Genomic DNA, 54,531 nt, shown 5'->3' with positions numbered 1-54,531 from the left:
GGCGAGGGCGTGGTCTTGGGCGGTGTTGAGCAGGTAGAGCGCACGGCGCTGGGGCTGCCAAGCGCTGGGTTCTTCACCCAGTGCCAAGGCGCGTAGATTGCGCGCCAGCACGGGCCCGGCGCGCACGGCAAACACGCCGGACTTGGGGCGCGGGCTGGCGGTGAGCGCGGCCACGTCGCCCGCCGCCAAGACCTGCGGGTGGCTGAGGCTTTGCAACGTGGGGCCGACGGCGATGAAGCCGCGCTCGTCCACGGCCAGGCCGCTCGCCGCCGGCCAAGTGGGCGCGGCGGCACCGGTGACGACCCAGCAAGCGTCGAAGGGCTCCGGCGGGTGGGCTTCAAAACACAGTTGGCCCTCCTCTACATGGCTGGCGCGGCGCTCACCCAGCCAAGCGATGCCGCGCTGGTCCAGCCAGCGCGTGGTGCGGCGCCGGGCCGTGCTGGGCATGCCCGGCAAGGGCAAGGCACTGCTGCCGCACAGGGCGATGTGAAGCTGTGGCCAGACCTCTCTCTGGGCACGGGCTTGCAGCGCAAAGGCCAGCTCCACCCCGGCAGCGCCCGCACCCAGGATCAGCAGCCTGAAGGCCGGTGCGCGCGCGATGCGCTGGGCCAGGGCCGGCCAGGCCGCGACAAAGTCTTCGATGGGCCGCACGGGCTGGGCATGCTCACGCGCGCCGGGCAGATTGGCCAGCGCGGGCATGGGTCCGGTGTCGATGGAGAGCAGGTCATAGGGCACGCTTTGGCCGTCGGCCGTGCGCACGCGCTGGGCCTCCAAGTCCAGCCCCACACCGGCGGTCTGGCGCAAGGTCACCCCCGCTCGCCAAAGCAAGGGCTTGAGCGCAATGGCGCACTCGTCCAGGCTGTATTGCCCGGCCAGCCAGCCGGGCAACATACCGGAGTAGATCTGCCGCTCAAAGGGCGTGACCATCTCCACCTGCCAGCCTGGCAGGGGCGCTTGGGCCAAGGCCGCCAGCACGCCCACATGGGCGTGGCCACCACCGAGCAAGACGAGTCGCTTCATCAATGGTGCTCAGGTTTCAAAACGCACATCGCCGAACCAGGCTTGCACGCTGCTGCCGCTGTTGTCGGTGTCCGCACTCAGCGCAATGCCGTTGATGGGCGGCATCGGGCCGCCAAAGGCTTGGGCCCAGTCCTGTGCCAGGTTGACGCGCTGCTCTCGCCACTGGCCGGCATGTTCAGCGCCACTGTCCAGCACCTTCATGTGGACACGGTCGGTGTAGGGGTTGGGGCCGTGCGCGCCCACCGGCTGAGCATGGCCCCAGACATAGCAGATCGACGCTGCGGGGATGTCGGTGCCCGAGATCAGCCGAGCCGATTCAATGCGCAATTGATCCAGCCCCGAGAGGCGCTCTAATGGCAGATCAAAGGTGACGTACAGGCGCGCCGCATAGTCATCGCCCGCTTTGCTGCGCAGGTCCGACACCGGCAAAGACTGGGACACCTTCCAGCGCCAGCGCAAAACCGCCGCTTGGCTCGGCGGCACGTTCAAGGGGGCCAGCCACGATGAGGCGCTGGCGTTGGAGCTGACCTGCAGCACGGTCACCCCCTCGTCGGCCACCAGCGCAAAGCGGTTGGCCTGCTTGACCTTGGGCAGCACCTGGTGCTTCCAGCCCGCAGGCAGCGCGCTGCCTGGGGCCGCCTTTGAAAACGGGGTGAGCTGGTTGGGCAGCGCAGCCGACCCACTTTGGGCCACCGCGCTTGGCGGCACGGACAACACCGATGCCCCGAACGCCGCCAATCCTCCGGTCACGAATAAACGTCTCTGCATCATGTCTCGCTCTCAAAAAGGGTGTGCCAGCGCGGCAGGTCTTCGGGGTTGTCGACGTCCCACAGCGGCGGCAGCTCATGCAGGCGCAAGCCCGCCGCTTGGGCACGCGCGCGGGTTTGGGGCATGACCTCTGCGGTACTCCAAGGCATGTCGGTGAACAGCAGCGGCTGGGGCTGGCGCATGCCGATCAGCACATAGCCGCCGTCCTCGGCAGGCTGGCACACCACGTCGGCGCCCTCTTGCAGGGCCTGGGCCGCGGTCTTCAAATGAGCAGCGCTCAGCGCGGGGCAATCTGTGCCCATCAGTAACGTGGGGCCGTGCATGCAACCCGCCTGCAGCGCCGTCAACATGCGCAGGCCTAAGTCGCCTTCAGGCTGCGCGTGCAAGGCCAGGGGCACGCCGCTGCGCCGCAGCGCCTGAAAGAAGCGGTGCTGCACCTGCGGCGCACACCACAGCGCCACCGGCCCCAAGCCGCTGCGCAGGGCGGTGCGCAGGGTGCGTTGGGTAAAGCGGCGCTGCAAGCGTGCGGCGCCCACCGCGCCCAAGGCCGGTATCAGGCGGGTCTTGGCCAGGCCGGGCACCGGGGCTTTGGCCAACACCGCCAAACACACAGCTTTTGAATCCTCATTCATGCGTTATTCTCGCGCGGCGTATAGCCATACTGACGGGCCAAGGTGCGGGAGTCCGCGCCAAAGAAATAGGCGGCGCGCAAGCACCACATCAGCAAGATGGTGCGCCACACGCCGTGCTTCTCCCAGCGGCGGGCTGAGGTGTGCACGCGCGCCCTCAGACAAATCGGCGCACTGTGGCGCTTGAGGGTGCGGCTCATGGCAATGTCTTCCATCAGCGGCTGATCCGGAAAACCGCCCACACGCTCGAACAAACTGCGATGCATGAAAAAGGCCTGATCACCGGTGGCGATGCCGGTCAGGCGAGACCGGGTGTTCATGGCCCAGCTGACCACCTCCAGCATGCGCAGAGGGCTGTCGATGTGGACATCAAAGCGGCCCCAGGCCTCAGCACATGGGGCCAAGGCATCAAACACGCATTCCTGGGCGAACATCGGCAACACCGTGTCAGCATGCAGAAACAGCAGAATGCGCCCTCGTGACACACGCGCCCCGGCATTCATCTGGCTGGCGCGGCCGCGCGGGGCGGAGATCAACTGATCCACCCACTCGTGGGCCTGCTCGAGCGTGTCGTCACGGCTGCCGCCATCAACCACCACCACCTCGACCCCCCGGCGCCGCAAGGGTTGCAGGAGGCTGAGCTTGCGGGCGATGTGACTGCCCTCGTTCAAGACGGGGATGATGATGCTGAGCGTCGTCATCACACACCTCCCCGGCGCCAGGTGTGAAAGCGCTGCACCCACTGCAACAGCGCTTGCGGCGCATGCGCCCGCTTCCATTCACCCGCTGCATATTTGTTGGCCTCGGCCATCGTCGGATAGGTGTGGATGGTGCCCAAAATCTTGTTGAGCCCCAGGCCGTGCTTCATGGCGAGCACGTACTCGGCCAGCAGCTCTGCGGCGTGCTCGCCCACGATGGTGACGCCCAAGATCTTGTCTTGGCCCGGCACCGTCAGCACCTTCACAAAGCCGTGGGCAGCGCCATCGGCAATGGCGCGGTCCAGGTCGTCAATGCCGTAACGCGTCACCTCATAAGCCACGCCTTGGGCTTTGGCTTCTTGCTCATTGAGGCCCACCCGCGCCACTTCCGGGTCCACAAAGGTGGCCCAGGGGATCACGCGGTAGTCGGCCTTGAACTTCTTGATCGGGTCAAACAGCGCATTCACGGCGGCATACCAGGCTTGGTGGGCAGCGGTGTGGGTGAACTGGTAGGGGCCGGCCACGTCGCCCGCCGCATAAATGTTGGGGAAGTTGGTTTGCAAGTAGCCGTTGACCTCCACCGTGCGGCCGGTGGTCACGCCCAACTCTTGCAAGCCATAGCCCTGCAAGTTGGCCTGCCGGCCCACGGCCACCAAGATCTGATCAAAGGCGATGCGCACCTCTTGGCCCTCATGCTCGGCCACCAAGAACTTTTCACCGCCTTCGACCACCACGCGCTGGGCGACATGGCCCACACGCACGTCCACACCTTCTGCAGCAAAGCGCTGCATCACCAACTCAGACACATCGTCGTCTTCGCGGGCCAGCAGGCGCGGCGCCATCTCGACCTGGGTCACCTGGGCGCCCAGGCGCCTGAAGGCTTGGGCCAGCTCACTGCCGATCGGCCCACCGCCCAGCACCAGCAAGCGGCGCGGCAGGGTCTTCAAGCGCCACAGCGAGTCGGAGGTCAGCACCTCCACCTGCTCCAGCCCGGGGATGGGCGGCACAAAAGGCCGGGCGCCAGCGGCCACCACAATGGCCCGCGTGGTCAGGCGCTGCACCGTGCCATCTTCATGGGTGATCTCCACCTCCCAGGGGCTGACGATGCGGGCCACGCCCTGCACCACATCCACGCCCAGGCCGCGATAGCGCTCGGCCGAGTCATGCGGCTCGATCTGGCTGATCACGCGGTGCACGCGGCCCATGACCTCGGCAAAGTCGAACTCGGCTTCTGCCCGCGCAATCCCCCAGTCGGCAGACTTCTTGACCTGGGCCACAAACTTGGCCGAGCGGATCAAGGCCTTGGAGGGCACGCAGCCGGTGTTCAGGCAGTCGCCACCCAGCTTGTGCTTTTCCACCAAGGTGACCTTGGCTTTCACCGCCGCCGCAATGTAGGACGTGACCAAGCCGGCCGCCCCGCCGCCAATGACCACGAGGTTGCGGTCAAAGGCCTTGGGCTTGGTGAAGCCGTGGTAGACCTTGCGGGCCTGCAGCGCCTCCATCAGCTTACGCGCCAACAGCGGGAACACGCCCAGCAAGGCAAAGGCCGCAATCAGGCTGGGCGAGGCCAGGCCCGAGAGACTGTCGATCTGCGCCAGTTGGGTGCCCGCGTTCACATACACGGCCGTGCCCGCCAACATGCCGACTTGGCTGACCCAGTAAAACGTCCAGGGGCGGATCGGTGTGAGCCCCATGGCCAGGTTGATCATGAAAAACGGGAACAGGGGCACCAAGCGCAGGCCAAACAGGTAGAAAGCGCCATCTTTCTGGACGCCCTCATTCAAAGCCGCCAGCTTGTCACCAAAGCGGGCCTGCACGGTGTCGCGCAAAAGCCAGCGCGAGGCCAAAAAGGCCAGGGTGGCCCCGATGCTGGACGCAAACGAGACGATCAACAGCCCCCAGCCCAGCCCAAACAAAGCCCCACCCACCAGGGTAATCACCGTCGCCCCCGGCAGCGACAAGGCCGTGGCCACGACATACACCACGAAGTACACCGCTGCGGCCAGCAGCGGCTGTGCGGCGGTGGCGCTTTGCAGCGCTGCTTGGCTGTCCTTGATGGCGGCCAGGCTCAAAAACTGGCTACCGCCCAGGGCATGGAAGGCGCCCACCGCCACCACCAGGCCCAACAGGGCCCACCACTTCGAGTTCGATTTCATGATGCTTTGCCTACAACCTTCACGCCAACAACTCACGGCGCCTCCATTAGGCGTGCCAGCGGTACCATTCCTTACAGTCTGACGGAGAAAAGCATGGAATCCCCCCGCATTGGCATCATTGGCGGCAGCGGCCTCTACCGCATGGAAGGCCTGACCGAGCTGCAAGAGCTGCATCTGGACACCCCTTATGGCCCCTGCTCTGACGCGCTGATGCAAGGCCTCTTGGGCGGCGTGCCCGTGGTCTTTTTGGCCCGCCATGGCCGCAGCCACCACCTGATCCCCAGCCAAGTGCCCTTCCGGGCCAACCTCCACGCGCTGAAGCAATTGGGGGTTCAGTATGTGCTGTCCGTCTCGGCGGTGGGCTCGCTGCGCGAAGAAATGGCCCCGCTGGACCTGGTGCTGCCAGACCAGTTCATCGACATGACCCGCCTGCGCCCGGGCAGCTTTTTTGGCGACGGCGCCGTGGCCCATGTCTCACTGGCCGACCCGCTGTGCCCGGTGCTGCGCCAGACCGTGGCCCAGGCCTGGGCCGACCTGAACGACAGCGCCGTGCGACTGCACGAGGGCGGCACCTATGTCTGCATCGAAGGCCCGGCGTTTTCCACCCGGGCCGAGTCGCACTGGTACCGCAGCATGGGCGCCAGCATCATCGGCATGACGAACATGCCCGAGGCCCGCTTGGCCCGCGAGGCCGAGATCGCCTATGCGACCCTGGCGCTGGTCACCGACTGGGACTGCTGGCGCGCCAACCAGGCCTGCGTGACCGCCGAGATGGCCATTGCCAACCTGCAGCAAAACGCCCAGCGCGCCCAAACCCTGGTGACCCAGGTGGTCAAGCGCCTGGCCCAACGCTGGCCTGCCAGCCCCGCCCACACGGCGCTGAGCAGCGCCTTGGTCACCCCCCCAGCCGCCATGCCCGAGGCCACCCGGGCGCGGCTGGCACCGCTGCTGGCGCGGGTCGCGGCGGAGCGCGGGGGGTGAACTGGCGCTAGCGCATCAGCGCGCTGCCCGAGCCCTGGCCGCTCATCTGCACCAGGCCCACTGCCGTGGGCAGCACGGAGAGAAAAGGGCCTGCCGGAAAGCACAGGCGGTCCTCGCAATAGCAGGCGATGACACCGCCCGAGTCCACCCGGGCGGTGGTGTGCAAGGGGTTCATGTCATGGCTGAACTGGCGTCCCTCAAGAAACGCACCGATCATTCACCCGCGTCGATTCAGACCAACTGCCATAAGGATAGTCTGAGCCAAGTTCTTGGCCGCCAACACAAAGTAGAGCCAGGCCTTTTGCCAACGGTGCCTTAAGACAAACACATGAAGGTGGAAGTTGGAACGCGCCCCGGCAGAGGGCGCGCTGTGAATCAGCATGAAGGCATTCGGATCACCGACATCTTCATAGGCTAAACGCTGAGCTTCTTCCATAAAAAACCGCCAAAGGCCTCGGTCTACTAATGTCTGCCCGTCAAGCGCTTGCTCCGAGCAGAGTACATAACAGTACGGCAACCCTGGGAGGCGATAGCTGACCAACAGGCATTTGCGCTCCTCGTAAGCGGCAGGGCGGTGCTCACGACGGTTAAACATGAACCAGGGCATCGTTTACTCAGACCCTCTCGCGCTTCCTCTTGCCGCAGGACACCTCCGCCGCCGACCCTGCGGGCGACTGGCCATTGAATCTTGAGCGACTGATCATGATGCAGCGATCAGCGTACTGCCCGACCCCTTCTCATGCATAGCCACCTCGCCCAAACCCGCCAACCACGGCATGGCCGAATGGCCCCAGATCTGCACCTGGGGTGGCAGCGCCGCCCGCTGGTCCACACAACCCAAACGGAGGTTGAGCACGGTGGGGTTTTCGGGCTCGCAAGCGTAGAGCTGGGTGCCGCACTCTCCGCAAAAGGCCTGGGCGCGGCGGTTGCCGCTGTCGGCCACCTTCACATAGTGGCGCGGTGTGCCGCTGATCTGCACCTGATCGGCTGGGGTGGGCAGCACGGCGCGATACGGCGCGCCGGAGAAGCGCTGGCAGTCTTCGCAATGGCAGGCGATGACGCGGCTCGGGTCCACCAGGGCGGTGAAGCTGATTTGGCCGCAATGGCAATGGCCGGTGATGGGCAAAAGCGTCGTCATGTCATCGGGTCCAGTCTTCAAGGTGCAGGGCTGGCACTTGGGCAAAGGCTTTGTCGCGGCTGACCAAAGTCAGCCCCAGGGCCAACGCATGGGCCGCGATCTGCATGTCTAAGGCGGACAAGGTCTTGCCTTGTGCTTCCAAGTCTGCGCGCAGCATGCCGTAGCGCTGCGCCACGGCGGCATCCCAGCTCAGGGTCTGCACGCGCAACAGCAGTTGCCGAACGGACTCGTGCAGGCGTGTGGCTTGGGGCCGTTTGGCCAGACCGTAGCGCAGCTCAGCCTCGGTGATGGCCGATACGCAGAGCTCGGCCATGGGCTTTTGGCTAACGGCATGCAACACCCCGGCATGGCCTTTGAGCAGGTCGCTGACGGTGTTGGTGTCCAGCATGAAGCGGATCATGCCCCTTCGCCATCAAATGGATCACGCGAAGTAGGCGCTTGCGCACGCTCCGCTGGCGACAAGAAGTCGTCCTCGGCAGCCGCGCCTTTCAAGGCATCGGCAAAGCCTTGCCAGTCCGACGGCCGGGAGGACAAGATCACATCGCCCGAGGCCGGGTCTTGGCGGATAAAGACTTCAGACCCTTCAAAGCGAAATGCCGCAGGCAGGCGCACGGCTTGGCTGCGGCCGTTGCTGAAGAGCTTGGCGGTTTGCGTCATGTGGCCTCCGGCTTTGTGCTGTCGAAGGCCGTAGCATATACCTTGATATATACCAAGGCAAGCCGATTACAAACCCTCGCGCATCCGCTTGCCGTAAGACAACTCCGCCGCCGAGCCTTGCGGCCACTGCGCGCTGAAGTCTGCCGCCCAGGCGGCCGTGTCATAGGCCACGGGCAGCAGGGCGAGATAGGCGCCGGCGGCTTGGCGCTCTTCTGCCCACACCGGGTGGGGCGAGGGGGTGAGCGCGATGCGGCTGACCAAGCCGCGCAGGTCGCCGGCGCGGTTGGGCATGCCGGTGGCGCCGTTGTTGAGGATGGCGCGGTCAGGGCCGTAGACCGCCAATCCCGGCGCGCAGGTGTGGCTGCTGGCAAAGAGCTCAACCTCGGCCTGCTCAAACCAGGGGGCATAGCGCTGGGCGGCGTCGGCGGCGTGCAGGGCTGCCGCATCAAAGCCCCAGCCGGCCAGGGACTGGGCGTCGCCGTGCACCACGCCGACACGGGCCGTGGCCACTTGGAAGCGGGCCACCATGGGCAGGGCAGCCAAGCGTTGCATAAGCTCAGGATGGCAGCGTGCGGTGGCTTTGAGTTGGCGGTGGATGGCGTTGGAGCGCTGCACCACGGCCTCATCCACCGCCTCGGGGTAGGCGCAGCCGCAGTCGGCCTCGTCGCCCGGCGTGTGGAACTCGGCCTCGACATTGCCTTGCAAGGCTTGGTGCTGCAGCACCGCATGGTTGATGTGCACAAAGTCGGCGTCGCGCACATTGAACCAGTTGAAGTCGCCATTGAAGATCAGCGTGGCGCCGGGCTCAGCCGCCACCATGCGCAAAAGCTCTGCCAAGGCCGCCGTGTTGCCGTAGAGGCCACCGGCCACATAAAGCGTGCGCGCCGGCTGCAGCGGCGCTGCGGCGATGGCGCGGGGCCCGTAGTGGTAGCGCAGCGGGCAGCTGCGGCCGGGGCGGGCGGTGGGCTCAGGCATGAGAGAGGGCCTCACTCAGGGTTTGGGGGCTCACCTCGGCCAGGGGAGCGTCGAGCACCGCGCGGCCTTGGCGCAGCACCAGCACGCGGTCGGCCAGCCGGGGCAGCAGGCGCAAATCATGCACCACGCTGATGAGGGTCAGGCCTTGCTCGCGCACCAGGCCGTCCAGCAGGGTTAGCAACTCATCCTCGGCGCGGGCATCCAGCGCGGCAGTGGGCTCGTCGGCCAGCAAGACGCGGGCGCGCTGGTGCAGGGCGCGGGCCATCGCGACCTTTTGGCGCTCGCCGCCCGAAAGCGTGTCGGCGCGGCGGCCGGCGGCATCGGCCAAGCCCACCCGCGCCAGCGCCGCTTCGGCCGCATCGCGCTCTGGGCGCGGCCAGCGGCGCAGCCAGCTCAAGGGCGAGCCAAAGCGGGCTGCGCCCCCGATCAGCACATTGTCCAAAGCGCTCAGGCGGCCCACCAAATGCACGCCTTGGTGGACCTGGGCCACCTGGGCGCGCAAAGCGCGTAACGTACCAGATGAGGGCCTATCGTGCAGCGCTGTGCCCATCACGCTGAGCTGCCCCTGCGCCACGGGCATGAAGCCGGCCAGGCTGCGCAGCAGCGTGGATTTACCCGCACCGTTATGGCCCAGCACGGCCACGCGCTGGCCGGGCTGCACCTGCCAGTCCAAGCCCTGCAGCAAGGGGCGGCCGGCGGCGTGCAAGCAAAGGTGTTCGGCGCGGATCACAGCAGCCTCTGCCGCAGGCGGCGGCTGGTGGCGTCGACCAGCGTGACCAAGAGCACGATGGCCATCAGCAAGGTGGCTAAGCGGCCCCACTGGAACAGCGAGATGGACTCGGACACCAAGAGGCCCAAGCCGCCCGCGCCCACCAGGCCCAAGATGGTGGAGTCGCGCAGATTGAACTCCCAGACATAGAGCGTTTGCGACAAGCCTTGCGGCAGCACCGCCGGCCACACGCCCAGAAAGAACACCTGCGCCGGGCGCGCGCCGGTGGCCCGCACGGCGTCGATGGGCGCCATGTCCAGCGCTTCAATGGCTTCCGCCCAGAGCTTGCCCAGCGAACCAGCCGAGTGCAGGGCGATGGCCAAGATGCCGGCCGTGGCCCCCAAGCCCACAATGCCCACCAAGAACAGGCCGAACACCAAGGTGTGGACGGCACGCAGGGTGTCCAACACCGCCTTGGCACCCCAGCGCAACGGGGCCGGCGCACCCAGGTTGCGGGCCGCCAGCAGCGCCAGCGGCAAGGCCAAGAGCATGGCCGCCACCGTGCCCAATGTGGCCATGCGCAGCGTCGTCCACAGCGCGCGGCCCACGCCCGCCAAGTAGCGGGCTTCCGCCTGCGGCTCGTTGATGACGCGCAGTAGCTCACCTTCTTCGTTGCGCAGCTCGCGGGCTGGGTCGCCAAACCAGAGCTTGAGCCAGCTCGGCTGGGCCAGCTCGGACACCGTGGCTTGCAGGTTTTGCCAGGGCTTGCGGCCCCAGCCCAGCTCACCCTCTTGGGCCAGTGTCCAGGCGCTGATGACGACCAGGGCCAGCGCGGCCACGGGCCAGCCCCAAGCCTGGAATGCCGCTCGCAAAGGCCTCACTTGGTATTGAGCTTTCCGGTGGCCAAGCCCGCATCGCGGATAGGCTTATAAAAAGCGTTATCTTTGGCCACAAAGCCGTTGTAGCGCGGGGGCAGCAGGTCCGGCTTGGTTTTGAGCGCCGGGCCCACGCTGGCCAGGGCCGCACGCAGTTGGGCCACAAAGGCAGCATCGCGGGCCAGCTCGGCGCGCACGGCCACCGCATCATTGGGCAGCGGGTCAGAGGTCCAGAAGACCACGCTGTCGGCGGCCTTGATCAGGCCTTCGGCAATCATGGCGTCGCGGTTGCGGTTGTAGTCGGCGCCGGCATCCAACTCGCGGCGCGTGACTTGCAGCTCAATGGCTTGGTGCTTGGTGTGGATCACCTTGCCCAAAAAGCGCTCGGGCTCCAGGCCCTGCTTTTGGAAGTGGTGATACGGGATGAGATAGCCCGAGGTCGAGCCCTTGTCGCCAAACGCAAAGGTTTTGCCTTTGAGGTCGGCCACGCTGCGGATGCCCGAGCCGGGGTGCGTGACCATGATGGCGTGGTACTCGGGCTTTTGGTCATACAGAATGGTGGCCACGGCCTGGGCGCCGGCCACATGATTGGCCAGCACATAGCCCCAGGGGCCCATCAGCGCGATGTCGGTCTCGCCAGCCGCCAAAGACTTGGCCAGGCCTTCCCAGCTGTCCACGGTGTAGAGCTTGACCTCGCGGCCCAGTTGCTGGGCCAGGTGCTGGGCCAGCGGGCGGTAGGTGGCGTCGTTCTTCTCTTTGTCGGGCTGATACAGGCCCACGCCAAAGCGCAGGACTTTGTCTTGGGCCCAAGCGGCGGGGGTGGCGCAAAGGCTGGCCGTAGCCAGCAGCGCCAGCGCGGCGCGGCGGTGCAGCGTAATCATCGGGTCTTAGTTCAACGCGCCACCGCAGCTAGAGCCTTGCCCCGCCGTGCAGCCAAAACAATGGTCGGCCACGCGGATGGGGCCGTCTTCCAGCTCGCTGCACACCAGCGCGCTGAGGTGTTGGCGGGCCGCGCCTTCATGGGCCAGCGGCAAGCCCAGCTGCTGGTTGAAGTCGCAGTCGTAGAGATAGCCCTGCCAATCCACGCTGAGCTGGCTGCGGCACATCACGCCGGGCACATTGGCCTCGCTATGGGCGCTCTTGAGCAGCTGCATATAGCTGTTGAACTGGCCTTTGGAGACCAGGGTCGAGCCAAAGCGCTGGATGGGCATATTGGCCAGGGTGAAGAGCTGGTTGAAGACCACGCCAAAGTGTTCGCCCAGGTGGCGCTGGTAGTCGGCCTGCAGCGCGGCTTGCGGCGGCGGCAGGCTGGGGCCTTGCGGGTTGAACACCAAGTTCAGCACCAGGCCACTGCCCGGCTGGCCATAGCCCAGCGCATTCAGGCGCTGCAGGCCGCGGATGCTGGCGTCAAACACGCCCTGGCCGCGTTGCTTGTTGACGTTGTCTTCTAAGTAGCAAGGCAGCGAGGCCACGACCTCAACCTGATGCGCGGCCAAAAACTCGGCCAAGCCGTCTTGACCGGGCTCTTCCAGGATGGTCAGGTTGCAGCGGTCGATGACCTTGACGCCCCGCGCGCGCGCCGCCACCACCAAGCGCCGAAAGTGCGGGTTCAGCTCGGGCGCACCGCCGGTCAAATCCAGCGTGCGCAAGCTGGGGTTGGCGGCCAAGGCTTGGACGACCAAGTCCACCGTGTCGGCCGACATTTCTTCGGTACGGTTCGGCCCCGCATTGACATGGCAGTGCAGGCAGCTCTGGTTACAGCGGTAGCCCAGGTTGACTTGCAGGGTGTCGATGACACCGCGGCGCAAGGCCGGGAACTCGGTGTGAACCAGCAGGGGTAAGGTGGGATGCATGGGCGTGAAAGTGGCGAGTCTGAAGAGGTGTGTCGGCGGGCAGCCGCAAACCTTACACCCAAGGCCGTGACAGCGCGGCCAAGGGCTATTAACGCGAGCGTAAAGCGGGCGCTGCCAGCAGCCGCTCGATGTCGGCCTCGGTGGTGTAGGCCTGGGCAGACACCCGCACAAAGGTCTGGCCCGCGTGCTGGGTGATGGGCACCTCGATGCGGCTCTCCACCCATAGGCGCTGGCGCAGGGCCTCCGGGTCTTGCGGCGGCACCGGAATGGCCACCATTTGCGCCCAGGCCTCATCGCCAGAAATCGGCGCCAAGCCAAAGCGCTGGCACAAGGCCTGTTGCGCCTGGGCCGCCAGGGCGTGGCTGCGTTGGCGCACCTGGGCCCAGTCGTGCCGCGCCTGAAAGGCCAGGGCCTCGGGCACGGTCAGCCAGGCGCTGATGTCGCGCGTGCCTTGCCACTGCATGCGGCGCTCAAACAGGCTGCGGCCCAGGTAGGCGTCAAAACCAGCGTGGCCGCCGCTGTCCTCGGCATAGCCCCAGCTGGTGACGGTGGCGTCCAGCAGAGGGTGGTGCTCAGGCCGGGCGTGCAAAAAGGCCGAGCCCTTGGGCGCGCACTGCCATTTGTGGCAATTGCCGACATAGAAATCAGCCCCCAAGGCCGCGAGGTCTAGCGGGATCTGCCCCGGCGCATGCGCACCGTCCACCAAGACCGGGATGCCGCGCGCCCGGGCGGCGGCACAGACCTCGGCCACCGGCAAGGTCAGGGCGGTGGTGGAGGTGATGTGGCTTAGGTAGAGCAGCCGGGTGCGCGGGCCCATGGCCGCGACCAGGCTGTCCACCAGTTGTTCAGGCCGCAGCGGCAGCGCCACTTCCACCCGGCGGTAGTGCGCGCCTTGCCGGGCGCAGACTTGCAGCCAGGTGGCGTCACAAGCGCCGTATTCCAGGTTGGTGGAGAGCACCTCATCGCCCGCATGCAGCGGGAAGGAGCGGGCCACCACATTGACCCCGGTGGTGGAGTTGGGCACGAAGACCAGGTCTGCGCCCGCCGCGCCGATCTCGGCGCCCAAGGCCTCGCGCGCCTGGGCCAGCAGGCCGGCCGAGCGCCGGCCGAGAAAGTCCACTGGGTTGCGCTCCATCTCCCACTGCCAGCGCTGCTGGGCCTGCAGCACCTCCCGAGGGCTGGCCCCAAAAGAGCCGTGGTTCAGAAAGGTGATGTCCTCGTCCAGCGCAAACAGCGAGCGCATGGGGGTCAGTCTCGCGCCAAGCGCTCGCTGCGCCAGTAGACATCGTCACCGCCCAGGCCATCCAGGTTGGCGCGGTTCATCACCCGGGCCAGCACAAACAGCAGGTCAGAGAGCCGGTTCAGGTATTGGCGCGGGGCTGAGCGCACGGTCTCGGCGGCAGCCAGGCGCACCACGGCCCGCTCGGCGCGGCGCGCCATGGTGCGGGCCACGTGGGCCAGGGCCGCGCTGCGCGTGCCTGCGGGCAAGATGAATTCTTTGAGCCGGGGCAGCGTGGCGTTGTAGTGCTCCAGCGCCTCGTCCAGGCGCAGCACGGCTTCTTCCTTGAGCAGCTCAAAGCCGGGGATGGACAGCTCGCCCCCTAAGTTGAACAGCTCATGCTGGATCACCACCAGCAGCTCGCGGATGTCGTCGGGCAGCGGCTCGGCCAGCAGAACGCCCAGCTGAGAGTTCAGCTCGTCCACATCGCCCATGGCCTCCACCCGCAGGTGGTCCTTGGGCACGCGTTGTCCATCACCTAGGCCGGTGGTGCCATCGTCGCCGGTACGGGTTGCAATTTGAGTCAGTCGATTTGCCATCGCCGCAGTGTAGAGGCAGCGCCTCTGGGCACGGCCCAGGGAACTTCCCAGCAACCCTGGAGTCTGTCAGGGCTTGGGCGTAGACAATCACCGTCGCCGACGCGCCCGCGACCGCTCAGGCATCCAGACACACTCTGGCAGAGCCCTCGTGCTATCTTCAAAATTCAAAGTTGCCCCCTCGGAGCCCCCATGCGCCGCACCCTCTTCCTGACCCCCTTGTATGCCAGCTTGCTCCTGGGCTTGGCCGCCTGCGGGGGCGGTGGGGGGGATGAGCCAGGGCCTGCGGGCAGCGTCACCCTGCCCAGCGGCGCGCGCGCAGGCGCGGCCACGGCGGGCGCCGACCTCAACAGCAGCAACGCGCTGCAAGTGGGCACCAGCTTAGCCAAAGCCCTGCGCGGCGACGCCACCGGCGGCGTGACGGGCCCGGCCGCAGCCTCCCGCGCCAAGGCCTTGTCGGCCCGCCAGAGCGGCGCGCGCGGCCTGCCCAGCCCCTTGCTGCTGGCCCGCCAGGCCCTCTATTCCGCCGGCCCCAAGCTGCCCACGCAGCGGGCCCAAGCCAGCACCGCCACCATCAGCAGCCTGCCCTGCCCCGGGGGCGGCCGCATGACCGTGACCACCGACGACATGGACGGCAACGGCGTGCTCAGCAGCGGCGACAGCGTGCTGACCAACTTCAGCGCCTGCGCCACCGGCCCCGGCGAGCCCCCCTTGAATGGCCGCTTCGACCTCAGCCTCAACGCAGTGACGGTCAGCCCCACCGGCAGCGCCCTGAACCTGGACGCCACCGCCACCTTCACCGACTTTGCGGTCCAAGGCGAAGGCACCCTCAGCGGCAGCGTGCGCCTCTGGCTGGTCACCGAAGGCCTGCAAGAGCGCTTCCGCATGAGCTACCAAAACGCCCGGCTCACCTTGCCCACGGGCGAGGTGCAACAGTTGCAATACGACCTCTACGGCTCGCAAACCGATGCGCAGCTGAACCTGGAGCTCAGCGGTGCCATTGGCATGGGCAATCAGCTTTACGCGGCCTCCTCCACCGCCGTCTTCATGGCCGGGCCCGACGGCGTGATGCGCAGCGGCAGCAGCCAACTGCGCGACGCCGCAGGCGATGTGCTTCAACTCCAAGCCCAAACCAGCGGCCGCTACGACCTGACGCTGACGAACGCCAACGGGCAGTTCTTGTGGTCGTCCTTGGGCTTGGGGTGGTAAGTGAGCATGAATGCGCCTTTGAGCTTTCACAGCGCCGGTGTGCCGGCGGCCCTCATCGAAGCGCTCAGCCAGCGCTTCGGCCCCCGCTTCACCACCGCCTTGGCGGTGCGTGAGCAGCATGGCCGCGATGAGTCGCCCTTTGATGTGCCGCCGCCCGATGCGGTGGTGTTTGCCGAGTCCACCGACGAGGTGGCCTTTGTCGTGGCCCAGGCCGCCGCGCACCGCGTGCCGGTGATCCCCTACGGCGCGGGCTCCTCTCTTGAGGGGCATTTGCTGGCCGTGCAAGGCGGCATCAGCCTGGATGTCTCGCGCATGAACCGCGTGCTGCAACTGCACCCCGAAGACCTGACGGTGACGGTGCAGCCGGGCGTGACGCGCCTGCAGCTCAACCGCGAGATCAAGGACTCCGGCCTCTTCTTCCCCATCGACCCCGGCGCCGATGCGTCCCTTGGCGGCATGTGCGCGACTCGCGCCTCGGGCACCAATGCCGTGCGTTACGGCACCATGCGCGAGAACGTGCTGGCGCTGGAGGTGGTGACGGCCTCGGGCGAGGTCATCCGCACCGGCACCCGCGCCAAGAAAAGCAGCGCCGGCTACGACCTGACCCGCCTGATGCTGGGCAGCGAAGGCACGCTGGGCGTGATCACCGAAATCACCCTCAAGCTGCACCCGCTGCCCGAGAGCGTGGCGGCAGCGGTGTGCTTCTTCCCCGATGTCGCCTCAGCGGTGAACACCACCATCCAGGTCATTCAGATGGGTGTGCCGATTGCGCGCTGCGAGTTTCTCGACGCCCATGCCGTGCGCGCCGTCAACGCGCACGACCGCTTAGGCCTGCGCGAAGCGCCCATGCTGCTGATGGAGTTCCACGGCTCAGACGCCAGCGTCAAAGAGCAAGCCGCCACCGTGCAAGAGATTGCCGCCGAGTGGGGCGGGGCCGACTTTGAATGGGCCACCACCCCCGAGGAGCGCACCCGGCTGTGGACCGCGCGCCACCATGCTTACCTTTCGGGCTTGCAGATGAAGCCCGGCTGCCGCGCCGTGACCACCGACACCTGCGTGCCCATCTCGCACCTGGCCGAAGGCGTGACCGCCGCGCTGGCCGACGCCGAGGCCGCCGGCCTGCCGCACTTTGTGGTGGGCCATGTGGGCGACGGCAACTTCCACATCGCCTACCTGATCGACCCCGCCCTGCCCGAAGAGCGGGACACCGCCGAGCGCCTGAACGACGCCGTGGTGCAACGCGCCCTGGCCGCACAAGGCACCTGCACCGGCGAGCACGGCATCGGCCTGCACAAACAGGGCTTCTTGGTGGAAGAAACCGGCGCCGGCAGCGTGGCCCTGATGCGCGCCATCAAACAGGCGCTGGACCCGCTGGGCATCATGAACCCGGGCAAGATCTTTGCGGCTTGAGCCAGTCGCTCGCTAGCTCGCCCAAGCCACGCGCCTCAGCATCAAGGCGTGATGGTCAGGACAGACCCTGGAAAACTGGTACTGAAATCGTAGCTGCCAAAGAAGCGGGTGCTGACCAGGCCGGTGATGTTCCCCGCATGGTCGCGAACGTAGACCAGTTGCAGGTGATAGTCGCCGGTGGACGCGCGAGCCAGTGAATTGCCGTTGTCCGAAAGCAGGAGACTGCCCTCGCTCAGGCCACGCTGGCCCACCGACCCATTCAGGTAAACGCACTCGCTCTGATCGAGCTTGCAAAAGAACAGGGTCGAAGAAGCGATACCTGCCGTGAGGCCTGTTCCGCTGTCTGTCGCGAATACCTCTGCGCGCAAAAACTGCGGCCTACTGGTGCCGGGAACCGTTGCGCTCTTGGACACTTTGCTTTGCAGCAGACGGCCGCTGACAAACAAGGGTGCCGTGTCGTCAAAACTGGGGGCGCTGGTCACCGTCACTGGTTTCACACCCAAAGCGTCAAGCGCTGCACCTTCAATCACCGACGAGTTACCGGCCAAGTCCATGATCCATACCAAACGCAAGGTATAGGTCCCTGGCGCCGCCATGGGGCTCAAGGCTGCAGCCGTCAAGCCTTGCCAACTGCGTCGCCCATGCAGGTCTTGCTCGGTCGGAATGTTGCTGCCGTTGGGCGCCGTAAAGTCAAAGCGGATCCATGCCAGTCCCGAACCCTCATCTTGAACCGAGAAACGAACGGGAATATTGGGTAAGGGCCCCTGCGCAGAAGCCTCTAGGGGCAGGCGTACGCGAAGGAGCACCGGTGCCGTGACATCACTGCCATTGGATGCAATGGTGGCCTTGGGCCGTAGGCTGCTGGGTGATGCACCCACACGCAGGTCTTGAGGCTTCCCACTTTGCGGCAGCTCGTGCGCCAGCACTGATGTACCCAGCAAGGCCAGCACCAGAGCGCTGAACGTGCCACAGGCTTTTGAAATCAATCGTCCCATCTCACTCTCCCCATGAACATTTATTGAGGAAAGAATTCTGGCATGGGCATTCACAGCTTGAGCGGGTCGATCTCTTTGAGCACCTCTTCCAACACCTCCGGTGAAGGCATGTCGGCGGTGCTGTAGACCAAGCGCGCTTGGCGGTCGGCGATGAAGACTTGGGCGGTGTGGCGGTCGATGTCGCCCGCAAAGTCTTTGCTGCGGCGGCCGATCATGTCGAACAGGCTTTCCGCGTCTTTAAGGCCGGGCACGGCGGCCGTCCAGCCCGGCTGGGCGCCATGGCGCTTTAACCAAGCGGCCAGGGCTTTGGGGTCATCGCCCAGCGGGTCGATGCTGAGCGACAGCCACTGCACCTGGGGCATGCTCTTGGCCAGCTTGCGCTGGGCGGCCGCAAAGATCGCGCCCTGGATGGGGCAGACTGCGCTGCAGCCAGTGAACATCAGCTGTATGGCCGTGAGCTTGCCGCGCGTGAGTGCGACCAAATCCGTCTTGCTGCCGGTGTGCGTGGTCAGCGCCAGCGCGGGCAAGGGGCGCGGCGGCTTCATCGGGCCAAACGGGTATTTGTGGACCTTGGTGGCGGGCGGCTTGGCCGCCGGGGCGCCGCTTTGCTGGGCCAGCGTGGGGGTGGCGGCAGCCAGCCACCAAGGTGCGGCCACAGCCCAGCACAGGGCCGAGCGGCGGGGCATCACGGGTGATGATGAGGTCTTGGTGGGCATCGTCGGCACAGGCCTTGTCATGTCATCCCGCTTCAGCGGCTCAAGAAGAACTGCCACAGGTCCGCACACTGCGCGTCGGTGATGCGGTAGCGCGGCATGGTCAGGGGGATCAGCACCGTGGCCGGGTCCAAGCCCTCACGCAAAAGGCGGCACAGGCTGGCCGCCTCGTACTGCGAAGGCGGGCCGCCGCGCCGTGGGCGGGCCTGGGCCAGATGCTGCGCCGTCAGAGGCGGCGCAAAGCGCGGTGCCACGCCGGAGGCGGCTGCCTCAGCCGACGCCAAAAGGGGCCGCTCAGACGCCGCATCACCATGGCAATTGATGCAGGCCACGGCAGCGGCGGGCAGGTCCACCTGATGGCCGACCACCCGGCCCTGCAAGCTGGCCGCGCCACTGAACAAGGCCTGGCCGCGCTGCACGCTGGCCTGCCTGTCCTGCTCGGCTTGCTGGGCGCGCTGCTGCGCCTGCTGGCTCTGCCACCACCATGCGGCCGCAGCGGCCAACACCAAGCCGCCCGCGAGCAGGCCCACCGCCACAGGAGAACGCAAACCAGAAGTGCCCATGCCTCTATTGTCTGAGCCCTCGGGCCTTGCGTTCATGCAGACAAGTCAAGAACTGCGGTCTTTCTGCGCGGCAAAGCCCACTACCATTGGTGCTCCCCTGCCACGGCTGCTGACCATGCCCTCGTCACCCCTGCTGCGCACCTTTGCCGACCAGATCGAAACCCCCCGCTTGCTGATCCGCAGCCCACGCCCGGGCGATGGCCCCGCCGTGTTTGAGGGTGTGCGCGACAGCCTGGCCGCGCTGCGGGCTTGGCCGGCCTCTCTGCCCTGGGCCTTGTTCGAGCCCTCGCTCGAAGCCTCCGAAACCTTTTGCCGCGAAGGCCACATCAACACCCTGGCCCGCAAAGAGCTGCCCATGCTGATGTTTGTGAAGGACGGCGGCCACTACATCGGCGGTGCCGGTTTTCATCACCTGGATTGGGACACGCCCAAGTGCGAGGCCGGCTACTGGTGCCGCCCCGCCTTCCAAGGCCAGGGCTTGGTGACAGAGGCCGTGAGCGCCCTGTGCCGCTGGGCGATGAAGGACCTGGGCATGGTGCGCATCACCGCCCTGCCCGATGCCCAGAACCACGCCAGCCGCGCCGTGGCCGAGCGCGCCGGCATGGTGCTGGAAGCCACCTTGCGCCATGAACGCAAAGCGCCCGACGGCACGCTGCGCGACACCTGCCTTTACGCCCTCACCACCGCTTAAGGGAGCAGCCCACCATGCCCGCCACCACCGCCCTGCTGGTGATCGACGTTCAACAAGGCCTGTGCGAGGGCGAATACGCCGCGCATGACGCCGCCGGCCTGATCCAGCGCATCAACACCTTGAGTGAGAAGGCCCGCGCCGCAGGCGCACCCGTGGTCTTCATTCAGCACGAAGCCGCTACCGGCCCGCTGCAACACGGCAGCCCCGGCTGGCAACTGGCCGAGGGCCTGGCCGTAGCCGAGGGCGACCTGCGCCTGCGCAAGACCACGCCGGATTCCTTTTTGCACACCGCGCTGGAAGCCCTGCTGCACCAGCGCGGCATCGCCCGCGTCGTGGTCTGCGGCCTGCAAAGCGAGTTCTGCGTGGACACCACCACCCGCCGCGCCATGGCCCTGGGCTTCCCCGTCACCTTGGTGGCCGACGGCCACTCAACGATGGACAGCGCCGAGCTGACCGCCGCGCAAATCACCACCCACCACAACCGCCTGCTTTCACAAATCAGCAGCTTTGGCCCGCGCACGCGCTGCGTGCGCGCTGAGGAGGTGCGCTTTGATGGATGACACCGTGCGCATTCGCCGCCTGACCCCGGCCGACGCCGCCGCCTTCCAAGCTCTGCGCCTGGCCGGCCTGCAACGCGAGCCCTCGGCCTTTGGCTCTAGCTTCGAAGAAGAATGCAACGAAACTCTAGACGCGGTGGCACAGCGCTTGGCCCCGTCACCCGACAACGCCGTGTTCGGTGCGTTTGATGCAGCAGGGGCGCTGCTGGGCGTGGTCGGCCTGGGCCGCGAGCGCATGCTCAAGCTGCGGCACAAGGGCATCCTCTGGGGCATGGTGGTGACCCCCGAGGCACGCCGCCGTGGCCTTGGCCGCGCGCTGATGCAAGCGGCCATCACCGCCGCCCGCGAGGTGCCCGGCCTGCTGCAACTCAACCTCTGCGTCAACGCCCAGAACACCGCCGCGCTTCAGCTCTATCAAAGCTTAGGCTTCGTGGCCTTTGGCCGCGAGCCTGCGGCCATGCTGGTGGATGGGGTGCTGCATGAGGAGGTGTTGATGGCGCTGCGTTGGTGAATCTCTTCGTCAACAGCAATGGAGCTGTTGACAAAGTCCCTCGAGATTAGCCCTCTGCATCTAAGACGTTGATGCCATAAGGATCGACCGCCAAACCACATTGCTTGGTCAAAATGTCCCGGACGACCCGGACATCCTCCAAAGTAGGAACGTTCAACGGGTGGGCTCGAATGACCGAGTTGAACACCAAGCTGCCGTCCATTCGACAAGCGTAGTGGGACACCTCGTCCACCTCGACAGAGACACTTGTCTCGCGGGAACACACCGCTTCGAAGCGAACGCGCAGGAACTGCAGGTCCGAGCCTTTCTCCTGATGGAAGGAAATGCGCTCACCCGCATGGGGCCGAACCGGCATTTCCAGCGAACCGAAGAACGTGCACGCCGGGGACCCATCACAGTGGATGTCTAACCAAAATTCGAAGGTATTCATTGATCGCGCAAGTCTTGTTCAGAACTGATGTTGTCCGCCGGGCCAGCTCACACGAGGACGGACCCGCGCAGGCTGGGTGACAAGCACTGCACTCTGGAGACAAGGGGCTCCGACTTCTCCGTTTGGGTAAAGCCAGACGCTTGAAAAGTCATGTGCCCACCAATTGGAATGTTGAGCTCTATCTTCCAGGCGAACGACTTATAGCCATTGGGATAGGTGACTTCTTCGCGCTGAATGTCATGGATTGCCATCGGCTAGAAGGCCAAGGAATGCGTGCGATAGTCGATCGACACCACCAAGTCAGACACCTCGTGAAATGTCAGAAGTGCCGGCGTAATTCTGAAATGGTACGCCGCAGCGTTCTCTGGTGGGCTCAGCCATTCGACGATGTGATCGATGTCCAAGACAAGATCACCGGTGCAACCATCTGCACCCTGAACCATACGAAAGCCGTGGATGGCGTTGTCGTGCCAACAGCAATCCTCAAAGCGCTTCACTTGGCTCATGTCCTGACTCCCACCTGTATCGATGGAAGCTAGTCTATGCGCGTTAGCGCCCGATCACCGCACTGGGTGGCGTGGGCGCCCTTTCAGCCAGCCGGCCACTCGCCTAACTGCGCGTCACTCACCCCTGCGGCGCCGGCACCGCCCATTGCGCGGTCACCTCACCGCCGCCGTTCACGCTTTCCAACTGCACGCCAAAGCCCCAGAGGCGGGCCACGTGTTTGAGGACTTCGCTGGCGCTTGGGTCGAGGGGGCGGTTGTTGTGTTGGGTGTGGCGCAGGGTCAGGCTGCGGTCGCCGCGCAGGTTGACGTTCCAGACCTGAATGTTGGGCTCGCGGGTGCCCAGGTCGTATTGGCGTGACAGGGTTTCGCGCAGGCGGCGGTAGCCTTCGTCGTCGTGGATGGCGGTGACGGTGATGTCGGGTTTTTGGTCGTCGTCGCGGATGGCAAAGAGGCGGAAGTCACGCATCAGCTTGGGGCTGAGGTACTGGCCGATGAAGCTCTCGTCTTTGAAGTTGCGCATCGCGTCTTCCAGCACCGGCAGCCAGGGCTTGCCGGCGATGTCGGGGAACCAGCGGCGGTCTTCCTCGGTGGGCTCTTCGCAGATGCGCTTGATGTCGGTGTACATGGCAAAGCCCAGCGCATAGGGGTTGAAGCCGCTGTAGCCGCGGTCGCCCACTTTGGGCTGATAGACCACATTGGAGTGCGAGGTCAGCCACTCGATCATCACGCCGTCGGTGAGGAAGCCGTTGTCGTACATCTCGTTGAGCAGCTTGTGGTGCCAGAAGGTGGCCCAGCCTTCGTTCATGACCTGGGTTTGGCGCTGCGGGTAAAAGTATTGCGCGGTCTTGCGCACGATGCGGATGATCTCGCGCTGCCAGGGCTCCAAGAGCGGGGCGTGCTTCTCGATGAAGTAAAGCAGGTTCTCCTCGGGCTCTGCGGGGAAGCGCTTGGCGGCGGCCGTGGCCTCGTGGTCTTCTTTGGCCTTGGGCAGGGTGCGCCAGAGGTCGTTGATCTGCTGCTGGGCATAGGCCTCGCGCTCTTTGCGCTGGGCCAGTTCCTCGGCCAGGCTGCGCTTGGCGGGGCGGCGGTAGCGGTCCACACCGTGGTTCTGCAGGGCATGGCAGGAGTCGAGGAACAGCTCCACGGTCTCAACACCATGGCGCTGCTCGCACTCGGCCACGTAGTTGCGGGCATAGACCAGGTAGTCGATGATGGACGCGGCATCCGTCCACATGCGGAAGAGGTAGTTGCCTTTGAAGAAGCTGTTGTGGCCATAGGCCGCATGGGCGATCACCAGGGCCTGCATGGCCATGGTGTTTTCTTCCATCAGGTAGCTGATGCAGGGGTTGGAGTTGATGACGATCTCATAGGCCAGGCCCATGTGGCCGCGCTTGTAATTCTTCTCGGTGGCGATGAACTCTTTGCCATAGCTCCAGTGGCGGTAGTTCACCGGCATGCCCACGCTGGCGTAGGCGTCCATCATCTGCTCGGCGGTGATGATCTCCAACTGGTTCGGGTAGGTGTCCAGGCCAAAGCGCTGGGCTGTCTTTTGGATGACCTCGTGGTATTGCTCGATGAGCTCAAAGGTCCAGTCGCTGGGGTCAGGCAGGGGCTTGTCGGGGCGCGGCAGGTAGGGCAGCGGTTCTTGCAGGCTCGTGCGCGGCTTGCGGCGGTCGCCCGTGGGCGGCAGCGGCCCGGCCGTGGTGTGGCGGCGGTCTTGCGAGAAGGGCTCGCTGCTGGGCGGCACCAGCGGGCCATGCAGCGCCTCGCCAAGCAGCGCATCGGCGGGGGTGTGGGTGGTGCTCATGCGGTGGCCCCTTCCTTCTTGAACAGGTCGCGAAAGACCGGGTAGATGTCCGAGGCCTCGGTGGCCTTGCGCATCGCAAAGTTGGGCTGGGCGCCCACGAGGCTGGCGTACTCTTCCCAGAGGTTTTGCTCTTCTTCGGCCACCTGCACATAGGCGTAGTAGCGGCAGGCCGGCAACAGGCGGTTGATCAGCAGCTCTTTGCAGCGGGTGGAGTCGTGGTGCCAGTTGTCGCCATCGCTGGCTTGGGCGCCGTAGATGTTCCACTCCGTCGGGTTGTAGCGCTCGCGCACGATCTGGTCCATCAACTCCAGCGCACTGGAGACCACCGTGCCGCCCGTCTCGCGGGCATGGAAAAAGTCTTCCTCGCTGACCTCTTGGGCCTGGGTGTGGTGACGAATGAAGACCAGCTCGATCTTCTCGTAGTGGCGGGTCAAGAACAGGTAGAGCAAGATGAAGAAGCGCTTGGAGAGTTCTTTGCGCTGCTCATCCATCGAGCCCGAGACATCCATCAGGCAGAACATCACCGCCTTGGAGCTGGGCACGGCCACGCGCACGCGGCTGCGGAACTTCAGGTCAATCGGGTCGAGAAAAGGAATGCGGTCGAGCCGGGCGCGCAGCTCGGCGATGCGGGCCTGGGCTTCTTGCACCTCGCGCTGGGCCACCGGGTCGTCGGCGTGGTAACGCTTGAGGTTAGAGACCTTTTCTTCCAGCTCCCGCAGCTCGCGGCGGGCTTCTCCGCCCAGCGCCAGCCGGCGGCCATAGGCGCCGCGCATGGAGCGCACGATGTGCAGGTTGTTGGGCGTGCCGTCGCTGCTGTAGCCCGCGCGGTGGGTTTTGTATTCGGGCACCTCGGCCAGTTGGGTGCGCAGCAGGCGGGGCAAGGCCAGGTCTTCAAAAAAGACCTGCATGAATTCTTCTTTGCTGAGCGCAAAGGCAAAGTCGTCTTCGCCCTCGCCCGAGTCGCTGGCCTGGCCCTTGCCCGAGCCCTTGCCACCGCCGCCTTGCGGGCGCTCGATGTGGTCGCCCGTCACATATTCTTTGTTGCCGGTGTGCACCACATCGCGCTGGCCGCCTTGGCCGTGGTGGAAGACGGGCTCGGAGAGGTCCTTCTTGGGAATATGAACCTCTTCGCCGCGCTCCAGGTCGCGAATGCCGCGGCCGTCCACCGCGCGCTTCACCGCGTCGCGGATCTTGTCTTTGTAGCGCTTCAAAAAGCGCTCGCGGTTGCCGATGGACTTGTTCTTGCCGGCCAACCTGCGGTCGATGATTTGCTGAAGTGCCATGGTGTGCTGTCCTTCAACCTGTTCGGGTGCATGCCGTGGCACCGGCTGGGCCGGGCCACCTGGCACACACGCTTTGGGCGCCGCGCCCGAGGCGCGGCGGGAGAGGTCTTCAGGAGCTCTTCCTGACGCGCAAGTACCACTCGCACAGCAAGCGCACTTGCTTGCTGGTGTAGCCCTTGGCCACCATGCGGTCGACAAAGTCTTCGTGCTTCTTGGCCTCGTCGGCGCTGGCCTTGGCATTGAAGCTGATCACCGGCAGCAGCTCTTCGGTGTTGGAGAACATCTTCTTCTCGATCACCGAGCGCAGCTTTTCATAGCTGGTCCACACCGGGTTGTTGCCCGCGTTATTGGCCCGGGCCCGCAGCACAAAGTTGACGATCTCGTTGCGGAAGTCCTTGGGGTTGGCAATGCCCGCCGGCTTCTCGATCTTCTCCAGCTCGGCGTTCAAAGAGGAGCGGTCAAAGACCTCGCCGGTGTCGGTGTCGCGGTACTCCTGGTCTTGAATCCAGTAGTCGGCATAGGTGACATAGCGGTCAAAAATGTTTTGGCCGTACTCGCTATAGCTCTCCAGATACGCGGTCTGGATCTCTTTGCCGATGAACTCAGCATAGCGCGGGGCCAACTGTTCTTTGATGAAGGCGGTGTACTTCTGCTCGGTCTCAGCGGGGAACTGCTCGCGCTCGATCTGCTGCTCTAACACATACATCAGGTGCACCGGATTGGCCGCCACTTCGGTGCTGTCGAAGTTGAAGACCTTGGAAAGGATCTTGTAGGCAAAGCGGGTGGAGATGCCGCTCATGCCTTCGTCCACCCCGGCGTAGTCGCGATACTCCTGGTAGTTCTTGGCGCGCGGGTCGGTGTCTTTGAGGTTCTCGCCGTCGTAGATCTGCATCTTGGAATAGAGGCTGGAGTTCTCCGGCTCCTTCAAACGGGTCAGGATGGCGAACTGGCTCATCATCTTCAGCGTGCCCGGTGCGCAGGTGGCGCCGGCCAGAGACGAGCCCTTGAGCAGCTTCTCGTAGATCTTGATCTCTTCGCTCACCCGCAGGCAGTAAGGCACTTTGACGATGTAGATGCGGTCCAGGAACGCTTCGTTGTTCTTGTTGTTGCGGAAGGCCTTCCACTCGCTTTCATTGCTGTGGGCCAGCACCACGCCGTCAAAGGGAATCGCCCCAAAGCCTTCGGTGCCCTTGAAGTTGCCTTCTTGCGTGGCCGTCAGCAGAGGGTGGAGCACCTTGATGGGCGCTTTGAACATCTCCACAAACTCCAGCAAGCCTTGGTTGGCCAGGCACAGGCCCCCGCTGTAGCTGTAGGCGTCGGGGTCGTCCTGCGCATAGGTCTCTAACTTGCGGATGTCGACCTTGCCCACCAAGCTGGAGATGTCCTGGTTGTTTTCATCGCCGGGCTCGGTCTTGGCAATGCCCATCTGCTTCAAGATGCTGGGATAGCGCTTGACGACGCGGAACTGCCGGATGTCACCGCCGTACTCTTCGAGGCGCTTGACCGCCCAGGGGCTCATGATGCGGTTAAGGTAGCGGCGCGGGATGCCGTATTCCTGCTCCAGCAGCGGGCCGTCTTCGGCCACATCAAACAAGCCCAGCGGGCTTTCGTTCACGGGCGAGCCCTTGATGGCATAGAACGGCACCTCTTGCATCAGCGCCTTCAGGCGTTCGGCAATGCTGCTCTTGCCGCCACCCACCGGGCCCAGCAGGTAGAGGATTTGCTTCTTTTCCTCCAGGCCTTGGGCCGCATGGCGGAAGTAGCTGACCACCTGCTCTATGGCCTCTTCCATGCCGTAGAACTCGGCAAAGGCGGGGTAGATCTTGATGATCTTGTTGGCAAAGATGCGCGAGAGGCGCGGATCGTTCCGGGTGTCTACCATCTGCGGCTCACCGATGGCTTTGAGCATGCGCTCGGCGGCGGTGGCGTAGGTCAGCGGGCTGCGCTTGCACTCGGCGAGGTAGTCTTCCAGAGACATTTCCTCTTCGCGGCTGCGCTCGAAGCGGGCGGCAAAACTGCTGATGACATCCATGGTGGCCTCCTGGGGGTGATGGATCAGGACGGCGCCACGCAACAAATCACAAGGCGGCTGCGGGGCGTCAGGGAAGTTCTGATGACGTCCCGGCTGTACTGGACCCGGGCGCCATCAGAGCTTTCCGGCGGTACTGCGTTTGCTCACTCACCAGCGGCTCTGTGAAGACAGCATCTCTCCAACAGCCCAAGCCCAATGCGCGTATAAGTGGCCAGTTTCCGGCCTTGATCTCGGAGAAAATGCCCCGTCGCCACTGAAGCCGCTTAGATTTCAGGGCAGAAAAGAATAAATCACCCTTATGACGTCGTCGTTGAACCCCGCAGAAAACCCTGCTGCAGTGCCGGCCCATGCGCTGCGGTTTGGCCGCTGCGTGCTGCAGCCCCACACCCGTGAGCTGTGGCGCGATGGGGAGCCGGTGGAAGTCCAGCGCTTAGCGCTCGATGTACTGCTGTATTTGGTCGCTCATCCTGAGCGCGACATTCCCAAAGAAGAGCTGTTGCGCAAGGTCTGGGGCGAGGCCGAGGTCACCGAGTCGGTGATCGCGCGGGCCGTGATGAAGCTGCGCCGTGCCATCGGTGACGAGCAGCAACCGCCCACGCTGCTGCGCACCGTGCATGGCGTGGGCTATCGCTGGCTGGTGGCGCCGCAGCCTTGTGCGGCCAGCGCCGTCACTGCGGCGCCCAGCACCCTGCCCCAAATCTGCTTGGCGGTGCTGCCCCTGCAGATGCCTGACGCCCCCGAGCTGGCCTGGGCCCAGGAGGGCTTGCCCGCACTGTTGGGCCATCTGCTGGGCGCCCATGGCCAAGTACGCTTGGTGGACGCCTCGCAGTTACAGCAGGCGGACCTGCCGCACGCCACCTGGCCCGAGCGCGCCGCGAATGTGCGGGTGGCCCTGGGCGCGCAGTGGGTTTTGCAGGCCCGCTTGAGCGGCCAAGCTGGCGCATTGCAGCTTCAGGTGCATGCCAACCCCGACCAGCTTGAGGGGCCGCAGCAGCGCTTCAACAGCGACAGCGTGCCGGGCTTGGCGGAGCAAGCTGCACGCTGGCTGAGCAGCCTGTGGGCCGCCACGCCCGAACGTGCGCAGACGCTCGAAGCGGCCACGCTGGAGTTGCTAGCGCGCAGCAGCCATGAGGTGCATCACGGCCACTTGGCCACCGCATTGGCGCTGCTGCGTGAGGCCCAGAGCTTGAGCCCTGACTCAGCACTGGTCGGTTTGGAGTTGGCCAATGTGCTGCGTCTCACGGGCGAGTTGGCCCAAGCCGAGGCGGCGGCGGAGCAAAGCTGGTCCTTGGTCACGGCCATGCCGGAGGACCAACGTCCGGCCGCACTGGCCCTGAAGGTGCGGGTGAGCCAAGCCAAACTGGCCCATGCCCGAGGAGAGTTGCTGCGCGCTCGGCACTATCTGGATCTGGCGGCACCGCTGGTCAAGGTGGTTCCCGGCCGCCAAGACAGAGCGGAATGGGCCATCTTCAGCGGCTCACTGGCCCACAGCATGGGTCAGCTTGATCTGGCGCAGTCGGAGTTGGAGTCAGCCGTCAGCCTGCTCGCTGGCAGTGACAATGTGCTGCTGCAGGTTCGCTCGCGGGTGCTTTTGGCCGATGTGTTGGGCCAGCGAGGCCTGGTCACCCGCGCTGCTGAGCTGCTGCAGCGTGCACAGCAGTTGCTGACCCGCATCAATGCCGAGCCCACCCGTGCCAGCGTTCAACTTTACTTTGCCGCGCTGAACAAGCGCCGTCGCTACTTCACCTTGACCTTGGCGCAACTGGAGCAGGTTCGTGCCGTCTATGAGCGGGTGGGCCACGCCTACACCGTCTGGTACTGCCGAGCCACGCGCGTTGAAGTTTTGACCGAATTGGGGCAATTGCGGCAGGCCGAGCAAGACGCGCTTGAGTTGATGGACGATGCGCAAGCATGGCGAGCCAAGGGCGCGCTGCCCTTGCCCGATGTCGACCTGCTGATGCCGCTGCGTCTGGCGCAAATTCAGTGGCTACGAGGTGAGCATGCCGAGAGCCTCAAGCGATCCATCAAGGCCTTGGCTGCCGCCTTGCAATCTGAGTATTTGAGCGGGGTGGTGCTGTCGCTTCAGATGCGTGTGCTGTCTCAATGCCTCAGCCTGGATTCACATGCGCAGGCCGCCGAGGTGCAAGCCCAGCTCCGCCTGAATGGTGACCCTTTGCTGCAGGCCCGTCTGCAGGCCATGCAGGCCTTGGCGTCTGGGCAGGTCGACCTGGGCGTGCAGGTGCTTCGCGAGGCCTGGAACAGCGGCCCCAGCCACGCCGCCATGCGCATGGATGCAGCCATTGACTTGGCTTGGTTGGCTTTGGCCCAAGGGCTGCCGCAAGAGCTGGAGTCGCTGATGGCCCACATCGACGACGAGTGTGATGAGTACCTGCCTGCCATCGTGGTGCGGGCGCGCTATCTGGATCACCAAGGCCTGCGCCACGAGGCCTTGAGCGAACTGCAACGGATCGTGCAAATGCATGCAGAGTCGTCCCTGCGCTTGGTGCGCGCTGCCGTGCAGGCGCTGCAGCAAGGGCAGCCTTGGCCTGAAGCGCGCAGCCTATTGACCGAGGCGGTGAGAGACTGATGCCCGCTCTGCACTTTGGCCCCTTTGTTGTCCGCCGCCAAGCCCGCGAGCTGTGGCGCGCAGACCAGCGCGTGGTGCTGCAACGCCAATCCTTCGAGCTCTTGCTCTACCTCATGGACCATGCGGAGCGCGTGGTGCCCAAAGAAGAGCTGCTGACCCAGGTGTGGGGCACCGTTCATGTGTCGGAGTCGGTGTTGGCACGCGCCGTGATGAAGCTGCGCCGCGCCCTGGGTGACGACGGCCGCGAGCCCACGGTGGTGCGCACCGTGCATGGCGTGGGCTACCGCTTTGTGGCGGCCATCAGCCATCAAGCCGCCCCGGCCCCGGCGGCAAGCCCCAGCCCTGCCGCTGGCCCCGCCTTGCTGGGCCTGCTGCCTCTGAGCAATGACACCGGCGATGCCAGCCTGGCCTGGGCCGTGCATGGCTTGCCTGCGCTGATCGGCCACCTGGTGAGCGCGCAAGGCCAAATGCAGGTGGCGGATGCGCAGCAAGTCGCGTCGGCCGACCAGCCCCAGTGGGCGCTGACCGAGCGCTGTCAGCACCTCAGAGAGATGCTGGGTTTGGGCGATGTGGTGAGCTCGCGGCTGCACCGCGTCAGCAGCGGCATGTTGGCGCTGAGCATGACGGTTCACCGTGCCGGGTTGACCACCCTGCAGGGCTTGGTGGAGGGGCCGGATGTGGCTGAGTTGGCGCGCCGCGCGATGCAGTGGCTCAGCAAGTACCCCGCAGCCATCGATGCCACCCAGCCTCTGTCCACCGAGGTTTTGGAGCTGTTGGCGCGAGCCGCCAACGCCATGCAGGCCGACCACTATCGGACCGCCCATTCATTGCTCGAACAGGCGGCCAAGCTGGCCCCCGACGCGGTGCTGGTGCATGTGGAGCTGGCCGATGTGCTGCGGCGCTTGGGCAGCTACCGAGAAGCACTGCAACACGCCGTCTTGGGGCGGAGCTTGGCCGAGCGGAGTCAGGACGCGACCTTGCAGGTGCGGGCGCGGTTCATGCAGGCCAGCGTCGCCCAGGTGATGGGCGATTTGGCCGGGGCGCGTCGCAGCTTGGACGAAGGGCGTGAAATGGCCATGCGCCTGCAGGGCACCGTGTGGCCGGCACGCTGGGCCTTGCTGAGCGGCTCGGTGGCGCACTTTCAGCATGAGCTGCCCTTCGCCACCCAAGAATTGGAGTCGGCGGTGGTCTTGGCCGCCAGCAGCCGGGACTTGGTGTTGCAGGTCCGGGCCCGCTGTCATTTGGCCGGTGTGCTGCAAAGCCGCGGCATGCTGACCCAAGCCATGACCACGCTGGAGCGTGCCCAGAAGTTGCTGGCCCGCACCCACAGTGAGATCTTGGAAGGCAGCGTGTTGCTGGCGCTCAGCAGCATCCACACGGAACGCAAGAGCTTCAATTTCGCTATCGCCCAAGCGCGCCAAGCCTGGGCGGTGTTTGAGACCACTGGCAGCGCCTACTTGGCTTGCCTGGCTGCGTTCAACCACATTGAAGCCCTGATCTACGCGGGGGCCCTGAATGCAGCCAACGCGGAAATCGACCGCTTGGATCAGCGCTTCAGTGCGCGTGGGGCGACGGAGTTGCCGATACCGCAGGCCGATGATTTCCTGGGCTTTTGGTGGGAGGAGATCGCCTGGCGGCGCGGCCACCATGAAACCAGCCTGCAGGCTCAACGCGGGCTGCTGGCGCGGCTGAGCTCATGCGACGCCTTCCGCACCAACTTCCATGAGCTTCAGTCCCGCGTGGCGGCCCATCTTTTGAGCCAAGGCCTGGTGGACGCGGCTTCGGAGATTCGCCGCGCCATGGATGTGCGCGACCGCATGGCCGGCGGCCGCTTGGATGCCGCTCTCGCGCTGGCGCGGGGCGAGCCGCTGGCCTGCATCGACGGCCTGGAGCGTCTGTGGCGCGAGGAAGAGCCGGGCAATATGATGTCCATCGACACGGTCATGGACTTGGCCTGGCTGCTGATGAGCCACCCCGAGGCGCGGCCTGCCGCCGTCTTGGAGCGGCTGATGGCCGATGTCGAGGACTATGCCGACGAGTACCTGCCGGCCGTGGTGGTACGGGCGCGGTTCATGGCGCTACAAGGCGATGTGGCGGGCGCAGAGGCTGCGCTGCGGCGAGGGGTCACACAGGCGCAAGACGCGCCGGTACCCTGGCTGCACCGCAGCCTGGCCGCCTGTGTCGCAAAGCAGCCCTGGCCCGAGCCCAAGGGGCTGATCAGCCACAGCCTCTGGGATTAAGGATTACGGCTCAAGGCCCTGGGCCTTGGGGCGCAAGCGCATGAAGCTGGGCACCGACATGGGCAGCATGATCAGCTCGCCCCAAACGCCGCTGCAGCCCAATTGCTGCGCACGGTAGAGCGCTTGCGCGTCTGCCAGGGGCCCCGCCCAGACTGCCAAGCCTTGGGCCTGAATGTCGTGCACCTGGCGCTCCAGCGCCTTGGTGGCTTGGGCCTCGTCCAGCTCTCGGCGCAACAAGGCTTGAGCCCGCTCACCCAAGATCACCGCATCGGGCCTCAAGGTTTTCCAAATGCCTTCGGGCCAGCCCTGCGGCCAGGCCAGGTCGTGCCACACCAGGCCCACACCTTGCGCGCGCAGATGCGCCCACTCCGTCGCCGCATCCGGGTCGACCAGCGCGGGGCCGGCCGAGGGCAACGAGAACTTGAGGCACAGCCGTGTGCGCTGGGCGGGCGTGCATTGCGCCAACAAGCGCCGCCACCGGCCTTGCTGAAAGGGCCGCCACTGGCTGGGCAACACAGCGGGCACCCAGACCTCGGCGCAGGCCTGCAGTTGCTGGCCGACTTGCGCTGCCCAATCGGCCTCGCTTTGCAGGTCGTCCACCTCGGGCAGCAGGGCTGCCATGACCCGCAACGTGCGGGGACACAGCATGGGCTGCAACATGGTCACCGGCTCTTCGGTCATGATTTGCCCACCTTTGCAAAAGGTCGCTCGGTATCGCTCATGCCACTTGCCCCCGTCGTTCCTGGAGGACCCGCTCGCCGGGCTTCATCACGGCATAGAGAATGCGGGCCCCCTGCGGGCTGTCGCTGATGCGGGCGTCACCCCCACTGGCCGCGGCCGTCGCGCGGATCAAGAGCTGGTCCAGGCCTGGCGGACGACCGGGGTCCTCCGGAAGGCGCGCACCCGCCACATTGGGCTCGTTCAAGAACAAATCAAACACCGAGCCTTGAGGGGTGTCGCGGCGTTGCACACACAAGCGCCGCCGCTGACCCGGCATGGCCGAGCCCGCCACAAACTCCAGCATTTGGCACCAGGCCGCAGCCGCCATCGACGGCACCACGCGCAGGCTGCCCAAAGGCTCAGGCGCCAGCGTGACATGCGTGAACCGCGTCTGCAGGGTGGCCCACTGGGCGCGCACCAACACGTCCATGCTCTGCAGCGTGTCATGTTCATCCAGGCGCAGTGCTTCCAGTTCCTCCTGGGCCGCATCGACCTGGTCATGCAGCTCGGACACGCGCAACATCAGTTGGCTCCACGCCTCCAGCACCGTGGGTGAAAGCGCGGAGCGCGTCATCTGCTTGAACATGGCGTCGGGCTCTGCGCGGCGAACCTGCGGCCGAAAGGCCTCGGTCAACTGCGCCAGCCGCTGGCCAGGGCTGAGCGGAGCGACGCTCGGCGGCGCACTCTCTGGCGCTGATGATCGGAGACGATGGGGCAAAGTCATGAACTTCATCTACTGCTTCCTGGGGGTGGGTGACCCGATCCGAAGACCTCGGCCACCTTGGAATGCAGTGTTGCGGCTGGGCGCCGCGAAGTCATGACCAAACCCTGAGCGAGTTCTGACCTTATCGGCCGCAGAGGCCGCAGGAGCCGATAGGGCCGCTCAGCGCTCGGTCACACCCAGCTTGTCGAGCAGGCCGTTCAACTCATCCAAAGAGCTGAAGCGGATGGCGATCTCGCCTTGCTCGCCGCGCTTGGTTTTGCGCTGCACGCGGATTTCCACGTCTGCCGTCAGCGCGTCGGCCAATTGCTCTTCCAGCCGGACGATGTCGCGGGGCTTGTCTTTGGCCACCCGCAGCAGCGGGGTTTGGCGGCCGGGGTTCAGGGCCTTGGTGACCAGCTTTTCAGCATCGCGCACCGAGAGCTTTTTGCCGACGATCTCGTTGGCGCTCAAGATCTGCTGTGCGGCAGGCAGGGCCAGCAGCGCACGGGCATGGCCCATGTCGATGTCGCCGGCCATCAGCATTTTTTGCACCGGCTCGGCCAGTTGCAGCAAGCGCATCAGGTTGGAGGCCGCGCTGCGCGAGCGGCCCACGGCCTGGGCGGCGGCCTCGTGGGTCAGGCCAAACTCGTCGATCAGGCGCTTCAGGCCCTGGGCCTCTTCCAGCGGGTTCAGGTCTTCGCGCTGGATGTTTTCAATCAGCGCCATCACGGCGGCGGCTTCGTCGGGCACCGCCTTGACCAGCACCGGCACCTCGGTCAGGCCCGCCAGTTGCGAGGCCCTGAAGCGCCGCTCACCGGCAATGATTTCGTACTGGGCCGCGCCGCCGGCCTCCTTGCCGCTGAGCGGCCGCACCAGGATGGGCTGCATGATGCCCTGGGTGCGGATGCTCTCGGCCAGCTCATAGAGCGAGCCCTCGTCCATGCGCGTGCGCGGCTGGTACTTGCCGGCCTGCAGCTGCGAGACCTTGAGCGTGGACGGGCTCTGCGGCCCGGCGGTGGGCTCAACGTCGAGGTCGGTGACTTTGGGGCCGAGCAGGGCTTCGAGGCCCAGGCCGAGTCCCTTGGGTTTTTTGCTTGCCATTTGTGGATTGTCGGTCAATCAGTCGGCATCCTCGTCGGGCGTGTTCAGCAGGGAGTTCAACACCGCCCGGCCTTCGGGCCAATCGCCCAGGCCGGAGTCGCCATTGATGTGGCCCAAGGGGCCCAGCTCCAGCGCCGCCGCCCCCCAGGCCTGGGCCATGGCGTGGGCACGCTCTGGCGCGCAAAAGGGGTCGTCACTGCTGATCAGGGCCACGGCCGCAAAGGGCAGAGGCTGGCGAGCGATGGGGCGCCAGGTGGCGATCTGGGGCGGAGCGTCGTCGCGCTCGATGTCGGGCGGGGCCACCAAGAGGGCCGCCTGCACGCGGCCCGTGTGGCGCGAGTGCGCCGCCCAAGCCGCCACCAACTGACAGCCCAGGCTGTGGGCCACCAGCACCACGGGGCCGGGCTGGGCCAGCAGGGCTTCGTCGAGCTGCATCATCCAGTCGCCGCGTTTGGGCCACATCCAATCATCTTGCAGCACGCGCTGGTCGCCATACAGCGCCTCCCAGCGGCTTTGCCAATGGCTGGGGCCGGAGTTCTGCCATCCGGGCAACAGCAAAACGCGAGGGGTGGTGTTCGTCATGGGTTTGAAGGCGGCATGCCGTATGCTGTGCAATGGTTCGGATTGTTGACGAAGGAAGAAGCGATATGACGAAGGTGTATGTGGATGGTCAAGAGGGCACGACCGGCCTGCGCATCCATGAGGTCCTGGCCGAACGCGGCGATGTGGAGGTGCTGCGCATTGCGCCCGAGCTGCGCAAAGACCCGGCCGAGCGCGCCCGCCTGCTGAACGCCGCCGATGTGGCCTTTCTGTGCCTGCCCGACGCGGCCTCGCGCGAAGCGGCGGCCATGATCACCAACCCCCGCACCTGCTTGATCGACGCCAGCACCGCCCACCGCACGGTGCCTGGCTGGACCTATGGCCTGCCTGAGCTGTGCGCCGGGCAGCGCGACGCCATCCGCGCGGCCAAGCGCATTGCCAACCCCGGCTGCCATGCCACGGCCTTCATCGTGCTGCTGCGCCCGCTGGTGGACGCCGGGCTGATCGCGCCCGACACCCCCGTCTCGGCCACCTCGCTGACGGGTTATTCGGGTGGCGGCAAGAAGATGATCGAGCAGTACGAAGCCGGTGGCGACCCGCTGCTGCAAGCGCCCCGCCCCTATGGCCTGACCCTGGGCCACAAACACCTGCCCGAGATGATGGTGCAAACCGGCTTGGCGCAGCCGCCGGTGTTCATGCCGGTGGTGGGTCCGTTCTACAAGGGCTTGGCTGTCAGTGTGCCCTTACATCTGTCTCAATTTGCCGCCGGCACCACGCCCGAGAAGATCCAGGCGGCCTATGAGCGCCACTATGCGGGCGAGCGTTTTGTGCGGGTCATGCCGCTGTCGGATGCGGCCACGCTGGAAGGTGGCTTCTTTGATGTGCAGGCCTGCAACAACACCAACCGGGTCGATGTGTTTGTGTTTGCCAGCGCCACCCAAGTGCTGCTGATGGCCCGCGAGGACAACCTGGGCAAGGGCGCCAGCGGTGCGGCCGTGCAGTGCATGAATGTGCACCTGGGGCTGGACGAAGGGCTGGGGCTCTGAGCGGGGTGCGCCGCCGCTAGACAGTCTGTCTGATGAAAGGGGCGCCGAGCGCCCAACAAAAGGGGTCCCGCAGGACCCCTTTTTCATGCCACACGCTGAGGGCTTCAGCGCGGCAGCAGGAAGCGGTTCTCGCGCTCAGGGCCGCGCAGAATGCGGCTCTTGGGCGCGGTGCTGCCCGCCGCAAGAGGCGAGGAGCGCGCGGCCACCGGGTTGCACACACCGTTGTCCACCCGGTAGAGCGCGGCCGCCAATTGGCCTTCGGCGGGGTCGCCCAAGGCGCGGCTGAGGTCGTCCGCCGCCGGGCAGGTGGCTTTGAAGCCGTCGGCATAGTCGCCAAAGCCCTTGGCGTTGGTGCCCTTGAACTCAATGGGGAAGTAGGAGATGCCGCAGTTGTCCTTGGCGGTGAAGCCGTAGGGCTTGCCGCAGGTGGTGTCGCCGATCAGCACCACCTCCACATTCACACCACGCAGGCCGTTGATGATGGACTCGCTGGCCGAGCAGGTGCCGGGGCTGGTGAGCACAAACACGCGGCTGAGATTGAGGGTGGGCAAGGGCTCCTGACGCGGGCATTGGAAGTTGCTGTCCAGGTAGCACGAGGTGTCAAAGAAGGGCGTGCGGGCCCTGTCGCTGTTGGTCTCGGCGCTGCGCTTGCTGTTGTACTGCAGTTGCTCAAACACCTGGCCCGAGGTGCGGCTGGAACCGGCCACCATATAGGCCAACTGACTGGCGAGGTAGAGATAGCCGCCGCCGTTGTAGCGCAGGTCCAGCACCAGGTCTTGCACCGCCGAGTCACGCAGGGTGTTGACGGCCGTGATGAGCTGGCCCTCGGCACTGGCGATGTGGGCGTTGAAGAGGATGTAGCCCACGCGGCGGCCACCGCCGGTGGTCAGCACCTGGGTGTTGAGCACCGGGGTGGTGACGACCGTGGCGCTGGTCAGGTTGACGTTGCGAGTGCCGCCCGTCACAGGCGCCAACACAAAGGCGTGAGGGCTGCCGTTGGCGCTGGGCGACAGGGCTGCATTCAAGACATCGATACCGGCCTGTGTGTTGACATCGGCGCTGACACCATCGACCGACACCAAGGTGTCACCCCGGCGCACGCCTGCCGCAGAGGCCGGGGAGTTGGGCTCCACATAGGCCACGCGGATGCCGCGCGGCGGGAAGGGCGAGGTGAACTGCCATTCAATGCCATAGCCCGAGACGGCGCCGCTTTGGGAGCGGTCGTTCCAGGCCTTGGTGGGATAGGTGAAGGTGAACTCGTCTTTGGGCTTGCCCGACGCGGTGATCAGAGGCGACTTCAGCGCCCTGAAATAGGCGTCCAGCGACTCGGCGACTTTGGAGGTGTCGCTGTAGGCGGCCGCATTGGCATTCACGGAGGGGATCTCTTCCCACCACAGATAGGCCTGCTCCATATAGGACTTGGCCCAGGCCTTTTCACCCGCCAGCGTGCCCACGGTGGTGGCGCTGGTCGCGTCGGCGCGATAGGGGTTGGTGGGGGCGCAGCTTTGCGCCACAGCCGCGGCCGGCGGTGGGCTGGGCACCGGCGCAACCGGGCTGGGGCTGGGTGAGGTGCCCAAGACTTGCTCGCCGGCATTGCTGCCCCCACCGCCACAGGCAGAAAGCGCCAGCGTGGCGGCAAACAACAGGCCCAGGTGGGCACGGCGAATCTCTAGGCGTGAGGACCTTGTCTCGGACATGAAGTGGGCTCCCAAAAGTAGCCGCCCCGCAGAGCCTTGCTTGTGCTGGCTCGACGCCCTTTGAAGGCGCAAGAATGTTTGAGGCGGCCCGACGTCTTCTTGAGCGCCCTATTCTCACCCGTGCAAAGCGCATTCGCGCGGGCCAAAGGGCTTTCCCCCCCCCCCCAATGTCAGAGCTTTGGCTCCGCGCCGCCTCAGGCTGCGCGCTGGCCTTCGCGGCGGACCATTTCCTTGGCGAACTCCACAAAAGCTTGCGCGCCTTTGGAGGCCGGGTCAAAGACCACGCCGGGCAGGCCATAGCTGGGCGCCTCGGCCAAGCGCACATTGCGCGGGATGACGGTGTTGAACACCTTGTCGCCGAAGTGGGCCTTGAGCTGGTCGCTGACCTGGGTTTGCAGGGTGATGCGCGGGTCGAACATCACGCGCAGCAGGCCGATGAGCTGCAGGTCGCGGTTGAGGTTGGCGTGCACCTGCTTGATGGTGTTGACCAGGTCGGTCAGGCCTTCGAGGGCGAAGTACTCGCACTGCATGGGCACGATCACGCCATGCGCGCTGCACAGGCCGTTGAGCGTGAGCATGCTGAGCGACGGCGGGCAGTCGATGAGCACGAAGTCGTACTCGTTCTCGGCCACTTTCAGGGCGCGGCGCAGCCGCTCGTTGCGGTGCTCCAGCCCCACCAGTTCGACCTCGGCACCAGCCAACTCGCGGTTGGCGCCCAGCACGTCGTAGCCGCCCTTCTCGGCCCGCACGCGGGCCTCGGCCACGGTCGCGGTTTCGAGCAGCACGTCGTAGACCGTGGACTCCAGCGTGCGCTTGTCCACGCCCGAGCCCATGGTGGCATTGCCCTGCGGGTCCAGGTCGACCAGCAAGACGCGCTGGCCCACCTGCGCCAGACCGGCGGCCAGGTTCACACAGGAGGTCGTCTTACCGACACCACCCTTTTGGTTGGCAATGCAAAAGATCCGGGAGGCCATGGCTGAGAGGTCCGTTCAGGGCATGCGCACCGAGTGGCGAGCAAGGGGGAGATTGTCGCCGCTTGGCAGGGTGCTGCGGGCTGGGGTCAACGTCAATCGCGCAGCAAGCGCACGCCAAAACCCACCAAGAACAGGCCCGCCAGGCGCTCCAGCCAGCGCGCCACGGTGCGATGCGCCCTCACCTTCTCGGCCACGGCCTGAGCAAAGGCGCAGAGCAGCAAGCAATAAGCGGCGGTGATGGCGGCGATGGTGAGCGCCATCACCGCAAAGGTGGGCAGGCCCAGGTGGTGCGCCGGGTCAATGAACAAAGGGAAGAAGGCCATGTAGAACACGATGGCCTTGGGGTTGAGCACCGTGATCAGCAAGGCCTGGCGAAAGTAATGGCGGGGCTCGATGTGGATGGGGCTGGCCCCACCTTCGCCCCGCGCGAACATCAGCTTCAGGCCGATCCAGGCCAGGTAGGCGGCCCCCGCCCAGCGCACGGCCTCAAACACCGCCGGATAGGCCGCCAGCAAGGCCGCCACGCCGGCCACCGCCAGCCACAGCAAAACCTGGTCACCCACGATGATGCCGAAGGTTGCCCCCGCCCCGGCCTTGAAGCCGCCCTTGGCGGTGGAGGTGAGCAAGGCAAAGGTCCCCGGCCCCGGCAGGGCCAAGAAGAGCAAGACCGCGCTGCAAAACGTGCCGTAGTCCGCAATGCCCATGAAGGGGCCAAAAAAGCCTGTGGGGAACATAGAGATCCTGTGGATAAAGCTGTGGGCAAATGCTGTATGGCGTGGGGACAGGCTGGGGATACGCTGTGGGCGATCTCAGCGCGGCCGCATCCAGACCAAGCAGCGCTCGGCGTCCAACTGTGGCACCTGCAGCGGTTCCACGTGGAACACGTCTGCCGCCACAGCGGCTTTTTCTTCTGAAGTCAGCTTGGCCTTCATCGCGCACCAGAACCCACCGGGGGCCAGCAGGCTGGCGGTCAGAGAGACAAAGTCCTCCAGTGAGGCAAAGGCCCGCGAGGTGATCATGTCGTAGCCGGGGCCGTCCAAGGTCTCCACCCGGGCATGAAGGGCCTGAAGATTCTTCAAGCCCAACTCTGCGGCCACTTGGCGGATGAAGCTGGCCTTTTTGCCCACGGTGTCGACGCAAGCCACCTGCCAAGAGGGGTTCAGGATGGCCAGCACCACGCCCGGCAAGCCCCCACCACTGCCGACATCCAGAATGCGCGGAGCCGCTAGCGCAGCCAGAGCGCGGCTCATCGGCGGCACCACGGTCAGGCAGTCCAGCAGATGCTGCACCAGCATCTCTTCCGGGCGGCGCACCGCCGTCAGGTTGTAGACCTTGTTCCAGCGGCCCAGCAGGTCGAGGTAGGCCAGCAACTGAGCTTGCGTGGCCTCGGGCAGGCTGAGCCCCAAGTCGTTCAGGCCTTGGGCCAGCCCGGCGCGCTGAGGGTGGGGTGGCAGAGAGGAAGTTTCAGTCATGAGGTGGGCGCCTGGCCTTCACAGCATGGGCAGCAAGTGTTCAGGGAGTATCGCAAGACATGCGCATGAGGGGGAACGAAAGCAGCGCCCAACGACGGGGTGGCATGGCAGTATGGGACGCCATTGCGCCCCGGCGAGCCTCGGCTGTTGCGCGTTGCGGCCGATGATGCCGCTGCCGCCCACGCTGCTAGCCACGCTCTTGGGGGTCAGGCGGCCGCCGGGTTGGGGTTGGCCGCATAAGGCGAGTTGGGCGAGTTGGCCGCTGCATCGGCAAAGCCCGGGAAGCGCTTCTTCTTCAAGTGCACCAGCAGCAAAGAGACTGCTGCGGGCGTGACGCCCGAGATGCGCGCCGCCTGCCCCAGGGTCTCGGGGCGCTGGCGGCTGAGCTTTTGGCGCACCTCGTGGCTCAGGGCGGTGACCTGGGCATAGTCCAGGTCCGGCGGCAGCTTCAGGTGCTCAAAGGCCAGGGCACGGCCCACCTCCTCCACCTGTTTGTCGATGTAGCCGGCGTATTTGGTGGCAATCTCGACCTGCTCGATCACGGCCTGGGCCAAATCCAGGCCCAGTTGCGCCACCAGTGTTTCACGTGAAACACCGGCCTCGGGCCGGGCGATGGCGGCAATCTCGGCCACAGTGTCGAAGCTGATGCCGGGGCGGCGCAGCAAATCAGCCAGGGTGTATTCATGCTCAATGGCTTTGCCCAGCGTGCGTTCCGCCTGCTGTGCCGGCAAGATGGCCGGGTGCACCCAGGTCGATTTCAGGCGCTCTGTTTCACGTGAAACAGCGTCGCGCTTGCGGTTGAAGGCCTCCCAGCGCGCGTCGTCCACCAAGCCCAGCTCGCGGCCCAGCTCGGTCAAGCGGGCGTCGGCATTGTCCTCGCGCAGTTGCAGGCGGAACTCTGCCCGGCTGGTGAACATGCGGTAGGGCTCGGTCACGCCCTTGGTGATCAGGTCGTCCACCAGCACGCCCAGGTAGGCCTGGTCGCGCCGCAGGCTCAAGGCCGGCTTGCCCTGGGTTTGCAGTGCTGCGTTGACGCCGGCGAACAAGCCTTGGGCCGCCGCTTCTTCGTAGCCGGTGGTGCCATTGATCTGACCCGCAAAGAACAGGCCTTGGATGGCCCGGGTCTCGAAGCTGGCTTTCAGCTCACGCGGGTCAAAGTAGTCGTACTCAATGGCATAGCCGGGCCGCAGGATGTGGGCGTTGGCCAGGCCCGGCATGCTGCGCACGGCCGCCAGTTGGATGTCAAAAGGCAGCGAAGTGGAGATGCCATTGGGGTAGAACTCGTGGGTCGTCAGACCCTCGGGCTCCAGAAAAATCTGGTGCGAGTCCTTGTCGGCAAAGCGGTTGATCTTGTCTTCGATGCTGGGGCAGTAGCGCGGCCCCACGCCTTCGATGATGCCGGTGAACATGGGGCTGCGGTCAAAGCCGCTGCGGATGATCTCGTGCGTGCGCTCGTTGGTGTGGGTGATCCAGCACGGCAACTGGCGCGGGTGCATGGCCGCATCGCCCATGAAGCTGAACACCGGCACAGGGTCCAGGTCGCCGGGCTGCTCGATGAGCTGGCTGTAGTCCATGGAGCGCCCGTCAATGCGCGGCGGCGTACCGGTCTTCAGCCGCCCCTGCGGCAGCTTCAGCTCTTTGAGCCGGGCCGACAGCGTCACCGCGGGCGGGTCCCCGGCGCGGCCACCGGCGTGGTTTTGCAGGCCCACATGGATGCGGCCATCCAAGAACGTCCCCGCCGTCAACACGACGGCCCGGGCTTTGAACTGAATCCCCACCTGGGTGACCGCGCCCACCACCCGGTCGCCCTCCACCATCAGGTCGTCCACCGCCTGCTGGAAGAGCCACAAGTTGGGCTGGTTTTCGAGCATGCGGCGGATGGCAGCCTTGTACATCACCCGATCCGCCTGGGCGCGGGTCGCCCGCACCGCCGGGCCCTTGCTGCCATTCAAGATGCGGAACTGGATGCCGGCTTCATCGGTGGCCAAGGCCATCGCGCCGCCCAAGGCGTCCACCTCTTTGACCAAATGCCCTTTGCCAATACCGCCGATGGACGGGTTGCAGCTCATCTGCCCCAGGGTCTCGATGTTGTGGCTCAGCAGCAGCGTGGCACAGCCCATGCGCGCCGCCGCCAAGGCGGCCTCGGTGCCGGCATGGCCACCGCCGACAACAATCACATCAAACTCTTTGGGGTACAGCACGGGCGTGCTCCAGACAATGCCTAGTGCGCGAAAGGGCAGACAGCCCCCAAGGCACCAAGCTGGACAGGGAAACGGGGCGGGCAAAGTGCCCGACCGGTGGGTTCGGTCGACTCGGTCGCAGGCGCACTGGCCCGGCGAACCCCTGATTTTACGAAGCCTGCCTTCTCCCTGGGGTGGCAATATGCGCGGCGGCGAGCGTTCCACGTGAAACAATTCAAGGCACCCATGAACTGCCGCCCTCACTGCGCCGCCTGCTGCACGGCGCCGTCCATCAGCAGCCCCATTCCCGGCATGCCCCACGGCAAGCCGGCTGGGGTGCGCTGCGTGCAGCTCAACGATCAAGACCAGTGCCAGATTTTTGGGCAGCCCGAGCGCCCAGCCGTGTGCGCCTCTTTGCAACCCAGCGTGGCCATGTGTGGCGAGAGCCGTGAAGCCGCTATGCTCTGGCTCACCCACTTGGAACACGCGACCCAGCCCACCCGCCCTCCTCGCCCATGAGCACCACCCCCGACCTGCTGGCCCGCTTGCTGCCGCTCTACCCGGCGCTGTCGCAACTGTCCGCCCCCGTGCTGGAGGAGGTCTTGGCGCAGCACGTGCTGCCCATCCAAGCCCCCGCAGGCACGGTGCTGTTTGATGAGGGCTCGCCCTGCCAGGGCTTTCCGCTGGTGCTCTCGGGTGACATCAAGGTGGCGCGCGGCTCGCCCCAAGGGCGCTCGCTGGAGCTGTACCGCGTCACGCCCGGTGAGGTCTGCGTCGCCTCCACCTCCTGCCTCTTTGGGCATCAGTCGTTTTCGGTGCATGGCCTCACGGCCTCCCCCACCGAGTTGCTGTTGATCGACAAGGTCGGTTTTGAGCGCTGGGTCGCCGAGCCCGCCTTCCGCGCCTTTGTGTTCGGCGTGTTTGGCGACCGCCTCGCCGACCTGATGGCCTTGGCCGAGGCCGTGGCTTTTCAGCGCCTGGACCAGCGCCTGGCCACCTGCCTCTTGGGCCGAGGCAGCCCCATCACCACCACCCACCAGGCCTTGGCCGACGAGCTGGGCACGGTGCGCGAAATGGTGACGCGCTTGCTCAAGCGCTTTGAGCAAGCCGGTTGGCTGCAACTGGGGCGCGAGCGCATCACCGTGGTGGATGCCAAAGCCTTAAGAGACCTGGCCCAAGGCCCTGTGTGACCGCAGTCACAGACGGTCGGCCGATCTCAGCGCAAAGTACATCCATCGCCTGCTGCGTTGGCAGGCTTCACACCGAGGAGTACTCCATGAAGCTGAATGTTGGCGGCATCGACCGCATTGCCCGTATCGCCGTGGGCGTCATCCTGATTGCGCTGACCCTGATGGGCACCATCGGTGTCTGGGGTTGGGTCGGCGTGGTGCCGCTCTTGACCGGCCTGACCCGCTTCTGCCCGCTCTACCCCATGCTGGGCTTCAACACCTGCCCGATGAAGCAAGAGTAAACGCTAACTTTCACTGTTGGTATTGACAGGCCGAATAGGCCTGTCTTCGCGCACCACCCCGCCCACCAGCACGATCACGCGGTCAGCGCTGGCAATGGTCTCGGGGCGGTGGGCCACGATGATGCGGGTCAGCTTGAGCGCGGCCACCGCCGCGTTCACCGCCCGCTCCCGCTCCACGTCCAGCGCACTGGTGGCTTCGTCCAGCAGCAGCACGCTGGGCCGCCGGTACAGCGCCCGCGCCAGCAACACGCGCTGCTTTTGCCCGGCCGATAAGACCGTCCCCATATCGCCCACCAAGGTGGCATAGCCCATGGGCATGGCCATGATCTCGTCGTGCACCGAGGCGAGCTTGGCGCACTCCTCGACCCAGGCGGGGTCGGCGTCCGGCGCAAAGAAGCTGATGTTGTCGGCCACCGAGCCCGCGAACAAGGGCTCCTCTTGCAGCACCGCCCCGACCCGCTGCCGCCAGGCCTTGGCACCCAGCTGAGCCAGCGGCTGGCCGTCCACCACCAATTCGCCCTGGCTGGGCGCATGGATGCCCAGCAAGAGCTTGAGCAAGGTGGTCTTGCCGCCGCCAGACGGCCCGGCAATGGCCACCGACTCGCCGGGCTGCACCTCAAAGCTCACACCGCGCAGCACCTCGGGCTCCAGGTCTGAGTAGCGAAAGTGCACATCGCGCAGCGTCAGCGAACCCGCCACCACCCCGTCAGGTGGCTTGGCCGCCCAAGCCCCCGGCTCGTCCGCCTCCGGTGCCGTCAACACAATGTCGGACAAACGCTCGGCCTGCAGCCGCACCAGGCGCAGCTCATGGACCTTGTCGATCAAAGCCGAGGTGCGCTGAGCGAACACATCTTGGTAGGCCATGAAGGCGAACAACATGCCCAGCGACAGGTGTTGGTCCATCACCAACACCGCACCCAGCCAGACCACGCCGACGCGCTCCAGCCCGAACACCACCCGGTGCACCACCGCCAAAGCCAGCTCCAGCTTGCGCACGGTGAGCCCGGCATTCATCGCATCCACCACCAAGTTCATAAAGCCCGACTGGCGCAAAGCCTCGGCATTGAACAGCTTGATGGCGCCCATGCCGCGTAAGGACTCTAAAAAGTGACTGGAGCGCTTGGCCTCATGGATCAAGGCCTCCTCAGCCGCCTCGCGCAGCGGGCGCCACAGCAGCGCGCGCAGCAAGGCATACAGCAGCACCGCCCCCACCGCCAAGCTGGCCAGCAGCGGGCTGTAGACCAGCATCAGCACCAGGGTCAGCAGCACCATCACACCGTCAATCAGGCCTTCGGCAAAAGCGCCGGTCAGCTTGTCTTGAATCTGCTGAACCGCACCAAAACGCGACCAGACATCACCGGTGTGGCGGCGCTCAAACCAGGCCATGGGCAAACGCAGTAAATGAGCGAATACTTGGCCCATCCACTGCAACTGCAAGGTCGCCGACAAGTGCAACACGGCCCAAGAGCGCCCCGCCGCCGTCAGGCCTTGGATCAGCACCAAGAGCCCAAAACCCACCGCCAAGGTGGGCAACAGCTGGCGCTCACCGCTCACCAACACCCCATCCACCACCCACTGCATGAAGAAGGGCGACAGCATCACGAACAGCTCCAGCGCCAAGGCCAGCAAGAGCACCTGGGCCAAGGCACGGCGCAAACCCGTCACCGGGCCCAGCAGCGCCCTCAGGCGCACAGGCTGGCGCTCATCACCGCTGCGAAAGCTGGGCGTGGGAGTGAACTCCAACACCACGCCGGTGAAATGCGGCGAGAGCTCCGCCGCGCTCAAGCGACGAATGCCACGCGCGGGGTCGTGCACCGTCAGCTCATCGCCCTTGACACTGACCAACACCACAAAATGGTTCAGGTCCCAATGCAAGATACAGGGCAATTTGAGCTGCGGCAGATGCACCAACTCCGCCCGCAAGGCCCGGGGTGCCAAGCCCAGGCTCTGGCCCATCTGCGCCAGGTCGGCCGCCGTGCAACCCTTCATGGAGATGCGAAAGCGTGCCCGCAAAGCGGGCAGGTCCACCCGCAAGCCATGTGCGCTGGCCACCATGGCCAAGCAGGCCAGGCCACATTCGGCCGCCTCGGTTTGCAACACCATCGGCACGGTGGAGCGGCGCCAGCCGAGGTTCAGCCGGGACGGGTCGGCAGCAGACAAGCTCATCCTGCCGTCCTCATCGCCGAGCCCAGGCCAAGAGTGGCTCAAACAGCCACTCAACCAGGCGCCGCTGCTCCAGCACCACGTCGGCCTCCAACTGCATGCCGGCGCGCAGCGGGCGCGCAGCACCTGCAGCGGTCAGATTCGTCTGGCGCAGGGCCACCGTGATGCGATAGAGCGGCTCGACCGCCGCGCCGCGCCCCAACCCGGCCACCTGGGCCAGCTCCTCGGCCTGGGCTGAAGCTTGAGCCACCGCGGACACTTGCCCGGGCAGCCAGCCAAATTTTTGATGGGGAAAGGCCTGGACCCGCAGCTTCACGGCTTGGCCCACCCGCACAAAGCCCAAAGCACTGGAGGGCGCATAGAGATAGGCCACCAAGGGCTCGCCCTCGGGCGTCAAGGTCAGCACCGCAGCATCCGGCGACACGGCTTGGCCCCGGCTGGCATGAACGGCTGAGAGGGTGCCTGCAACAGGCGCTTGCACCGCCACACGACGCGGCGCTTGGCTGCCGCTTTCGCGGGTCGCCAACTCGGCCAACTCGCCATGTTCGCGCTCCAACTCACCCAGACGTTGGGCGGCGAGCAGCGGCAACTGGCGGGCTTGGGCTTCCAGCGCAGCGATCTCCGCATCCAGCGCCTCGCGCTGGCGGGCGATCGCCGCGCCCTCCGCCCTACTGCTCAGTAGCTCCCCTGTTTTTTCTTGAACCTGAGCTGCTGAAACAAACTGCTCCGCAACCAGTGTCTCGAGCCGCGCCACCGCTCGCTCTGCCAATGCCTGCCGCTGCTGCTGCAGGGCTGACTGAGTGGCCAACACGGCAGCTTCACGGCGGGCAGCGGCCAAGCGCTGCGCCAACCCTTTGGACTGTTCGAGCAGCAGCATCTGCGACTGCTTGCCCGCTTCGTCCAAGCTGCGGCGCCGAGCCTCAAAGCTCTGCCGCAGCCCCAACGACGTCGCCTCGCCCCATTGAGGAGAGACGACCTCCAGCGTGAACAGCGCGGCCCCTTCGGCCACACGCTGCCCCTCTTCGACCTCCACCGCCAGCAAGCGCCCGGCCACCGGCGGCACGACCCGAACCCACCCCTTTTGCGGCACCACCAGCCCGGTCAAACGCGTGGTGCGCGGCAACTCACCTAGAAAAAGAAAGGTGCTGACGGCGACAAGCGTCGCCAGCACCCCAAAGGTCAGCCAAGCCAAGCCCAGAGGCTGCATCACATGGATGGAGCCCAACCAGGCCTGACGCCGGCTGTGGAGGGATTCGGGACGAAAAAAACTCATGGCGGCGCGCTCCGGCTGCAAGCAGCCCGCGCCGCTACCAACCCATTACCAGCCGCGATAGGGCAGCGAGTCGTTGCCGCCGCTGCTCCAGCCGCGGTAAGGCAGCTCGGTGCTTTCTCCTGCAGACGCCGCGAGGCCACCGGCCACGCATTGCAGGGCCGCCATGTCCAGCTCGACCAGTTCCGCGCCAGTCGACACGACAGGAGTGGCCGTGTAGGAGGGTTGTGCATGAATGTGAGTGACTTGATACATAGGGGCCTCGGATCTTCAAGAGCGCAGCAAATCCTGCGTGTCTCTATTGGAGCGTCAATCGCGAAGCACTCACACTGTCAACTCTGACAGGTGTCTGGTTTTACCGGATCAAGCCCAGGCGCATGGCCTTGAGTACGGCTTGATGCTTACTGACGGCACCCAGCTTTTGCATGGCGTTTTGCAAATGAAGCACGGCCGTGCGCTCGCTGATGGACAGGATGGCCCCGGTCTCCCAGGCTGTTTTGCCTTCCATGGTCCAGCTCAGGCATTCCAGCTCGCGCCGGGTCAAAGAAGGCCTTTGGGCCTGGGTCTCTACCGGCACAAAGAGCCGAGACGCCGCTTCCTGCGCGTGCACCGCAAACAACTGCAAAGACGCCACCATGCGTGTCAGGCTGATGGGGCTTTTGGGCAGGCGGCGGTCACGGTCCACCCCCATCACAAAGTGGCGGCCCTCAGGCATGTGCAAGGCCAAGGCAATGCCGGTGCGGTAGCCATAGGCGGCCTGCTCCTCCCAGTGAGAGCCAAGGCCCTGCTGGACATAGGTGGTTTGATCCCAAATGATGGGCACCGTGCCGCGCTTGCAGTGCTGCATCACGGGGTCACGTCGGAAGGACTCGCTCAGGCCTGCGCTGGCTTCTTGCCAAGCCAGCGGCATGTTATCGACGTTAAAAAACTCAGAGTGGGTCAAAGAGTGGTCAATCACGGTCATGGCAGACACGTACTTAAACCCCAGATCACCAGCGAACCGAATGATCTCGTCTTTGAACTCCACCTGGCTCTTCACGGCCATGATGGCCTGAAAACTTGGGCTCAGCATGGCCAAGCCCCCACGCCCAACACCCCACACAGAGGCTCAGCTCCGGCTTTATCCCTGACAGGATTTACAGCTAGCAAGCACACGACGTCTTCTCCAGACTTCAGGCCATGCCGATATCCGCAAGCACCTCCATGCCCGCTAGTACCGCATTGACCATGCCACCTCCCTGGTCGCTCTATTCTTGGCCGACCATATTTTGTCAGGCGAATACTAAACGCCGTTTAAGATTTGTTCACCTAGGGTCGTGCGTTACTTTTGCCGCAGATGGTGAACATCCCACAAGTGGGCAGACCTTGTGGGCCGAACAGGGCAACACCCCAGGCGCGGGGTTGGCCTGGGACTGGGTTCAGATAGGGTCCGGTGTATTGGCCATGGCCAACCCGATGTGCGTGGTGACCAACCTGCGGTTGGTGAGCGAGAGCGGCGATGTGCTCTCGGTCAATGAGTCCGCGCTCTACTACAACCGCTTGGTCTGCGCCCTGCCGTGGCAGGACGAGGTCTGGCGCCTGCTCAATGCGGCGTGAGTCAGGCCCAGGTCGCTCACTTGACCGCGGCCCGCGTCAGTTGCTTGGCCACATAGGCCAGCGCCAGCAGTGCAATCGCCACACTCATGGCCGCAGGGATGAGAAAGTCGGTCATGCCCATGGTCTCGCCGCGCAACACCCGGCCCATCAAGGTGAACTGGGCCAGCACCGGCACGGTCAAGTGCCAAGCCTGCTCACCTTCTTGGTTGAACATGGCGAGCATGGGCAGCAAGGACACCAAGGTCAGCATCACCGCCGCATTGGCCTGGGCCTCCTTGTAGCTCTTGCAGCGAATGGCCAAGGCCATCAGCATGGCCGCCAGCGCCCCGACCAGCGGCGTCAGCACCGCCAAGAAGCCACTCAGCTCGACCCAACCATAGCGGAACATGGCTGCCAGGCTCTCACTGCGCAGCAACCACTGGCCTGGCAAAAAGCTCAGGCAGCCTAACGCACCAATGAGCCAACCAATGGCCGCCACCGCGCCCCACTTGCCGGCCACCAAGGTAAAGCGCTCGGTGGGGTTCATCAGCAAGGGTTCCAAGGAGCCACGCTCGCGCTCGCCCGCCGTGGTGTCTAGCGCCGCCGCCAGGCAACCATAGAGCACGGCCATCAGGGTGAAGAAGGGCAGCATGCCCGTGAGCTGAGCCGCCCGAGCCGACGCGTTGGAGAGATCCCGCTCTTGCACAGCCATGGATTGCAAGCTGGCCGGAGCCACGCCACGCATCGAGATGCGCAGCATGCTCTGCTCTTGGTTGAAGCCTTGCAAGACGCGCGTTAAGCGGCCGACGCTGGCTTGGGCGCGCTGATTCGCGCTGGCGGTGACCAGCTCCACCACCGGCACCTCACCGGCCGCCAGCTCGGCCTCAAACGTCTCGCCCACCACCAGCACCGGGTCGCCCAGCTTGCTGTCTTTGAGCTGCTTCTCAAAGTCGGCCGGCGCTTCGGTCAGCGTGAAGGTTTGGCGCTCGAGGTAGTTGCGCAGCGTAGGGGCATGCTCCAGCCCCATCACCACCATTTCCCGGGCATCGGCCCGCTTCTCGATATTGCCAATCATGGTGGACAACAAGACCAGCACCAGTGGGCCCATGGCCACTGAACTGAGCAGCACGGTGAACAAGGTGCGGCGGTCGCGCAGCGCGTCCACCAGCTCTTTGACCAAGACAATCCAAAAGCGCGACATCACAGAACCCCCCCTTGCGCGGCGTGGCCCGGCACGGCCTCGCGCGCCAATTGCAAACCGGCCGCCCGCCGCTCCTCTGCGCTGAAGGCCAGGCCGATGAATGCTTCTTCAAAATCGTGCTCTCCTGCGCGCTGCAGCAGGTCAGGCACGGTGCCTTCAGCCACGGTGCGCCCGTGCGAGATCACCACCACCTGGTCGCAAAGACGCTCCACCTCTTGCATGATGTGCGAAGAGAACACGATGCACTTGCCTTCCTCATCGCGCAAGCGCCGCAAGGCCTCGCGCAAGGCGCGGGTGGCCAGCACATCCAAGCCGTTGGTCGGCTCATCCAAGATGATGTTGGCGGGGTCATGCACCAGCGCACGCGCCAGCGCCGTCTTCATGCGCTCACCCTGGCTGAAGCCCTCGGTGCGCCGGTCCAGCAGGGGCTTCATCTCCAACAACTGAGCGAGATGCTCGGCCCGAGCCGCAGCGGCGGCTGCACTCAAACCATGCAGGCGGCCAAAGTAGACGATGTTCTCGCGGGCGGTGAGGCGGGGATAGAGCCCACGCGCGTCGGACAGCGCCCCCAAGCGGGCCAGGGCGCGCTGCGTCTCGGTGGCCACATGAATGCCATCCACACGGACCTCGCCTTCATCGGGAGCGATGAGCCCGGCCACCATGCGCAGGGAGGTGGTCTTGCCCGCGCCGTTGGGGCCGAGCAGGCCCGTGATCTGGCCATTGGCCGCACGCCAACTCACGCCGCTGACGGCCTGCACGGTCTGGGCCTTTTTGCCGCTGCCTTGCACAAAGCGCTTGCTCAAGCTGCTGACTTCAATCATCGCTGGGCTCCTGGGGTGCTGCCGGCGGTCACGGGGGGAACACGAGGCTGAATGGGTGCAAAGGCGGGCGGGCGCGGCATCTTCTGGGCGCAGTTGGCGCCTTTGGCGCTGGCGGTCACCTCTTCGAGCGCGGTGCTGGCGGACTCGGTGTCCACAAAGCGGAACACTGCATCGCGCACACAACCCAGGCTCAAAGTGCCGTGGCCGGCCTGCGGAATCACCACGTGGCGGGCCAAGGGGCCTAGGGCTTTGCTGACGCGCTCACCATGGCGTGGGGGAGTGGCCGGGTCCGCCCCGCCCGACAGCAGCAAGGTCGGCACCTTCACGGGCGGCAAGGTATAGAACGCGGCAGGCGGCGTGCCTACCGTCAGGCCTGCACAAGCCTCTTTGTATTGGCGCAGCGTGCCGTCCCCAAAGTCGGTCGAAACTTCCGTCACCGAGCCCAAGCGTGGCATGTCCTCGGCGCAGACCACGGCGAAATGCATGCCCATCGCCAAGCCCATGCCGCGCGGCCCTGTCATGGCCGACACCAAACCGACCAAAGGCGTGAAGCGACCCGCCTTGGCTTCGGTGATGGCATAGGGCAAGCCCGAGGCCAAGACCGGCGTGTAGTGCGGCACCCGGGCCCATTGCGCGATCTGGTCGCGCGTCAGCGTCATCAGCTCTTCGCGCCCGGTGATGGGATGGATCACCCGCGCCTCTTTCGGCAGCTCAGCGAGCAAGCCCTTCCAATCGGCCCGCAAGCGGGGGTAGAGCGACGCACAACGCGTGTCGGCCTCGCAATCGTCCAGCATCTTGTCCATCGCGGCTTGAGCATCGGCCGCAAAGGTGACCGGCAAGACCATGTCAGGTGGCGCGACGCCATCCAGCACGGCGCGGCGCACCTGCTGCGGGAACTGACGCAAATACTCCAACACGGCCCGCGTGCCGTAAGAGCCGCCCACCACGTTGACCTGCTCATAGCCCAAAGCAGCCCGCACGGCGTCAGCATCTGCCATCGCAATGCTCGTGGTGTAGTGGCGCAAATCGCCATGCGGCAAGGCGTTCAAGGTCTTCACACAGGCCTGCCACAGCTCCTTTTGGCGGTCCATGTGCAGGCTCTTGGCCAAAGGCTCGCCGGGCGACTCCTCGGCGCACTTCAGCGGGGCACTGCGGCCCGTGCCACGCTGGTCGATCAAAACCACATCGCGCCGGTTGCCAAAGCGAGACAGCATGTGGCTGATGGGCTGGGCCAGGTCAATCGCGCTCTGCCCCGGGCCGCCCGCAAAAAACAGCACCGGGTCCGGCTTCTTGACCCGCGCCACGGCGGGCAACACCGCGACGTGGATGTCGATCTGCGTACCTTGGGGCTGGGCCGGGTCCAGTGGGCGCTTGAGCACGCCACAGCGGGCCTCGTGCTCCACGCCTCGCAAACGGCACGGCTTGAGGCTCAGGCTGGGCGGCTGGGCGGCTTGAGCCGCGGCAGCGCCCAATGTCGCCACCAGCGCCAGTCCACGCAGAAGATGAGGAAGTGAGGAGGGCTTAGTCATGGCCGCGATTCTGACTGCCCGCTGGCTCATCTGCGGCCTCTTGCGCGTGAATAGCCCACGCCGTGGGATGAACGGCGGCCTGCGCAGGCTGAGCTGGCCCAGACCGGCGCTGCGTTCAGCGCGTTTGCACGCCGTCAACGAAAACCCTGCGCCGTGCTCGGGACCGACAGTGGCAGCATCATGTGCTGTTCCCACTCACTTCACGAATCCTCTTATGAAGCTCTACTACAGCACGGGCGCTTGCTCGCTCTCTCCTCACATTGCCCTGCTCGAGGCCGGTTTGCCCTTTGAGCTGATCTTGGCCTCCACCAAGACCAAGAAGCTCGCCGACGGCACCGACTACCTGACCATCAACGCCCGTGGCCAAGTGCCGCTGCTGGAGCTGGACAATGGCGAGCGCCTGACCGAAGGCCCCGCCATCGTGCAATACATCGCCGACCAAGCGCCGCAAACGGGCCTGGCCCCGGCCGCCGGCACCCTGGCCCGCTACCGCCTGATGGAGATGCTCAACTTCATCACCAGCGAGTTGCACAAGGGCTTTTCGCCGCTGTTCAACCCGGCCATGCCGGAAGAAGCCAAGGCCATTGCCCGCGACAAGCTGGCTGGCAACTTTGCGTGGCTGGACGGCCAGTTGAAAGGCAAGACCTGGTTGCTGGGCGAGACCTTCACCGTCGCCGACGGCTACCTCTTCACCGTCAGCAACTGGGCCCGCTTGGTGGGCGTGGACCTGAGCCCCTATGCCCGCTTGAACGCATTGCGCGAGCGCATTGCCGCCCGCCCGGCCGTGCAAGCCGCCATGAAGGCAGAAGGCCTGATCAAGTAAGCGCCGGCTGGAAGCCCCTGCTCCAACGAAAAGAGGCCCCGTGGGGCCTCTTTGTCATTCAGCATCGGGCTGCCGAAGCTTCTTCAGGGCTTCAGGTGCTTGCCAAAGAAAGCCTCCATGGCCTCGTAGAACTCGAAGCGGTTTTCCTCGTTGCGGAAGCCGTGGCCTTCGTTGTCCTTGACGATGTACTGCACCGTCACCCCGCGCTTCTTCAAGGCCTCGACCATTTGGTCGCTCTCGGCCTTGTTGACGCGCGGGTCCTTGGCCCCTTGCGCCACCAGCAGCGGCGTCTTGATCTTGTCGGCATGCAGCACCGGCGAGGTGGCCGCGAGGCGCGCGTTGTCCTTGGGGTCGTCCGGGTTGCCCACCATGGCGTACATCTGCTGGCGGAAGGGCTCCCAGTAGGGCGGAATCGTCTTCATGAAGGTGAAGAGATTGGCCACGCCCACATAGTCCACGGCCGCCGCATACAGATCCGGCGTGAAGGTGATGCCTGCCAAAGTGGCATAGCCGCCGTAGCTGCCGCCATAAATGCCTAAGCGTTTGGGGTCGGCAATGCCTTGTTTGATCAGCCATTGCGCGCCGTCGGTGACATCGTCCTGCATCTTCAGGCCCCATTGGCCGAAGCTGGCTTCCCAGAACTTTCGGCCATAGCCGGTCGAGCCCCGGAAGTTCATCTGCAACACGCAATAGCCGCGGTTGGCCAAGAACTGCACCTCGGGGTTGAAGCCCCACATATCGCGCGCCCAGGGGCCGCCGTGCGGGTTGACGATGCAGGCCAAGTTCTTGGCGGGGCGGCCCACCGGCAGGGTCAGGTAGCCCGGGATCTCCAGCCCATCACGCGCCTTGTAGCGGATCGGCTTCATGGGGGCCATCGCGGGCTCGGGCAGCTTGGGGTTGAGCACCGCCAGCTTGTTCAAGCCGCCGACCTTGGCATCAAACAGATAGCGCGTGCCCGAAGTCCGGTCGTTATAGGCCGCGATGATGAACTTGTCTTCTTGGCGCGTGGCCGCCTGCACCTCGATCTGATAGCCCGGCAGACGCTGCTTCAGCGTGTCCATCAGAGACGCTGTCTTGGCATCAAACACATGCCGCCCCGGCAGATCATCGGCGTACTCCACCGTGGCCAGCACCTTGCGCAGCTTGGAATAGGTCGCCCCCGCCAGATCCACCTTGGGGTGTTGCCACACCACCTGCTCGGCCTCGGGTTGGGCCGGGTCCCATTTCACCAGGGCCTTGAGGTCACGGCCCCGGTTGGAGAGCAGGAACACCTGCTTGTTATCAAAGTCGAAAAACAGCGGCTGCACCTCGGTGCGGAAATCGGTTTCGATGACCGTCTTGAAGGGCTCGGCCTCAGTCGCGCGGTAGAGGATCTTGTTGTTCACGCCATCAGACGCTACCGCCATGCGGACCTTGCCTTGGTGGTCCGTCACCCAG

The 54,531-nt window shown here is 65.5% G+C and carries 56 protein-coding genes (2 of these 56 cut by a window edge); 14 read left to right on the top strand and 42 right to left on the bottom strand.

Features of this window, described 5'->3' with window-relative positions; all coding sequences use genetic code 11:
• The 5 genes in view from KAK11_RS03615 to KAK11_RS03595 are tightly spaced (at most 9 nt apart) and all read right to left on the bottom strand, a layout consistent with a single transcriptional unit that may run on beyond the window.
• Positions 1-1,020: the 5' portion of a slr1591 family oxidoreductase gene (locus KAK11_RS03615; RefSeq protein ID WP_210806224.1), read on the bottom strand. 99 nt of this gene lie to the left of the window's left edge; the window shows 1,020 of its 1,119 coding nt (coding positions 1-1,020); its start codon is at positions 1,018-1,020; the stop codon falls past the left edge of the window.
• Positions 1,021-1,029: 9 nt separating this feature from the next.
• Positions 1,030-1,791, bottom strand: a complete 762-nt coding sequence (locus KAK11_RS03610) for a DUF3047 domain-containing protein (RefSeq protein WP_210806222.1) — start codon at positions 1,789-1,791, stop codon at positions 1,030-1,032.
• The gene (locus tag KAK11_RS03605; protein WP_210806220.1) at positions 1,788-2,420 is read right to left on the bottom strand and encodes a TIGR04282 family arsenosugar biosynthesis glycosyltransferase; all 633 of its coding nucleotides are present in this window, start codon (positions 2,418-2,420) and stop codon (positions 1,788-1,790) included. The genes KAK11_RS03610 and KAK11_RS03605 overlap by 4 nt, the downstream gene beginning before the upstream one ends.
• Complete coding sequence (locus tag KAK11_RS03600; RefSeq protein WP_210806218.1) at positions 2,417-3,118, bottom strand: TIGR04283 family arsenosugar biosynthesis glycosyltransferase; 702 nt, start codon at positions 3,116-3,118, stop codon at positions 2,417-2,419. The genes KAK11_RS03605 and KAK11_RS03600 overlap by 4 nt, the downstream gene beginning before the upstream one ends.
• On the bottom strand, positions 3,118-5,271 hold the full coding sequence (locus KAK11_RS03595; protein ID WP_210806216.1) for a dihydrolipoyl dehydrogenase family protein: 2,154 nt from the start codon (positions 5,269-5,271) through the stop codon (positions 3,118-3,120). The genes KAK11_RS03600 and KAK11_RS03595 overlap by 1 nt, the downstream gene beginning before the upstream one ends.
• Positions 5,272-5,364: 93 nt before the next feature.
• Here KAK11_RS03595 and mtnP point away from each other — a divergent pair, with 93 nt between their 5' ends.
• On the top strand, positions 5,365-6,252 hold the full coding sequence (gene mtnP / locus KAK11_RS03590; RefSeq protein ID WP_210806214.1) for an S-methyl-5'-thioadenosine phosphorylase: 888 nt from the start codon (positions 5,365-5,367) through the stop codon (positions 6,250-6,252).
• A gap of 7 nt (positions 6,253-6,259) precedes the next feature.
• Here mtnP and KAK11_RS03585 read toward each other — a convergent pair whose 3' ends face one another.
• The 12 genes from KAK11_RS03585 to KAK11_RS03530 all read right to left on the bottom strand — a co-directional run bounded on the left by KAK11_RS03585 (position 6,260) and on the right by KAK11_RS03530 (position 14,277).
• A complete protein-coding gene (locus tag KAK11_RS03585) occupies positions 6,260-6,427 on the bottom strand; it encodes a hypothetical protein (protein ID WP_210806212.1) in 168 nt (55 codons plus the stop codon).
• A 42-nt stretch (positions 6,428-6,469) separates the two neighbouring features.
• Positions 6,470-6,688: a hypothetical protein gene (locus KAK11_RS03580; RefSeq protein ID WP_210806210.1), complete on the bottom strand. Its 219-nt coding sequence runs from the start codon at positions 6,686-6,688 to the stop codon at positions 6,470-6,472.
• Positions 6,689-6,952: 264 nt separating this feature from the next.
• Positions 6,953-7,390, bottom strand: coding sequence for a GFA family protein (locus KAK11_RS03575; protein WP_210806208.1), 438 nt, complete (start codon positions 7,388-7,390; stop codon positions 6,953-6,955).
• A gap of 1 nt (position 7,391) precedes the next feature.
• The gene (locus KAK11_RS03570; RefSeq protein WP_210806206.1) at positions 7,392-7,790 is read right to left on the bottom strand and encodes a type II toxin-antitoxin system VapC family toxin; all 399 of its coding nucleotides are present in this window, start codon (positions 7,788-7,790) and stop codon (positions 7,392-7,394) included.
• The gene (locus tag KAK11_RS03565) at positions 7,787-8,047 is read right to left on the bottom strand and encodes an antitoxin (protein WP_210806204.1); all 261 of its coding nucleotides are present in this window, start codon (positions 8,045-8,047) and stop codon (positions 7,787-7,789) included. Before KAK11_RS03565 ends, KAK11_RS03570 begins: the two co-directional genes overlap by 4 nt.
• A 66-nt stretch (positions 8,048-8,113) precedes the next feature.
• A complete protein-coding gene (locus KAK11_RS03560; protein WP_210806202.1) occupies positions 8,114-9,022 on the bottom strand; it encodes a hypothetical protein in 909 nt (302 codons plus the stop codon).
• The gene (locus KAK11_RS03555) at positions 9,015-9,752 is read right to left on the bottom strand and encodes an ABC transporter ATP-binding protein (protein ID WP_210806200.1); all 738 of its coding nucleotides are present in this window, start codon (positions 9,750-9,752) and stop codon (positions 9,015-9,017) included. The genes KAK11_RS03560 and KAK11_RS03555 overlap by 8 nt, the downstream gene beginning before the upstream one ends.
• A complete protein-coding gene (gene phnE, locus KAK11_RS03550; RefSeq protein WP_310737734.1) occupies positions 9,749-10,612 on the bottom strand; it encodes a phosphonate ABC transporter, permease protein PhnE in 864 nt (287 codons plus the stop codon). Before phnE ends, KAK11_RS03555 begins: the two co-directional genes overlap by 4 nt.
• Positions 10,609-11,487, bottom strand: coding sequence for a phosphate/phosphite/phosphonate ABC transporter substrate-binding protein (locus tag KAK11_RS03545; RefSeq protein ID WP_210806198.1), 879 nt, complete (start codon positions 11,485-11,487; stop codon positions 10,609-10,611). Before KAK11_RS03545 ends, phnE begins: the two co-directional genes overlap by 4 nt.
• 6 nt (positions 11,488-11,493) lie before the next feature.
• Positions 11,494-12,459 (bottom strand): arsenosugar biosynthesis radical SAM (seleno)protein ArsS, encoded by a 966-nt coding sequence (gene arsS, locus KAK11_RS03540; protein WP_210806196.1) that lies wholly within the window; start codon positions 12,457-12,459, stop codon positions 11,494-11,496.
• An 88-nt stretch (positions 12,460-12,547) separates the two neighbouring features.
• Positions 12,548-13,702, bottom strand: coding sequence for an aminotransferase class V-fold PLP-dependent enzyme (locus KAK11_RS03535; protein ID WP_210806194.1), 1,155 nt, complete (start codon positions 13,700-13,702; stop codon positions 12,548-12,550).
• A 5-nt stretch (positions 13,703-13,707) separates the two neighbouring features.
• Positions 13,708-14,277 carry a cob(I)yrinic acid a,c-diamide adenosyltransferase gene (locus KAK11_RS03530; protein ID WP_210806192.1) on the bottom strand — a complete coding sequence of 190 codons (570 nt, stop codon included), beginning with the start codon at positions 14,275-14,277 and terminating at the stop codon, positions 13,708-13,710.
• A 189-nt stretch (positions 14,278-14,466) separates the two neighbouring features.
• On the opposite strand from KAK11_RS03530, the gene KAK11_RS03525 reads away from it, so the two are divergent.
• Together KAK11_RS03525 and KAK11_RS03520 are read left to right on the top strand one after the other, a co-directional pair.
• Entirely contained in the window at positions 14,467-15,483 is a 1,017-nt protein-coding gene (locus KAK11_RS03525) for a hypothetical protein (protein ID WP_210806190.1), read from the top strand.
• Between the two features lie 6 nt (positions 15,484-15,489).
• Positions 15,490-16,893 (top strand): FAD-binding oxidoreductase, encoded by a 1,404-nt coding sequence (locus KAK11_RS03520; RefSeq protein WP_210806188.1) that lies wholly within the window; start codon positions 15,490-15,492, stop codon positions 16,891-16,893.
• A 41-nt stretch (positions 16,894-16,934) separates the two neighbouring features.
• Here KAK11_RS03520 and KAK11_RS03515 read toward each other — a convergent pair whose 3' ends face one another.
• From KAK11_RS03515 to KAK11_RS03505, 3 genes are all read right to left on the bottom strand, one after another.
• Positions 16,935-17,888, bottom strand: coding sequence for a hypothetical protein (locus KAK11_RS03515; RefSeq protein WP_210806186.1), 954 nt, complete (start codon positions 17,886-17,888; stop codon positions 16,935-16,937).
• Between the two features lie 50 nt (positions 17,889-17,938).
• The gene (locus KAK11_RS03510; RefSeq protein WP_210806184.1) at positions 17,939-18,574 is read right to left on the bottom strand and encodes an SCO family protein; all 636 of its coding nucleotides are present in this window, start codon (positions 18,572-18,574) and stop codon (positions 17,939-17,941) included.
• Positions 18,575-18,636: 62 nt separating this feature from the next.
• Complete coding sequence (locus KAK11_RS03505; RefSeq protein ID WP_210806182.1) at positions 18,637-19,164, bottom strand: hypothetical protein; 528 nt, start codon at positions 19,162-19,164, stop codon at positions 18,637-18,639.
• Between the two features lie 115 nt (positions 19,165-19,279).
• On the opposite strand from KAK11_RS03505, the gene KAK11_RS03500 reads away from it, so the two are divergent.
• The 3 genes from KAK11_RS03500 to KAK11_RS03490 are packed head-to-tail and all read left to right on the top strand — an operon-like array spanning position 19,280 to position 20,923.
• Positions 19,280-19,855 (top strand): GNAT family N-acetyltransferase, encoded by a 576-nt coding sequence (locus tag KAK11_RS03500; RefSeq protein WP_210806180.1) that lies wholly within the window; start codon positions 19,280-19,282, stop codon positions 19,853-19,855.
• Between the two features lie 14 nt (positions 19,856-19,869).
• Entirely contained in the window at positions 19,870-20,415 is a 546-nt protein-coding gene (locus tag KAK11_RS03495) for a cysteine hydrolase family protein (RefSeq protein WP_210806179.1), read from the top strand.
• Positions 20,408-20,923, top strand: a complete 516-nt coding sequence (locus tag KAK11_RS03490; RefSeq protein WP_210806177.1) for a GNAT family N-acetyltransferase — start codon at positions 20,408-20,410, stop codon at positions 20,921-20,923. The genes KAK11_RS03495 and KAK11_RS03490 overlap by 8 nt, the downstream gene beginning before the upstream one ends.
• Before the next feature lie 46 nt (positions 20,924-20,969).
• On the opposite strand, the gene KAK11_RS03485 is transcribed toward KAK11_RS03490, so the two are convergent.
• The 5 genes from KAK11_RS03485 to KAK11_RS03465 all read right to left on the bottom strand — a co-directional run bounded on the left by KAK11_RS03485 (position 20,970) and on the right by KAK11_RS03465 (position 26,981).
• Entirely contained in the window at positions 20,970-21,353 is a 384-nt protein-coding gene (locus KAK11_RS03485) for a hypothetical protein (protein WP_210806175.1), read from the bottom strand.
• Between the two features lie 254 nt (positions 21,354-21,607).
• Complete coding sequence (locus tag KAK11_RS03480; protein ID WP_210806173.1) at positions 21,608-21,859, bottom strand: hypothetical protein; 252 nt, start codon at positions 21,857-21,859, stop codon at positions 21,608-21,610.
• A 118-nt stretch (positions 21,860-21,977) separates the two neighbouring features.
• Entirely contained in the window at positions 21,978-23,666 is a 1,689-nt protein-coding gene (locus tag KAK11_RS03475; protein ID WP_246498258.1) for a SpoVR family protein, read from the bottom strand.
• Positions 23,663-24,949: a YeaH/YhbH family protein gene (locus KAK11_RS03470; RefSeq protein WP_210806171.1), complete on the bottom strand. Its 1,287-nt coding sequence runs from the start codon at positions 24,947-24,949 to the stop codon at positions 23,663-23,665. Before KAK11_RS03470 ends, KAK11_RS03475 begins: the two co-directional genes overlap by 4 nt.
• A 109-nt stretch (positions 24,950-25,058) precedes the next feature.
• Positions 25,059-26,981 carry a PrkA family serine protein kinase gene (locus KAK11_RS03465; RefSeq protein ID WP_210806169.1) on the bottom strand — a complete coding sequence of 641 codons (1,923 nt, stop codon included), beginning with the start codon at positions 26,979-26,981 and terminating at the stop codon, positions 25,059-25,061.
• 298 nt (positions 26,982-27,279) lie between these two features.
• Between KAK11_RS03465 and KAK11_RS03460 the strand changes: the two genes are divergently transcribed.
• The gene (locus KAK11_RS03460) at positions 27,280-29,568 is read left to right on the top strand and encodes a winged helix-turn-helix domain-containing protein (RefSeq protein ID WP_210806167.1); all 2,289 of its coding nucleotides are present in this window, start codon (positions 27,280-27,282) and stop codon (positions 29,566-29,568) included.
• Positions 29,568-31,808: a winged helix-turn-helix domain-containing protein gene (locus tag KAK11_RS03455; protein ID WP_210806164.1), complete on the top strand. Its 2,241-nt coding sequence runs from the start codon at positions 29,568-29,570 to the stop codon at positions 31,806-31,808. The genes KAK11_RS03460 and KAK11_RS03455 overlap by 1 nt, the downstream gene beginning before the upstream one ends.
• 3 nt (positions 31,809-31,811) lie before the next feature.
• Here KAK11_RS03455 and KAK11_RS03450 read toward each other — a convergent pair whose 3' ends face one another.
• The 4 genes from KAK11_RS03450 to KAK11_RS03435 all read right to left on the bottom strand — a co-directional run bounded on the left by KAK11_RS03450 (position 31,812) and on the right by KAK11_RS03435 (position 34,914).
• Complete coding sequence (locus tag KAK11_RS03450; RefSeq protein ID WP_210806162.1) at positions 31,812-32,489, bottom strand: hypothetical protein; 678 nt, start codon at positions 32,487-32,489, stop codon at positions 31,812-31,814.
• Positions 32,490-32,526: 37 nt separating this feature from the next.
• A complete protein-coding gene (locus tag KAK11_RS03445; protein WP_210806160.1) occupies positions 32,527-33,261 on the bottom strand; it encodes a hypothetical protein in 735 nt (244 codons plus the stop codon).
• Positions 33,262-33,411: 150 nt separating this feature from the next.
• A complete protein-coding gene (locus KAK11_RS03440) occupies positions 33,412-34,332 on the bottom strand; it encodes a ParB/RepB/Spo0J family partition protein (protein ID WP_210806158.1) in 921 nt (306 codons plus the stop codon).
• A gap of 18 nt (positions 34,333-34,350) precedes the next feature.
• Entirely contained in the window at positions 34,351-34,914 is a 564-nt protein-coding gene (locus KAK11_RS03435) for an RBBP9/YdeN family alpha/beta hydrolase (RefSeq protein ID WP_210806156.1), read from the bottom strand.
• Positions 34,915-34,946: 32 nt separating this feature from the next.
• Here KAK11_RS03435 and argC point away from each other — a divergent pair, with 32 nt between their 5' ends.
• Positions 34,947-35,918, top strand: a complete 972-nt coding sequence (argC, locus tag KAK11_RS03430; protein WP_210806154.1) for an N-acetyl-gamma-glutamyl-phosphate reductase — start codon at positions 34,947-34,949, stop codon at positions 35,916-35,918.
• A gap of 104 nt (positions 35,919-36,022) precedes the next feature.
• Here argC and KAK11_RS03425 read toward each other — a convergent pair whose 3' ends face one another.
• From KAK11_RS03425 to mnmG, 5 genes are all read right to left on the bottom strand, one after another.
• On the bottom strand, positions 36,023-37,615 hold the full coding sequence (locus tag KAK11_RS03425) for a S41 family peptidase (RefSeq protein WP_210806152.1): 1,593 nt from the start codon (positions 37,613-37,615) through the stop codon (positions 36,023-36,025).
• A 194-nt stretch (positions 37,616-37,809) separates the two neighbouring features.
• On the bottom strand, positions 37,810-38,589 hold the full coding sequence (locus KAK11_RS03420) for a ParA family protein (protein ID WP_210806150.1): 780 nt from the start codon (positions 38,587-38,589) through the stop codon (positions 37,810-37,812).
• Between the two features lie 92 nt (positions 38,590-38,681).
• Positions 38,682-39,323: a LysE family translocator gene (locus tag KAK11_RS03415; protein ID WP_246498254.1), complete on the bottom strand. Its 642-nt coding sequence runs from the start codon at positions 39,321-39,323 to the stop codon at positions 38,682-38,684.
• 75 nt (positions 39,324-39,398) lie between these two features.
• Positions 39,399-40,061, bottom strand: a complete 663-nt coding sequence (rsmG, locus tag KAK11_RS03410; protein WP_210806148.1) for a 16S rRNA (guanine(527)-N(7))-methyltransferase RsmG — start codon at positions 40,059-40,061, stop codon at positions 39,399-39,401.
• Positions 40,062-40,267: 206 nt separating this feature from the next.
• Positions 40,268-42,262 (bottom strand): tRNA uridine-5-carboxymethylaminomethyl(34) synthesis enzyme MnmG, encoded by a 1,995-nt coding sequence (gene mnmG, locus KAK11_RS03405; protein ID WP_210806146.1) that lies wholly within the window; start codon positions 42,260-42,262, stop codon positions 40,268-40,270.
• A 225-nt stretch (positions 42,263-42,487) separates the two neighbouring features.
• On the opposite strand from mnmG, the gene KAK11_RS03400 reads away from it, so the two are divergent.
• The 3 genes from KAK11_RS03400 to KAK11_RS03390 all read left to right on the top strand — a co-directional run bounded on the left by KAK11_RS03400 (position 42,488) and on the right by KAK11_RS03390 (position 43,712).
• Positions 42,488-42,760, top strand: a complete 273-nt coding sequence (locus KAK11_RS03400; RefSeq protein WP_210806143.1) for a YkgJ family cysteine cluster protein — start codon at positions 42,488-42,490, stop codon at positions 42,758-42,760.
• The gene (locus tag KAK11_RS03395; protein ID WP_210806141.1) at positions 42,757-43,431 is read left to right on the top strand and encodes a Crp/Fnr family transcriptional regulator; all 675 of its coding nucleotides are present in this window, start codon (positions 42,757-42,759) and stop codon (positions 43,429-43,431) included. Before KAK11_RS03400 ends, KAK11_RS03395 begins: the two co-directional genes overlap by 4 nt.
• 86 nt (positions 43,432-43,517) lie before the next feature.
• A complete protein-coding gene (locus KAK11_RS03390) occupies positions 43,518-43,712 on the top strand; it encodes a YgaP family membrane protein (RefSeq protein ID WP_210806139.1) in 195 nt (64 codons plus the stop codon).
• Between the two features lie 3 nt (positions 43,713-43,715).
• On the opposite strand, the gene KAK11_RS03385 is transcribed toward KAK11_RS03390, so the two are convergent.
• The 4 genes from KAK11_RS03385 to KAK11_RS03370 form a co-directional block, all read right to left on the bottom strand.
• The gene (locus KAK11_RS03385) at positions 43,716-45,878 is read right to left on the bottom strand and encodes a peptidase domain-containing ABC transporter (RefSeq protein ID WP_210806137.1); all 2,163 of its coding nucleotides are present in this window, start codon (positions 45,876-45,878) and stop codon (positions 43,716-43,718) included.
• Between the two features lie 10 nt (positions 45,879-45,888).
• Complete coding sequence (locus KAK11_RS03380; RefSeq protein WP_210806135.1) at positions 45,889-47,148, bottom strand: HlyD family secretion protein; 1,260 nt, start codon at positions 47,146-47,148, stop codon at positions 45,889-45,891.
• A 45-nt stretch (positions 47,149-47,193) separates the two neighbouring features.
• Positions 47,194-47,400: a hypothetical protein gene (locus tag KAK11_RS03375; protein ID WP_210806133.1), complete on the bottom strand. Its 207-nt coding sequence runs from the start codon at positions 47,398-47,400 to the stop codon at positions 47,194-47,196.
• A 100-nt stretch (positions 47,401-47,500) separates the two neighbouring features.
• A complete protein-coding gene (locus KAK11_RS03370; RefSeq protein ID WP_210806132.1) occupies positions 47,501-48,217 on the bottom strand; it encodes a helix-turn-helix transcriptional regulator in 717 nt (238 codons plus the stop codon).
• A 107-nt stretch (positions 48,218-48,324) separates the two neighbouring features.
• Here KAK11_RS03370 and KAK11_RS22355 point away from each other — a divergent pair, with 107 nt between their 5' ends.
• Positions 48,325-48,741, top strand: coding sequence for a DUF4902 domain-containing protein (locus KAK11_RS22355; protein WP_510606742.1), 417 nt, complete (start codon positions 48,325-48,327; stop codon positions 48,739-48,741).
• 16 nt (positions 48,742-48,757) lie between these two features.
• Here KAK11_RS22355 and KAK11_RS03360 read toward each other — a convergent pair whose 3' ends face one another.
• Genes KAK11_RS03360 through KAK11_RS03350 form a run of 3 tightly spaced genes read right to left on the bottom strand, consistent with a single transcriptional unit; the run spans position 48,758 to position 52,271 of the window.
• Positions 48,758-49,921 carry an ABC transporter permease gene (locus KAK11_RS03360; protein WP_210806128.1) on the bottom strand — a complete coding sequence of 388 codons (1,164 nt, stop codon included), beginning with the start codon at positions 49,919-49,921 and terminating at the stop codon, positions 48,758-48,760.
• Positions 49,921-50,742, bottom strand: a complete 822-nt coding sequence (locus tag KAK11_RS03355; protein WP_210806126.1) for an ABC transporter ATP-binding protein — start codon at positions 50,740-50,742, stop codon at positions 49,921-49,923. The genes KAK11_RS03360 and KAK11_RS03355 overlap by 1 nt, the downstream gene beginning before the upstream one ends.
• Positions 50,739-52,271: an alpha/beta fold hydrolase gene (locus KAK11_RS03350; RefSeq protein ID WP_210806124.1), complete on the bottom strand. Its 1,533-nt coding sequence runs from the start codon at positions 52,269-52,271 to the stop codon at positions 50,739-50,741. The genes KAK11_RS03355 and KAK11_RS03350 overlap by 4 nt, the downstream gene beginning before the upstream one ends.
• Positions 52,272-52,485: 214 nt before the next feature.
• Here KAK11_RS03350 and gstA point away from each other — a divergent pair, with 214 nt between their 5' ends.
• On the top strand, positions 52,486-53,094 hold the full coding sequence (gstA, locus tag KAK11_RS03345) for a glutathione transferase GstA (protein WP_210806121.1): 609 nt from the start codon (positions 52,486-52,488) through the stop codon (positions 53,092-53,094).
• A gap of 83 nt (positions 53,095-53,177) precedes the next feature.
• Here gstA and KAK11_RS03340 read toward each other — a convergent pair whose 3' ends face one another.
• On the bottom strand, positions 53,178-54,531 hold the 3' portion of the coding sequence (locus tag KAK11_RS03340) for an alpha/beta hydrolase family protein (RefSeq protein WP_210806119.1). Its footprint extends 611 nt past the window's final position; the window shows 1,354 of its 1,965 coding nt (coding positions 612-1,965); its start codon lies off the right edge, out of view — the gene reads right to left on this strand; it ends in the stop codon at positions 53,178-53,180.

Source organism: Ideonella paludis, assembly GCF_018069865.1.
Taxonomy (GTDB): domain Bacteria; phylum Pseudomonadota; class Gammaproteobacteria; order Burkholderiales; family Burkholderiaceae_C; genus Ideonella; species Ideonella paludis.
Note: the sequence above shows the minus strand (reverse complement) of the source record. Positions and strands in the feature narration are given on the sequence as shown.

Coding starts and splice junctions, on each gene's coding strand:
- KAK11_RS03515 (WP_210806186.1), bottom strand. CDS start 17,888: ATGGGACGATTGATTTCAAAAGCCTGTGGCACGTTCAGCGCTCTGGTG.
- KAK11_RS03570 (WP_210806206.1), bottom strand. CDS start 7,790: ATGATCCGCTTCATGCTGGACACCAACACCGTCAGCGACCTGCTCAAA.
- KAK11_RS03465 (WP_210806169.1), bottom strand. CDS start 26,981: ATGGATGTCATCAGCAGTTTTGCCGCCCGCTTCGAGCGCAGCCGCGAA.
- KAK11_RS03485 (WP_210806175.1), bottom strand. CDS start 21,353: ATGAATACCTTCGAATTTTGGTTAGACATCCACTGTGATGGGTCCCCG.
- KAK11_RS03500 (WP_210806180.1), top strand. CDS start 19,280: ATGCCCTCGTCACCCCTGCTGCGCACCTTTGCCGACCAGATCGAAACC.
- KAK11_RS03435 (WP_210806156.1), bottom strand. CDS start 34,914: ATGACGAACACCACCCCTCGCGTTTTGCTGTTGCCCGGATGGCAGAAC.
- KAK11_RS03450 (WP_210806162.1), bottom strand. CDS start 32,489: ATGACCGAAGAGCCGGTGACCATGTTGCAGCCCATGCTGTGTCCCCGC.
- KAK11_RS03585 (WP_210806212.1), bottom strand. CDS start 6,427: ATGAACCCCTTGCACACCACCGCCCGGGTGGACTCGGGCGGTGTCATC.
- mtnP (WP_210806214.1), top strand. CDS start 5,365: ATGGAATCCCCCCGCATTGGCATCATTGGCGGCAGCGGCCTCTACCGC.
- KAK11_RS03480 (WP_210806173.1), bottom strand. CDS start 21,859: ATGAGCCAAGTGAAGCGCTTTGAGGATTGCTGTTGGCACGACAACGCC.
- KAK11_RS03605 (WP_210806220.1), bottom strand. CDS start 2,420: ATGAATGAGGATTCAAAAGCTGTGTGTTTGGCGGTGTTGGCCAAAGCC.
- KAK11_RS03370 (WP_210806132.1), bottom strand. CDS start 48,217: ATGCTGAGCCCAAGTTTTCAGGCCATCATGGCCGTGAAGAGCCAGGTG.
- KAK11_RS03505 (WP_210806182.1), bottom strand. CDS start 19,164: ATGGGCACTTCTGGTTTGCGTTCTCCTGTGGCGGTGGGCCTGCTCGCG.
- KAK11_RS03425 (WP_210806152.1), bottom strand. CDS start 37,615: ATGTCCGAGACAAGGTCCTCACGCCTAGAGATTCGCCGTGCCCACCTG.
- KAK11_RS03560 (WP_210806202.1), bottom strand. CDS start 9,022: ATGCCTGAGCCCACCGCCCGCCCCGGCCGCAGCTGCCCGCTGCGCTAC.
- argC (WP_210806154.1), top strand. CDS start 34,947: ATGGTTCGGATTGTTGACGAAGGAAGAAGCGATATGACGAAGGTGTAT.
- KAK11_RS03445 (WP_210806160.1), bottom strand. CDS start 33,261: ATGAAGTTCATGACTTTGCCCCATCGTCTCCGATCATCAGCGCCAGAG.
- gstA (WP_210806121.1), top strand. CDS start 52,486: ATGAAGCTCTACTACAGCACGGGCGCTTGCTCGCTCTCTCCTCACATT.
- KAK11_RS03525 (WP_210806190.1), top strand. CDS start 14,467: ATGCGCCGCACCCTCTTCCTGACCCCCTTGTATGCCAGCTTGCTCCTG.
- KAK11_RS03545 (WP_210806198.1), bottom strand. CDS start 11,487: ATGATTACGCTGCACCGCCGCGCCGCGCTGGCGCTGCTGGCTACGGCC.
- KAK11_RS03390 (WP_210806139.1), top strand. CDS start 43,518: ATGAAGCTGAATGTTGGCGGCATCGACCGCATTGCCCGTATCGCCGTG.
- KAK11_RS03530 (WP_210806192.1), bottom strand. CDS start 14,277: ATGGCAAATCGACTGACTCAAATTGCAACCCGTACCGGCGACGATGGC.
- KAK11_RS03595 (WP_210806216.1), bottom strand. CDS start 5,271: ATGAAATCGAACTCGAAGTGGTGGGCCCTGTTGGGCCTGGTGGTGGCG.
- KAK11_RS03510 (WP_210806184.1), bottom strand. CDS start 18,574: ATGCCCCGCCGCTCGGCCCTGTGCTGGGCTGTGGCCGCACCTTGGTGG.
- rsmG (WP_210806148.1), bottom strand. CDS start 40,061: ATGACTGAAACTTCCTCTCTGCCACCCCACCCTCAGCGCGCCGGGCTG.
- KAK11_RS03475 (WP_246498258.1), bottom strand. CDS start 23,666: ATGAGCACCACCCACACCCCCGCCGATGCGCTGCTTGGCGAGGCGCTG.
- KAK11_RS03600 (WP_210806218.1), bottom strand. CDS start 3,118: ATGACGACGCTCAGCATCATCATCCCCGTCTTGAACGAGGGCAGTCAC.
- KAK11_RS03490 (WP_210806177.1), top strand. CDS start 20,408: ATGGATGACACCGTGCGCATTCGCCGCCTGACCCCGGCCGACGCCGCC.
- KAK11_RS03415 (WP_246498254.1), bottom strand. CDS start 39,323: ATGTTCCCCACAGGCTTTTTTGGCCCCTTCATGGGCATTGCGGACTAC.
- KAK11_RS03495 (WP_210806179.1), top strand. CDS start 19,870: ATGCCCGCCACCACCGCCCTGCTGGTGATCGACGTTCAACAAGGCCTG.
- KAK11_RS03400 (WP_210806143.1), top strand. CDS start 42,488: ATGAACTGCCGCCCTCACTGCGCCGCCTGCTGCACGGCGCCGTCCATC.
- KAK11_RS03420 (WP_210806150.1), bottom strand. CDS start 38,589: ATGGCCTCCCGGATCTTTTGCATTGCCAACCAAAAGGGTGGTGTCGGT.
- KAK11_RS22355 (WP_510606742.1), top strand. CDS start 48,325: ATGCCGATATCCGCAAGCACCTCCATGCCCGCTAGTACCGCATTGACC.
- KAK11_RS03470 (WP_210806171.1), bottom strand. CDS start 24,949: ATGGCACTTCAGCAAATCATCGACCGCAGGTTGGCCGGCAAGAACAAG.
- KAK11_RS03580 (WP_210806210.1), bottom strand. CDS start 6,688: ATGGAAGAAGCTCAGCGTTTAGCCTATGAAGATGTCGGTGATCCGAAT.
- KAK11_RS03535 (WP_210806194.1), bottom strand. CDS start 13,702: ATGCGCTCGCTGTTTGCGCTGGACGAGGACATCACCTTTCTGAACCAC.
- KAK11_RS03455 (WP_210806164.1), top strand. CDS start 29,568: ATGCCCGCTCTGCACTTTGGCCCCTTTGTTGTCCGCCGCCAAGCCCGC.
- KAK11_RS03360 (WP_210806128.1), bottom strand. CDS start 49,921: ATGTCGCGCTTTTGGATTGTCTTGGTCAAAGAGCTGGTGGACGCGCTG.
- KAK11_RS03460 (WP_210806167.1), top strand. CDS start 27,280: ATGACGTCGTCGTTGAACCCCGCAGAAAACCCTGCTGCAGTGCCGGCC.
- arsS (WP_210806196.1), bottom strand. CDS start 12,459: ATGCATCCCACCTTACCCCTGCTGGTTCACACCGAGTTCCCGGCCTTG.
- KAK11_RS03355 (WP_210806126.1), bottom strand. CDS start 50,742: ATGATTGAAGTCAGCAGCTTGAGCAAGCGCTTTGTGCAAGGCAGCGGC.
- KAK11_RS03575 (WP_210806208.1), bottom strand. CDS start 7,390: ATGACGACGCTTTTGCCCATCACCGGCCATTGCCATTGCGGCCAAATC.
- KAK11_RS03395 (WP_210806141.1), top strand. CDS start 42,757: ATGAGCACCACCCCCGACCTGCTGGCCCGCTTGCTGCCGCTCTACCCG.
- KAK11_RS03610 (WP_210806222.1), bottom strand. CDS start 1,791: ATGATGCAGAGACGTTTATTCGTGACCGGAGGATTGGCGGCGTTCGGG.
- KAK11_RS03385 (WP_210806137.1), bottom strand. CDS start 45,878: ATGAGCTTGTCTGCTGCCGACCCGTCCCGGCTGAACCTCGGCTGGCGC.
- KAK11_RS03565 (WP_210806204.1), bottom strand. CDS start 8,047: ATGACGCAAACCGCCAAGCTCTTCAGCAACGGCCGCAGCCAAGCCGTG.
- KAK11_RS03440 (WP_210806158.1), bottom strand. CDS start 34,332: ATGGCAAGCAAAAAACCCAAGGGACTCGGCCTGGGCCTCGAAGCCCTG.
- KAK11_RS03380 (WP_210806135.1), bottom strand. CDS start 47,148: ATGAGTTTTTTTCGTCCCGAATCCCTCCACAGCCGGCGTCAGGCCTGG.
- KAK11_RS03520 (WP_210806188.1), top strand. CDS start 15,490: ATGAATGCGCCTTTGAGCTTTCACAGCGCCGGTGTGCCGGCGGCCCTC.
- KAK11_RS03375 (WP_210806133.1), bottom strand. CDS start 47,400: ATGTATCAAGTCACTCACATTCATGCACAACCCTCCTACACGGCCACT.
- KAK11_RS03350 (WP_210806124.1), bottom strand. CDS start 52,271: ATGACTAAGCCCTCCTCACTTCCTCATCTTCTGCGTGGACTGGCGCTG.